Genomic DNA, 55,160 nt, shown 5'->3' with positions numbered 1-55,160 from the left:
CGTGGTGCAGCTGGCGGGTGGTCCCGATTCCCGCGTGACCGCGCCGGACGGGAGCGAGTTCGACGTGGACCCGGAGGAGACCGAGGCCTACGAGATCGGCGTCAAGTGGCGGGTGCTGGAGGGCCTCGACATCAACGCCGCCCTGTTCCGCACCGACAAGACCAAGGCGCGGCTGCAGGGGCTGGGCGCAGATGATCCGGGGGTGCTGGACACCGAGCAACGCATCGACGGCTTCGAACTGCTGGTGGCCGGCCAGGTGACGCCGCGGTGGCGCCTGTTTGGCGGCTACACCTTCCTCGATTCCGAGGTCCGCAAGTCGGCCGCCTTTCCGCAACTCGAGGGGCAGGAGCTGGGTGGCACGCCGGAGCACTCCTTCAACGTGTTCACCACCTACGATCTTACCCCACGCTTCAGCGTGGGTGGCGGCCTGCAGTACGTGGATGACCAGATCAGCGCGCCCCAGCCGGTGCTGGACCCGCCGCCGCGGCGGCGCAACGTGTCCATCGACGACTACACCGTGGTGGATCTCTATACCACCTACAAGCTGACCAAGAACGCCCAGATCCGGGTCAATGCCTTCAACATCTTCGACAAGGAGTACATCTCGCAGCTGGCGGAAGGCGGCGCCCAGGGGATCCCGGGCAAGGCCCGCCATGTCATCGCCACTTTGCGCTATGACTTCTAGCGAAGCGCCGATTCAAACCGTCCTGGAATGAATCAGCAGCGCCCGACCCGGTCCGAGCCCGGGTCGGGCTCACACATTCGAGCCGTTTACGCGACGGCTGCCCGGCCCACCCATGGCTCACGTGGAAAACGCGGCACAGCCCGGCGTTTTCCTGAAGCATGGCGGCGTCAAGGGCGAGCGGCCGTCCAACCGTGCGGCTTCAAGGATTCACGGCATGGTCCGGCCCGTTCCTGAAGGGCTCTCGCCACTTCATATACTGGCCGTCCGATTACGGCGTCCCGGGAAGGGGTGGGGATGTCCGCCGCCGCCACATTGGATAGTATAGCGCCATGGTCGTAACCATCGATAACGTTTTGACGCCGGAGGAGCTGGCCGCCGTGCGTGACCGGCTCCGCGAGGCGAACTGGTCCCAGGGGATCAGCGCCGGCCCCCAGGCCCGGCTGGCCAAACAGAACCAGCAGTTGGCGGAGGACTCGCCCGTCCTGCCGGAGTTGCGGGCCACCGTCATGCGGGCGCTCAATCGCAGCACCCTGCTCATCACCGCGGCCCTGCCGTACAAGATCCTGCCGCCCAATTTCAACCGCTATACCGGTGCCACCAACCGCTACGGCCTGCACACCGACAGCACCCTGAGGCCTCTGCCGGACGGCAGCTATCTGCGTACCGACGTCTCGGCCACCCTGTTCCTCTCCGAGCCCGAGGACTACGCAGGCGGGGAACTCTCCATCGAGGACACCTATGGCACCCACCGCGTCAAGCTGTCCGCCGGGAGCCTGGTGGTGTATCCGTCGGGTTCCATCCACGAAGTTACGGCGGTCACCGGTGGCGAACGGCTGGCCTGTTATATGTTCATGCAGAGCCTGGTGAAAGACACCGAGAATCGCCGCCACCTGTTCGAAATGGATATGGCCCTGATGGCCCTGCGGGAGCAGTACGGCGACGACGAAGCCCATCTGGTACGCCTCACCGGCCTCTACAACAACCTGGTGCGCCGCTGGTCCGAGTGCTGAGCCGGTTGGGGTGAGGAACGCACCCCAACACGATGGGGCCAAATGATTGCGTTGGAGTTCGCGGGCTCACTCCAACCTACGGGATGAATTGGCCCGGAGGGTAGGTTGGGGTGAGGTACGAACCCCAACATAGAGGCCTCGCGACTTTCACCTCAACGCATCCGCTGCCCCAGTTGGCGTATCCACCGGGCCACCATGTAGCGCTCGTGGGCGAAGGGGCGGTGCGCTCCGCTACGTGCGGCCGCCGGCAGGGGGGCTTGGTGGACGATGCGCTGCTCCCCCGTGAGCCACAGGCCGCGGGCGGGGTCGTAGGCACGGTAGCGAAGCTGCATGCCCGGTGAGCGCACCCCGCGAAGAAAACGCACATGACCGTAGGCGGGAGGCCCCCAGGGTTCGGCACGGCCTGCCCGCCCGAAGGACTGGATCCGCACCTCGAGTCGTGCCCCCGGCGGCAGCCAGCGCGCCGCCTGATGATGGAATGCGTCATTCACGGCCGCCCGCATCATCTCATTTGTTGGCGCGCCCTGGCCCGTGTCGGCGGTCCACTGGACATCCACGATTGGGTTGGCGGTGGCCGCGGCGGGCAACGCGGCGGTGAGGGCGAGCAACAGAAAGAGGTATTTCATGGCGTGGCGGCTCCTGTGTGAAGGTCGGGATCGAAGATAAGCATAGCCCACGGGCCAACCGGGATCGGCACGCCCGCAGCATGGCCGCGGCCGGGATCAGGATTCGACGGCGAGCTGCACCGTGGGGGTGGCGGCATCCTCGCCGGGGCCGCCCTCGCCAGGGCCATGGTCCTCGTCGTGGGCCCACTCCAGGGACAGGGTGGTACTGTTCAGGATATCCATCATCAGGGAGATGCCGTCGGCCCGGTATAGCCCAGGTATCGGCAGGAGCAGATACGAAAAAGGGCCCGGCGGGCCCTTTTCGCGTGTCATGCGCCTGCCCCTAGGGCTGTGATGCGCTCCTCATCTGGGACTGCAGGTAATTCGGCAGCCCGATGCGCTCGATGAGGCCGAGCTGGATCTCGAGCCAGTAGGCGTGGTCCTCTTCGGTGTCGGCGAGCATCTGCTGGAGGATCTCCCGGGTCTGGTAGTCCTGTTCCTGCTCGCACACCGCCATGGCCTGGCGCAGGTTGGCGATGACCGCGTACTCCACCTCCAGATCCTTCTTCAGCATGGTGGGGACATCGTGGCCGATGTGGAGTGGGTCCAGCTGGGACAGGTCCGGGGTGGCCTCCAGGAACAGGAGGCGCTTGATCAGGGCATCCGCGTGGCCGGTCTCGTCCTCCATCTCGTGGTTGATACGCTCATAGAGCCGGTGCAGGCCCCAGTCCTCGTACATGCGGGAATGGGTGAAGTACTGGTCGCGGGCCGCCAACTCGCCGCGCAGCAGTTTCTGCAGCTCGGCGATTACCTTGTCATTGCCTTTCATGTCGCGCTCCTCGTTGTCCGTCAGTCATCCATCTGGGACTGCAGATAGTTCTCCAGCCCCGTGTTGTCCATGAGCCACTGTTGGGATTCGAGCCAGTCGATGTGCTCCTCGGTGTGTTTCAGGATCCCTTCCAGCAGGTCGCGGCTGACGTAGTCCCGCACACCCTCGCAATGGGCGATGGCACTCTGCAGGCGGGCGCGGTTGCCGGTCTGGAGGGTGAGGTCGTTGCTGATGGCCTCGGGGGCATTCTCGGCCACCAGCAGCTTGCCCAGATCCTGGAGGTTGGGCAGGCCCTCCAACAGCAGCACCCGGGCGATGAGGTCGTCGGCATGCTTCATGGCCTTGATGGAGCAGCCATAGGCATGGTCGTTGAGTTCCTCCAGGCCCCAGTTTTTCAACATCCGGGCGTGCAGGAAGAACTGGTTGATGGTGGTGAGCTGGTCCTTAAGCAGTTGATTCAGCTCGTTTATGACTCCGGATTCGCTCTTCATGGTGGCTGGACTCCCTGGTTCGTATGGAGGTGGGCGCGGGTCGCGTGGCCGGCCGCGGCGCATCGGGAACAGACCCATCGTAACCTTATCTCGCCGTCCCGTCCCATAAAGTCTACTGGCAGGCTTTACATGGCGCAAAAACGGTCTATAATACGAATCGTTCTCATTGGAAATATCCTGGTTTACGGCGCTGGAGGTGGGGCATGTATGTATGCATCTGCAATGCAGTGACAGACGGTGAAATCCGGGAGGCCGTCCATGGCGGCGCTGGTTCCATGGACGCCTTAAGCGAGCAACTCGGCGTGGCCACCTGCTGTGGCCGTTGCGCCAGCTGCGCCCGCAAGGTCATGCACGAGGCCTTTGGTGAACTCATGATGCAGACCGAGGCCGCCGCCTGACGGCCAACCACCATGATATTCTCGACCCACACGCACTCCGAGCCCCCACGCCGCTCCCTCCTGGAGCGGTTTCTTCTGCGGCGCCTGGGCCTCAAGGGCCGCAAGGAAAACCAGCGCCGCCGCCGCTGGCGCCTGATGCGCGAGTTCTACAGCGGCCGCTAAGGCACCCGTAACCCCTCCGCCAGGCTACCCGGATCGGTCACTCGCGCCGGCCACAGGCAGCCCGTCGACACATCCTATGCCGCTCTGGACATGGCGCCGGAGATGGTGAGGTCAAAAGGATAGTCGGCGGAATTCGTGGATGTTAGGAGAAGAGTTCCTCTCGCCAAGCCGCCAAGAGCGCCAAGTTAGCCCGGTCAGGAATCATCCTTGGTACTGAATGCCGTTCGTCTTGCCCCTGAAGCCACGGGATATTAAGCAGGCCTGCAATACAGTCTCTCACGGAGGCACGGAGGCACGGAGAAAGACAGATGGCTGGGTCTGTATGGCTGTTTTGGCGACAGATCCCCGTTCCGCATAACCAACGGAAAGCAATGCGCTTTCGTCTCGATTCTCCGTGCCTCCGTGCCTCCGTGAGAGACGAATGCTTTTTTATCAACCGCGACAGGGCACGCATACAACGAAAAACAATAAGCTGAGGCTTTCTTGGCGTTCTTCGCGTTCTTCGCGTTCTTGGCGAGAGCCTGTTGTTCGTGGCGGAAAAACTCACGCGAAGGTGTGCCAGGCCGCCATCATTTATCCGTGCACATCATATGCCTGGCGCTCACGGCGGGCGAAACATTCACCCACCGATTCCGCGCACGGGCTAAAAGTATACTGTCCCCGGGTGCCCCCCGGGTGCCTGTCCCCGGGTGCTATTCCTGCTCGCCGCGCAGGGTGAGCAGGGGCGGCGAGTCCACGACCCGGCGGCTCGCCAGCCAGCCGGCGGACACCAGCACCAGGGCGGTGAGGGTGGAGCCGGCCAGCCACAGGGCCGGTTGCAGGTCGTAGGGCAGCTCGAACACGAAACGGGCCAGCAGCCAGCCCGTGGCTTCGGCGCCCGCCGCCCCCAGCAGCCCGGCCAGGCCTCCTCGAGGTGGCGAACTCCAGGGCCAGACCCAGGGCGGATCTGCTCGTTTGCGACCCCCCAGCACTCGCACCACCGCGGTCTGACGCCGGCGCTCGTCCTGGGTGCTCTGGATGGCGGCGGCGAAGACCGCGAAGGCGGCCACCAGGGCGAAGCCGAATACGAACTCGATGGCCCGGGTGGCGTGGGTCATGACGGAGCGCACCTTGGCCATGAGGGCCGCCACGTCCAGCACCGTGACGCTGGGGAAGTGCTCCACCAGCCGTGCCAGCACCCGGTGCTCGGCGGCGGGGAGGTGGAAGCTGGTGATGAAGGTCTGGGGATAATCCTCCAGCACCCCGGGGGGCATGACGATGAAGAAATTGACGTTGAAGGAATCCCATTCCACCGTGCGCAGGCTGGTGACCCGGGTGGTGAGTTCCTGGCCGGCGATGCGGAAAGTGAGGCGGTCCCCCAGCTCGATCCCCAGCAGCTCGGCCAGCCCCAACTCCACCGAACTCACGGCCTCGCCGCTGTCGTCTGCGGTCCACCAGCGGCCCGCGACGATGCGGTTGTCCGCTTGGGGGCGGGTGGCCCAGGACAGGTTGAACTCCCGATCCACCAGGCGCTGGGCACGAGCGTTGGCGTAGTCGCCGGCCGTTACCGGACGCCCGTCGATGGCGGTGAGCCGGCCTCGGATCATGGGGTAGAGTTCGGCCCGCTCCACGCCGTTGTCGCGCAGGAAGGCGGTCACTGCGGCGCGCTCCTCGGCCTGGACGTTGATGAGAAAGATGTTGGGCGTGTCCGGCGGCAGGCGCTCCTGCCACACCGCCAGCAGCTCGCCGCGCACCACCGTGAGAAGCAGGATCACCAGTACCGCCATGCCGAAGGCCACCACCTGGATGACGCTGGCCTCGGGGTGGCGTGACAGGCCGGCGAGGCCGAAGCGCCAGCTGCCCGAGCCGCCCCGGCGCAGCTGGATGAGCAGCGCCACCGCCGCCGCGGCCACCAGGGAGAGCAGAAGAAAGGCTCCGGCCATGCCGCCCAGGGCGTAGGCCACCAGGCGCACGTCGCGGATGAGCCACAGGGCCAGCAGCACCACGGCGGCCACCGCCGAGACGTAGATCAGCCGCCCTGCGGCGGGCGGCGCCACCAGGCTGCGGTTGAGGATGCGCATGGGGGGGGTGCGGCGCAGCCCCAGGATGGGCGGCAGGCCGAAGCCTGCCAGGGTGATGAGGGCGGTGAGCAGTCCACCGAGCGCCGGCCAGGGGCCGGGAGCCGGCAGGGCCGCCGGCAGCAGGGTGGCCAGCAGATGCACCAGGCCCCATTGGCCTACGAAACCGATGGCCACCCCCACACCGCCGGCCGCCAGGCCGAGGGCGACCATCTGTACCGTGATGGTGGTGGTGACACGGCCCTGGGTGGCGCCCATGGCCTTGAGGATGGCCACCGCGTCGAGGTGACGGCGGGCATGGCGGTCGGCGGACACGGCCACGGCGATGCCCGCCAGCACCACGCTCATCAACGCCGTGAGGGCGAGAAAGCGTTCGGCCCGCTCCAGGGCCATCCGCATCTCCGGCCGCGCGTCCTGGACGCCCTCGGTGCTGGCCCGGCGCCCGAGGCGGGGTTCCACCCAGGTGCGGAAGTCGGCCACCGCCGCGGGGCTGCCGGACACCAGCAGCCGGTAGGTCACGCGGCTGCCTCGCTGGATGAGGCCGGTGGCGGGCACGTCGGCGATATTCATCATCAGCCGTGGCGCGAGGCTGAAGAGGTCGCCGCCGCGGTCCGGTTCCCGCGCCAGGATGGCCGCCACGGTGAAGGTGCGCTCGCCCACCTGCACCCGGTCGCCGGGAGTGACCTCGAGGGGGGCGGCGAGGCGGGTGTCCAGCCACACCGTGCCGGCCTCCGGCCCCTCGGACCGCGCAGTGGCCTCGCCGAAGGCCTCGCGGCTCACCATCAGGTCGCCCCGCAGGGGATAGGCGTCGCTCACGCCCTTGACATCCGCCAGCTTGAGGCGCTCGCCGGCGCTCACCATGCTGGGGAAGGTGACGGTGCGGGCGGTGTCCAGCCCGCGCGCGGTGGCGGCCTGTTGCCAGTCCTCCGGGATGGGGGCGGGGGATATCACCACCTGGTCAGCGGCCAGCAGTTCCGCCGCCTGGCCGTGGAGGGCACCGCGCACGCGGTCGGCGAAGAGGCCCACGGAGGAGACGCTGGCGGCGGCTATCACCACCGCCATGGCCAGCACCCGTAACTCGCCGGCCCGCCATTCCCGGGCCAGCAGGCGCAGCCCCAGGCGCCATGACAGGGGAATGGCTCACGCCGGCCGCTTCGCCGCCGACGATGCGCCCGGCCTCCAGATGCAGCTCCCGCCCGCAGCGGGCAGACAGCCCGGGGTCGTGGGTCACCAGTACCAGGGTGGTGCCCCGTTCGCGATTCAGTTCGAACAGCAGCTCCTCCACCTGGTGGCCGGTGCGACGGTCGAGGTTGCCGGTAGGCTCATCGGCGAACAACAGCCGCGGCGGCCGGGTGGCGAAGGCGCGGGCGATGGCCACCCGCTGCTGCTCGCCGCCCGAGAGCTGGCTCGGGTAGTGGTGGCGCCGCGGTGCCAGGCCCACCCGCTCGAGTTCCGCGGTGGCCGCCGCGGCGGGCCGGCTCGTCGGACCGGCCAGTTCCAGGGCAGCATCACGTTCTCCAGGGCCGTGAGGCTGTGGATGAGCTGGAATGACTGGAACACGAAGCCTACCAACTCGCCTCGCAGGATGGCCCGCTGGTCCTCGTCCAGGGCCCCGAGGTCACGGCCCTCGATGAGTATACGGCCATGGGTCGGCGAATCGAGGCCGGCCATGAGACCGATGAGGGTGGCTTGCCGGAGCCCGACTCCCACCACCGCCACGGTCTCTCCGCGAGCGATCTCGAGGTCGATGTCCTGGAGGATATGCAGGCGCACCCTCGGGGCTCGGCACCGTCTTGCGTACGGCCTCCACTGTTATCATGGCATCAGCAGGACTCATGTCCGTTTCATTTCGGGTTATAGACATCCAGGGATTTACCCGCGTTCAGGGCAAAAGGATCACCGCCAGTGTCCAGGCAGCGGCCGGGTCTTACGCGCTAGGGCAGGGACAGGGGGTAATGGCGGAGCTATCCGCGTGCGCACCCTTGATCGGTGGAGGAGGGGCCCTTTCGGCCGCGATGTTAGCAGGCGCATCGCACCAGGGCGATACCGGCTCGGGGTAGCCTCCTGGGGCGAACCGCCGCGCGCCGGGGTTGTCATGACCATAGGTTGTCATGCCCATAGCCGGAGACCGTCCAGATGCCGCAGAAGTCCCCATCCACCATCCACCATGCCCGCTACCCGGGCGTTCATGCTGTGGCTGGTGTCCATCGCGGCACTGGTGCTGCTGGCCATGGCCCCCGGGCTGCGGGCGGCAGAAGGCCCCGCTCCGTGATGATCCTCGTGGTCGGGGACAGCCTGAGTTCGGCCTACGGCATCCCGGTGGCCGAGGGCCTGGCTGGCGCGGCTGCAGCGCCGCCTGGAGCGGGAGATGCCCCTACCGGGTGGTGAACGCCAGCATCAGCGGCGACACCACGGGCGGGGGCCTGGCGCGCCTGGACGCCGCCCCGGAACGCCATCGTCCCGCGTGGGTGCTGCTGGAGTTGGGGGGCAACGACGGCCTGCGGGGGATTAGCGCCCGGGTCACCCGGGACAACCTCGAGGCCATGGTGGAACGGGTGCGGGCCGCCGGTGCCGGTCGCTGCTGCTGGGGATCCAGATCCCCCCAACTACGGTCCCGTCTACACGCAGCGCTTCGCCGCCGTCTTCCCCGATGTCGCCGCGGCCCAGGGGGTGCCCCTGGTACCCTTTCTGCTGGAGGGCGTGGCAGACCCGGCCCTCATGCAGGATGACGGCATCCACCCCAGGGCGGCCGGCCAGGGCGCATCCTGGACAACGTGCTCGGCGGTGTTGGCGCCCCTGCTGGACAGGGGGTGATGGCTCGGGCCCTCGGCGCCGTCGCGGTGATGGCCCTGGTGGCGGCCGCGAGCGGATGCGCAAACCTGTCCTACTACGCCCAGTCCGTCGGCGGCCACCTGGACCTGCTGGGCCGCCAGCAGCCCATCCACCGCCTGCTGGCGGAGGACACTGCGGGGACGAACTCTTGCGCGGGCGCCTTTCCACGGTGGCACGGATCCGCGACTCCGCCAGCGCCCGGCTGGCCCTGCCGGACAACCAGAGCTACCGCCGCTACGCCGCCCTCGACCGCCCTTACGTGGTGTGGTCCGTGGTGGCCGCCCCCGAGTTTTCCCTCGAGCCCATGACCTGGTGTTTCCTGTTCGCCGGTTGCGTGAACTACCGTGGCTACTTCGACGAGACGGCGGCCCGGGACTTCGCGGCAGAGTTGAAGGAGCAGGGCCTGGAGGTCCACGTGGGCGGCGTGCCGGCCTACTCCACCCTGGGGTGGCTGGCGGATCCCCTGCCCAGCACCGTCATCCACTGGCCTACTCACCGCCTGGCGGGGCTGATATTTCACGAACTGGCCCATCAGGTCGTCTACGTCGCCGACGACTCCGCCTTCAACGAGGCCTTCGCCACCGCCGTGGAGCGCACGGGCGTAAGGCGCTGGCTGCGAGCCCATGGCACCGAGGATGCGGTGAACTCCTACAGGGAGGAGTTGCAGGCACAGGCCGCCTTCCTGCACCACATCGCCGACTTGCGGGCGGAACTGGCGGAGGATCTCACTCGCGGCGGGCTGCCGGTGCCTGCCCGGCAGCGGGCCAAGGCCGAGGCCCTGGCGGCCTTCACCAGCCGATGGGAGGGCTTCCACGCCGCCGCGGGGCCCCGGGCCGCGGCCTACGAAGGCTGGTTCACGTCTCCCCCTAACAACGCCCGCCTGGCCACCGTGGCCCTCTACCACGACCTCGTACCCGGCTTCGAGGCCCTGCTGCAGGAAGCGGAGGGCGACCTGCCGGCCTTCTACCGCCGGGTGGAGGCCCTGGCCGCCCTCGACCGCCCGGCCCGCCGCGCGCGCCTGAATGCGGCCGCGGGCAGGGTGGCAGGTTGGAACAGCGGGATTTAACAACGGGGTTAACGTGAAAGAACCCGGCCTTTGGGCGAGCGCGATTCTGGCGTGACGCATGCCGGGCGCAAGGAACGTTGGCGGGTTGTCAGGTCTACAGAACGACTCAGGCAGCGATGTAGCCGTGTTTGGCCAGCATCTTCAGCCAGCGAGGCGCGTTGCGGCCGACCATCAGTGCTTCGTAATCGACGGTGCGATCCTGATAGGGTGTCATGTTGGTGAGCATGGCATAGACGATACGCAGCATCTTGTGGGCCAGGGCGATGATGGAGCGCTTGTGTCCCTTACGTATGGACAGGGCGGAGAACTTGTCCTTGAGGGCGCAGCGGGTTCGTGAGGCGGCCTGGGCGAACTCGCACAACAGGCGTCGCACCCAAGCATTGCCCTTGCGCGTGCGTCCGCGCTTGCGTTTGCCGGCACTCTCGTTATTGCCGGGACAGATCCCGACCCAGGAAGCCAGGCGTTCGGCGCTGCCGAAGCTGTCCATGTCGGTGCCGATTTCCACCAGCAGCATGGCGGCGCCCATGCGGTCGATGCCGGGAACGGTTTCCAGCAGGCTCATCTGCGCCTCCCAGGGGGCAAGGCCGTCGAGCAGTTCCTGTGCGAAGCGGGCCATCGTGGCTTCCAGGTACTCGATATGCGCCATGATCTCGTTGAGCACGAAGCGGTGCTTTGCGCTGAGTTCTTCCGGTTGCAGGGCTTCGAACAGATCCTCACGCGCTGGCCCGCAGGCGTCCGGCGCGATTGAGGATGGCATCGATGGGCGCATCGGCCAGCAGGGCCTTGACCATGGCCCGTGCCAGCCTGCCCATGCAAATCGGAGACCAGCACATTCAGGCGGATCCCGGCATCGGCCAGCACCTTGTGTAGCCGGTTCTTCTCCGCGGCCAGCATTCCACCCAACTTCTGGTGCTGCCTGGGAGATCAGGCGCAGGTGACGGATGTCGGCCGGAGGAATGAACGAGGCCCGCACCAGGCCCGCCCGCGCCAGCGTAGCCAGCCACTGGGCATCGGAGATGTCCGTCTTGCGGCCGGGCACGTTCTTGACATGACGGGCATTGACCACCCAGGCCGCGATGCCTACTCGCTCCAATGCCGCATAGGGGCTCTTCCAGTAAATCCCCGTGCTTTCCATGACAACGATGTCCGGGGCGAACCCGTGTGCCCACTCTGCCAGCGCCCGACGCTCCCGCTTGAAGCCACCAAACTCGCGTTGTTCCACTGCCACACTGCCATCGGCTTGCTCGGTCAGGGCGCAGGCCGTGATCTTGTTCTGGTGCACATCCAGACCGATGACCCGCTGGTGAATCGGGGTGATGTCCATGCTGACCTCCTGAGGCTGACGCACTATCATTGATGATGTGCTGTCGCCAAGGGCGCCGCCATTCAACGGCCTGTCGGAAACCGACGGCTCTTTTTAGCGTGCGCTGTCCATGACCGCTTCAGGCCATGCCAAGCAATCTGGGGTACGAGTGAATGGTGGCGGGTCGAGTTAACTTGCGCGGTCTAGCGCCATCAGAAAGTATCGCGACCTCTGCCCACGGCGACGGCACCCCGTATCATCTTTCATTATCGGGGGTGCCTCACAGATGCATGAGAGTTATCTTTCATTATCGGGTGCCTCACAGATGCATGAGAGTTAACGTGAAAGTCGCGAAGCACGTACTCCCCCTCTCCCTCTTGGACAAATCCGTCGGGAACGGATTTGGACGCGCCTTGGCGCGGCCCGCAGGGCGAAGGGCAGGATGCCCGGAGTTGCGGATGGGGTGAGGGAACGAACATGGCGATACGCGCTCCTCTTTCATTATTTCGGTGGCGCGTATCGCCATGAAGTTAACTACGAAATACGCAAAAGTTTTATTGAAGCAGTTACTCGCTCCTCTGCAGCACCAGCTAACGAGCGCCACGGACCTTCCCGGAGACAAAACTCAGAGTAAGTAGAGTTTTTTCGCGCCGTTCGGTGCGTCTTCGTAGTTTGAAAGGCTTTTCGCTTTAAAGGCTCTTCTGCTCCCGGGCAGCTTACACGTCCAGCATGAGTTTGCGGGGCTTGCGCATGCCGGCGATCTTGCAGGCCTGCTGGCCGTAGCCGTAAGGGAAGAGCCGGTACGGGTCCCTGCGGGTGGCCTTCTCGGCCCCCCATTCGGACTTGAGGTGCTTGAGCAGGGTGCGGGCCTCGGGTACCGATGACTGTCGCTCCCAGTAATCGCGGATGTAGTTCACGATGGCCCAGCGCTCGGAATCCAACTCCAGGTCCTCCTCCACCGCCAGGGCCTCGGCCAGTTCGGGGGTCCGCGGAATCGGGAATCGATCAGGAAGCCTTCCTCGTCACGCTCCAGGGGTATGTCGCCGACTGCCATATCCATCAGTAGGTGCCTTTTTCGGTTGGTATTCCAAGTAACAACATTAGGGAGTCCTGTTGAATTAGTAAAACGAGAATATTTCGTTTTTAATATCGATTTATTAAATAATTCAGGGGATGCCCTATTGGACCTCGAACTCGCCCGGACCTTTCTGGCCGTGAGGGATGCCGGCAACTTCGTCGCCGCCGCCGACCGGCTCCATGTCACCCAGTCCACCGTCAGCACCCGTATCGGCTCCCTGGAGTCCATCCTGGGGGCCCGGCTCTTCGAGCGCGGCCGCGGCGGCGCCCGCCTGACCGCCGCGGGGCACCGCTTCTCGCGCCATGCCAAGATGCTCATGCGTACCATGGAGCAGGCCCGTCACGAGGTGGGGCTGCCCGCCGGCTACGAGGGCAGCCTCACCCTGGGGGGACGTATCGCGCTGTGGGAGGGCTTGCTGCCGCGGTGGATCCACTGGTTGCGGGAGCAGGCGCCGCGGGTCTCCGTGCGTATGGAGATCGGCTTCGAGCAGGACCTCATGGACAGCCTCATCCAGGGCACCATGGACATCGCCACCATGTACACGCCCCAGCACCGCCCGGGGCTGCGGGTGGAGCACCTGTTCGACGAGTCCCTGGTGCTGGTGACCAGCGATGTGGGAACGCCCTGGCCCGACCCCGGTTACGTCTATATCGACTGGGGGCCCGAGTTCCATGCCCAGCACCGTGAGGCCTATCCGGCCATGGAACAGCCGGGGCTGGTGGCCAATATCGGCTGGCTCGGCATCGGTCATATCCTCGCCTACGGGGGCTCGGGGTATTTCCCGTCGCGCATCACCCAGGACCTGGTGGCGGCGGGCCGGCTGCAGCGTGTCCCCGGCAGTCCCGTGTTCCGCCTGCCCACCTACGCGGTCTACCATACGGTGGATGCCGAACCCTATTTCCGCACCGCCCTCGAGGGCCTGCGTCGCCTCGCCCTCGAGGAGCGAGAAAAGGCGCCGCCAGCGGGCGCCTGAAGGCCGGCCCGACCTCCCATGAGTGCCCTTGACATCCTCTCGGTGGCCTCTTCGGCCTTCGCCCTCGTCGGCCTGGCGGAGATCGGCGACAAGAGCCAGCTGGTGTGCATCAGCCTGGCGGCCCGCCACCGCCACTGGCCGGTGCTGCTGGGGGCCTCGGCGGCCTTCCTGCTGCTCAACGCCCTGGCCGTGCTGTTCGGTGCCGGGGTGGCCGTCTGGTTGCCGGAGCGGGCGGTGGCGGGACTGGTGGCCCTGCTGTTCGCCGTGTTCGGTATTCAGGCGCTGCGGGCCTCGGCCGAGGCCGAGGTGGTGGAGCCGGTGGCGGCCTCCGGCCGCGGCATCTTCGCCACCACCTTCGCCCTCGTCTTCGTGGCGGAATTCGGCGACAAGACCCAGCTCGCCGTGGCGGGACTGGCCGGCGGCTTCGACCCCCTGGGGGTGTGGCTGGGGGCGTCGGCGGCCCTGGTTACCCTGTCCGCCCTCGGAGTGTGGGCGGGCTGCACCCTGTTCCAGCGCCTGCCCCTGACCTGGCTGCATCGGGCGGGTGGGGGCCTGTTCCTCGCCTTCGCCCTGCTGGCCGCCGGGCGGGCCCTGGGGTGGTCCGTCAGCCCTTGATCCTGCTCAAGGTAAGGGTCGCGGGATTATCCGAGCATGACAGTGAGGCTTGGAACAGGAGGGTTGCCCCATGCTGAGAGTACATGTGTATTAGAATCCGCGTGGCGATCCATGGTCCCTGGTGCTGCGGGGAGCGGTTGGGCCGGGATGGAATGAAGGCAATCATGTTTCCGGGGGCCGGGAGCCGGGGGGAGAAAGGCGATTATGGCGAGGGTGTTGATCGCGGGTTGCGGGGACGTGGGCACGGCCCTCGGCCGGCAGCTTGCAGGGCGCGGCGATACGGTGTTCGGGCTGCGGCGCAGCGCCGTCGACCTGGGGCCCGGCATCACGCCGGTGCAGGCTGACCTGACGCGGCCGGAGACCCTGGCGGGGCTTCCCGGCGGGCTCGACCAGGTGGTCTACGCGGCGGCCGCGGACGGCCGCACGGAGGCGGCCTATGAGGCCGCCTACCCCGGCGGGCTGGCCAACCTGGTGGCGGTTCTGACGGCCCGCCGAGAATCTCTGCAGCGGTTGGTCTTCGTCTCCAGCACCGCCGTCTACGCCCAGGATGACGGCGAGTGGGTGGACGAGACGGCGGCCACCTCGCCTGGCCATTTCACCGGTCGCAACCAGTTGGCGGCCGAGGCGGTGGCGCGGGATGCGCCGTGGCCGGCCATCGCCGTGCGTTTCGGCGGCATCTATGGCCCGGGCCGGCGCTGGCTGCTGGCACGGGTGGAGCGCGGGGAGCCCTGTGCCCCGGGGCTTTACACCAACCGCATACATCGCGACGATGGCGCGGGGGTCCTGGCCCACCTGCTGGCCCTCGAAGCGCCGGAGCCCGTCTACGTGGCGGTGGACGACGCGCCGGCGCCCCAGTGCGAGGTCATGGACTGGCTGGCCTGGCGCCTCGGGCGGCCGGCGCCGCCCCGGACCCATGGTGGCACGGCCCATGGTGGCGCGGCCGCTGGCGGCACGGCGAGTGGCAAGCGCTGCAGCAATCGACGCCTCGAGGCGTCGGGCTATCAATTCATCCATCCCGATTACCGGGCAGGCTACGGGGCCATGCTGGCCCACGAGGAGCAGACAAGGCGTGACTGATTACCACAGTGAGATCCTTCATCGTTTCGGTGGCCTGCTCGAGCGGGCGCGGGCGACCGATCTGCCGGAACCCACGGCCATGACCCTGGCCACCGTGGGCAGCGATGGCCTCCCCAGCGCCCGCACGGTGTTGCTCAAGGGCTTCGATGCCGATGGCTTCGTGTTCTACACCAACACTACCAGTCGCAAGGGGCGGGAGCTGCGGGACAATCCCAATGCCGCCCTGTGTTTCTACTGGCAGCCCCTCGGCGAGCAGGTCCACGTCGAGGGTATGGTGCACCCCGTGACGGCGGCCGAGGCCGACGTCTACTTCGCCACCCGGCCGCGGGAGAGCCAGGTGGGGGCCTGGGCCTCTCATCAGTCCGAGCCCCTGGCCGACCGTGAGGAGTTGCTGGCGCGGGTGGCGGCGGTACGCGCCCGCTACGAGGACCAGGAGGTGCCGCGGCCGCCCCACTGGTCGGGTTATCGCCTGGTGCCGGAGCGGGTGGAATTCTGGACCGCCGGCGAGTTCCGGCTCCACCATCGGGTGGAATACAGGAACGCGCAGGGTGAGTGGTCCAAGACCCTGCTGAACCCCTGATCGGCATGTGGGTGCAGGAAGTCATCACAGTTCCTACCGGCGGCCGCGACACCGTGGACATCACCGGCCGGGTGGACGACGTGGTGATGGCCAGCGGCGTCCGCACCGGCCTGTGCCATGTGTTCATCCAGCACACCAGCGCCTCCCTGATGTTGTGCGAGAACGCCGATCCCACGGTGCGCCGCGACCTGGAGGCCTTCATGGCCCGGCTGGTGACCGACGGCGACCCCCTGTTCCGGCATACCGCCGAAGGCCCCGACGACATGGCCGCCCACGTGCGCACGGTGCTCACCCAGTCGGGCCTCAGCCTGCCCGTCACGGATGGCCGGTGCGGTCTCGGCACCTGGCAGGGGATCTACCTGTGGGAGCACCGCCACGCCGCCCACCGCCGCCGCGTCACCGTGACGGTCCACGGCGAGTAGCCGGAGGGTATGGTGAGATCAGAAAAAAGCGAGTTCTCGCGGAGACGCTAAGTGCGCAAAGGGCTTGCATTGAAGTGGCACCGGCGGGTGACCGATGACCGGGTGCAGGTGACCGGTCAGCCCTGCATCTATCCATGTTGTTTCTTGGGCTTGGCGACTTGGCGAGATCCATTTCCCCCTGGCGCCCGGCGCCCCGGGACCTGAGATGCCCGGGCGTCCCGTGCTCATTACCGGCTGCTCCTCGGGCATCGGCTATCACGCCGCCCGGGGCCTGCGGGAGCGGGGCTACCGGGTGTTCGCGACGGCGCGCCGGGCCCGGGACGTGGAGCGCCTGGCGGCGGAAGGCTTCGAGTCCCTGTGGCTGGACGTACGGGACGAGGACTCCATCGCCCGCGCCCTGGAGGATATCCTGGACAGGACCGGCGGCGAACTCTACGGCCTGTTCAACAACGCCGGCTTCGGCCAGCCGGGGGCGGTGGAGGACCTGTCCCTGGAGGCCCTGCGGGAGCAGTTCGACACCAATGTCTTCGGCGCCCACGAGGTGACGCGCCAGGTGATACCCGTGATGCGCCGCCGGGGCGGCGGGCGCATCGTCCAGAACAGCTCGGTGCTCGGCTTCGTCAGCCTGCGTTACCGCGGCGCCTACAACGCCAGCAAGCATGCCCTCGAGGGGCTGTCGGACACCCTGCGCCTCGAACTCGCCGGTACCGGTATCCATGTCAGCATCATCGAGCCGGGGCCCATCACCAGCCGCTTTCGGGACAACGCCCATGCCGCGTACCGGCGTCATATCGACGCCGAGCGCAGCGCCCACCGGCAGGTCTACGAGGCCATGGAACGGCGTCTCACCACGCCGGGTCCGGCGGCGCCCTTCACCCAGTCGCCGGAGGCGGTGTTGCGGCGCCTCGTCCATGCCCTGGAGAGCCCGCGGCCGCGGGTCCGTTACTACGTGACCTTCCCCACTCATCTGTTCGCCGCCCTCAAGCGGATCCTGCCCCACCGCGCCCTGGACCGGGTGCTGCAACGGGTGTCGGATCGGGAGGGGGACCGCTGAAGGGGATGCCCGCCGCCGGAGCCCCGCCGCCATGAAGACCCTGCTCCTGGTGGCCCTGCTGATCTATGGGGCGGCGGCCGGCTATCTGTACCTGTTCCAGCGCAGTTACATCTATTTTCCCGCGCTCACCCGGCCGGCTGCCCTCGACACCAACCTGGAGCTGGTCCGCGACGGCGTCACCCTCAGGGGTTGGCGCCTGCAGCCCGGGCACGACGAGGCCTTCGTCTACTTCGGTGGTAACGCCGAGCGCATCGAGTACAACATCCCCGAGTTCGAGGCCCTGCTGCCGCGGCACACTATATATATGCTGGCCTACCGGGGTTACGGCGACAGCGGGGGCTCTCCCACCGAGGAGGCTCTGGTGCGGGATGCCCTGGCCCTCTACGACCGGGTGGCCGGCGATCATGAACGGGTGGCGGTGATGGGACGCAGCCTGGGCAGCGCGGTGGCCGTGGCGGTGGCCGCCCGCCGGCCGGTGGCGCGGCTGGCACTGATCACCCCCTTCGACAGCCTGGTCACCGTTGGGGCCGGTGCCTTTCCTCTGTTCCCGGTGGGGCTGTTGCTCAAGGATCGCTATGCTGCGGTGAAAGAGGCCCCGGCGGTGACCGCCGACACCCTGATCCTCCATGCCGCAAGGGACGAGATCATTCCCGCCGCCGGCGTCCGGCGCCTGGTGGACGCCTTCCCGGCGGAGCGCCTCGAGGTGGTGGAGATTCCGGGCACCGGACACAACGATATCGCTGCCCAGCCGGCCTATTACGCCGCCCTGGCCGCTTTTCTGAACTAACCTCAAAGGGCGGAACACTCGAAGTTTCAATGCCTTTGCCGCCTTCGTGGTGAGCGCCGGGCGGCGCGCCGAGATGGCGGTTTTCCCGGCCCCCGGCGGTGGTGTCCGGATGGTCACGGGGGCCGAATTTGGCGCGCCCTGCGATTCCCGCCCCGAAAGAGGTTAAACTTTATACGTTTTCAGCCGTTTAAGGTTTTCCAGCCACAGCCAATCGAGGCGGGGTACTCCATGACTTTAACCGCGGAGAAACTACGTTCCCATTCTCCGGGTCACAAGGACGGTGGCGGGAACGGAACTAATCCTGCCGGCCAGCGCAAGCGCCCGGTGCGGGTGCTGGTGCTCGACGATCAGTACACCGGTCGCAAGATCCTCGAGGAACTGGTGTCCAGCGTGGAGCCCGGGGTCACGGTCAAGAGCTTCTCCAATCCCTACGAGGCCCTGGAGGATGCGACGCAGCATGTCCCCGACCTGGTGCTGACGGATTACAAGATGCCCATCATGGACGGCGTGGAGTTCACCCGTCGCTTCCGTCAGATCGGCGCTTGCGCCGACGTGCCGCTGGTGGTGGTGACGGTGGTGAGCGAGCGCCGCGTGCGCTACCAGGCCCTGGAGGCCGGTGCCACCGATTTTCTCACCCGCCCGGTGGACCATCACGAGTGCCAGGCCCGCTGTCGTAACCTCATCACCCTGCGTCGCCAACAGATGATCATCCGTGACCGCGCCGCCTGGCTCGAACAGCAGGTGGCCGTGGCCACCCGCCAGATCCGCACCCGTGAGGAAGAGACCCTGCTGCGACTAGCGAAGGCGGGGGAGTATCGTGACGAAGGCACGGGCAACCACATTCTGCGCATCGCCCGCTATTCCCGTCTGTTGGCGGAAGAGCTGCATCTGTCTGCGGCCGAGGTGGACGAGATCGAGTTGGCCGCCCCGATGCACGACATCGGTAAGATCGGTATTCCCGATGCGGTGCTGCTCAAGCCCGGGCGCCTCACCCCCGAGGAGCGGGCGGTGATGGAGACCCATGCCCAGATCGGCTACGAGATCCTCAAGGACAGCCCCTCCGTCTATCTGCGCCAGGGCGCCATCATCGCCCTGGGGCATCACGAGAATTACGACGGCAGCGGCTATCCCGGGGGCCTCGAGGGCGCCGAGATCCCGGTGGCGGCGCGTATCGTCGCCGTGGCGGACGTGTTCGACGCCCTGGTGTCGGAACGGCCCTACAAGCGGGCCTGGCCCTTCGACGAGGCCCTCGGCTTCATCAAGCAGCAGTCCGGCAGCAAGTTCGACCCGGCGGTGGCCGAGGCCTTCCTGTGGCGCCAGGATTCGGTGAGGGACATCTTCGAGAGGCTGAGCGATAGTGACTTGAAGGATCAGGGACGGGACTGAAGGGACGGGACTGATATGAGGGAAGTGAAAGGCGGGCAGGGATACGCGATGGTAGTTGCCGGTATTTGCTGCCCCGGGTGGGCGTCATGAAGCGGCTGGTGAACATGCTCAAGGGATTCATCCCCCGGCCCGAGGCGGGTCGTTCGGAGAAGCTGGCGGAGGGTGAGCGCGAGCAGGCCGTCATCCGCGTGGCCATCACCCTAGTGGTGCTGATCTATCTGGCCTACACCTACAGCTCCGCCGCCGCCGATGCCGGGCACCTGCTCACCACCACCCTGGTGGGTGCCTATCTGATGGTGGGTTTCGTGGTGCTGGCGAGCTTTCGGCGCTGGCCGCGGCCCTCCCACGTGCGCCGGGTCATCACCCTCACCACCGATCTCTCCATCACTACCTTCGCCATGTACCAGGCGGGGGAACTGGGGGCGCCCTTTTTCACGGTCACCCTGTGGGTGACCATCGGCAATGGCGTGCGCTACGGGGTCAAATACCTCTATTTCGGTACCCTCCTGGGGGCCGTCGGCTTCGCCCTGGTGATGTGGCAGAGCCCCTTCTGGGGCAGCCATTCCGCCATCAGCTGGGGGATCCTGGTGGCCCTGGTGGTGATTCCGGTGTTCGTGTCGTCCCTGCTCGACAAGTTGAAGCGCGCCAAGGCCGAGGCCGAGGCCGCCAACGTGGCGAAGAGTCAGTTTCTGGCCAACATGAGCCATGAGATCCGCACCCCCCTGACGGGCATCATCGGCATGGCCAATCTCATCCAGGACGCGCCCCTGGATCGCGATACCGCCGAGCACGTGCGTACCATCGATGCCTCGGCCCGCACCCTGTTGAACCTGCTCAACGACGTCCTCGATTTTTCCAAGATCGAGTCCGACAAGATCATGGTGGAGACCCTCGATCTCGACCTCCACGAGCTCATCAACAGCATCGTGCTGTCCACCCACAGCCAGGCCGAGGCCAAGGGCATCCGCCTGTTCAGCCACATCCATCCGGATGTGCCCTACGCCCTGCGGGGCGACCCCCTGCGCCTGCGCCAGATCCTGCTCAACCTGTTGGGCAATGCCATCAAGTTCACCGAAGAGGGCTACGTGGACCTGCGAGTGACCTCGGTGACGTCCGATGCCACCACGGCGCGGCTGCGTTTCGAGGTGGCGGATACCGGGATCGGCATCTCCGAGGACGCCCAGCAGCGCATCTTCGAGCGCTTCACCCAGGCCGATGCCTCCACCACTCGCAGCTACGGTGGCAGCGGCCTCGGCACTACCATCTCCCGCCACCTGGTGGAACTCATGGGGGGGGCCATGGGCCTCCACAGCGAGCTGGGGCGGGGCACGAATTTCTGGTTCGAGGTACCCCTGCAGCGCCAGACCGGCGGCGGCGACGCGGAGCAGGAGTCGGTGTTCGACGGTCGTCAGGCCCTGCTGGTGTCAAAGGGCGGTGTCTGGCACGGGCAGCTGGCGGAGATGCTGGCAGGGTGGGGGGTGCGTCTCACCATCGTTCAGACCTCCGCCCAGGCCTTCGCCACCCTGGTGTCGGCAGCACGTCAGGGTACCGCCTATCAGGTGGTGCTGGTGGACGGCACCTCGGGGGACCTGGAGCCCGGCCAGTTCGCCGCCACCACGGCCGCGGAACCCGCCCTGAAGCACTCGCCCCTGGTGCTGGTGCGGGACCAGCAGCGGGCGGCAGACCGGGGTAGCCTGCTCAAGGGCTACCGCAGCGTCATTCACCTGCCCCTGAACAAGCCCCAGGTATTCAATGCCGTCCACGCCGTGTTCGTCACTACGCCGGTATCGGAGAGCGTGGCCAGCCTGGCGGCCCGTTACGGCGTGCACGACAACCAGCCGGTGCTGGAGATCCTGGTGGCGGACGACAACCAGACCAACCAGAAGGTGATCCGCGCCATCCTCGAGAAGGCCGGCCACCGGGTCTTCCTGGTGAACGACGGCGAGGCCGCCCTAGACGCCCTGGAGGAGAGCGAGTTCGATGTGGTGATCGTGGATCTGCAGATGCCCAAGCTGGGGGGGCTGGACGTGATGAGGGCCTATCGTTTCGGCATGGGGATCGGCCGGGAGTTGCCCTTCATCGTGCTGTCGGCGAACACCACGGCGGTGGCCCAGCGGGAGTGCCATGATGCCGGTGTGGATGCCTACCTGACCAAACCCATCGATATCGAGGCCCTGCTGTCGACGGTGGCGAGGCTGGGGATGGCCGCCGGGACGTCGACCCCGGTGGTTCACGACCTCAGGCAGGTGGAGCAGGGGGAGGAACACCTGGACGAGTCGGTGCTCGAGGCCCTGGCCGCCATCAGCAACGACGCCGGGTTCCTCGATGATCTCATCGCCGGCTTCCTGGAGGATGCCCGTGGCGCCCTGGACGCCATCGCGGCGGCCATCGCCCGCCGCGACCACGATGGCTACCGCGACAACGCCCACGCCCTGGAGGGTTCGGCCAGCAGTGTCGGTGCCAACTCCCTGTACCACCTGGCCAGGCTTGCCTCCCGCGCCGATGATGCGGCCCTGGCCCATGACGGCGCCGCCATGCGCGAACGCATGGTCCGGGAACTGGAGCAGACCGAGGGGGTTCTCGAGGCCTATCTGGCGGGCCGGAGCGGGGCCGAGAATGACGTCAAGGGTAAGGAAACCCCTAACTGACATCCATGCCGCCCCGAAGTCCACGGCGCGTCAGGGCCCTGGGCGGTACATCCCTGTATCCGCTCCATGGGCCGCGCCTACATCCCTTTCAGGCGGATACCGCCTGTACGCGGGCCGAGGCCTGTTTTTCCATGCGTTTCTCCTGGGCCTTCACCAGCCGTGCCATCATGCGCTGGTCCTTGTCCGTCAGAGACAGGGCCGATTCCACCCACAGGTCGGCGATGTCCAGCAGTTCCTGCTTGGTGATGGGATGCACCCGCTCGCGCATCTTCAGCAGGGCGCGCCGGGTGGTGGCCGTACGGCGGTCATTGTGGATGAAACGGCGCAGTGCCTCGCGGCCCTCGCCGGGTTCGGCAAGGTGGTCGATCACCCCCATCTCATGGAGTTCCTCGGCATGGTACATGCGCCCGCTCATGATCATGCGTTCCACCAGGGCGGGGGCCAGGCGACGGCTCAGGAAGCTGTAGGCCCCCATGCCGGGGAACATGTTGAACACCACCTCGGGAAAGCCGATCTGGGCATGTCGCTCGGCGATGATGACATCGCTGGACAGCGCGGCCTCGAAGGCGGCGCCGAGCGCGGTGCCCTCGATCAGGGCCACCGTGGTGACCGGCAGGTGGAGATTCACCAGGTTGGTGTGCAATACGTCGATACTGAGATGGGCGTAGTGCCTGAGGGTCTGCTCGTCAGCCGCGCCTATGCAACGCAGGAAGAACTGGAGGTCGCCGCCGAGGTTGAATACCTCCGGTACCGAGGAGGTGTGGACGAGGTAGTCCACCGGCGCATCCTCTCCGTGGTCCATGGCCTCGGTGACGGCGACCGCCAGGGCGGTCTGAAATGCGTTGAGGTCCCGCAACAGGGCAGGGGTGAAGCTGGGCCGGCCCCGGGGGGTCATGGAGAACTCGACAATGCGGCGCTCCACGTCGTGGTGGGTGGTGAGTTCGTCGAACTGCCAGTTGAAGGGCAGGTAGTGGTCATGGGGCAACTGCTGGATCTGGTGTTTCATCGGGGTCAAGCCTCCTCGCGTCGAAGCGGGTATTGGGGCCGGTCTAATACCGGTTCCCGGGAGCATAATGTTTCAATCTGACACTCTGCTTATGGTTGCCGGCCCGGGGGCCGGCGGGTATCTACGCGCCCTTTGAGGGTAGCTTGCCGGGGGGAGTCATGCCGCGCCCTCCTGCATGCCGTACTTGGTGATCATCCGCGGACGACCAAAGGGATGACAGCGATGAATGGCCGCGATCGCCCCCTGGCCCTCCTTGGTCACCCGGGAGGCCGTGGGGTACCTCCGGCCGTACGTTACGCCCTCGGGTTTACCCTAAACCACAAGGGCACCCTGTTGCATCTTGCGTGTTTTTCATTTACCCGCAATGGCATGGCGCGAGGAAGCGCCATCACGGCGGAAATGGTGAAGTGGCCCTCGTCGCGGGCCGGGGGATGGTCGGGCGGGCGCTCTGCCCGGCCTCAGAACTGGATGTTCATGCGATCCATGATCACGCGCAGGCGCGCCAGGCGTTCCATGGGTTCGTGGGTTTCCAGAAGCTGCTGTTTCTCCTCGAGGGGCATGGGCAGCAATTCCGCCAGGCGGTTGCTGACCCAACCGGCATCGCCGTACTTGATGGTGAGGCCCTGGAACAGGTCCGGGACCTGCTTGATCAACTGGCGCAGCAGATCCGTCAGGGGAATGTATTCCGCCGGCAGGTCGATGGGCGGCTCGTTGTCGACGAGTTCCACGTCGGCCTCCATGAGGCGGTTGGGGCGCAGCCGGCGGGAGATGATTCGAAAGCGCTGGATGCCGGTGGCGGTGATCCCCAGGAGGCCATCGTTACGCTGGTGCCAGTCGGTGATGTGGGCGAGGGTACCCTGTTCGTTTATCTCCGGGGCCGCCCCCACCTCCGTGCCGCTCACGATGAGGCACACGCCGAATCCCGTGCCCGCCCTCAGGCATTCGCTCACCATCTCCAGGTAGCGTGGCTCGAAGATGCGCAGCGGCAGCGGTCCCTCCGGGAACAGCACCGTATTGAGCGGGAAAATGGGGATCAGGTTTTCCGCCATGGGTGTTCATTCCTGTTGAGGCATCGCCAGTATTGCAGGGCGTGGTCGCGGGTGGGGCAACGCCATCGGCATCGTTCAGGCTTTGTCATGATGCCGCTCCAGGGCATTCATGAGGCGCTGGTGGATGCCCTCGAAGGCACCATTGCTCATGATCAGCACGCTGTCGCCGGGGCGCGCCTCGGCGACGCAGTAGTCGATGATGGCGTCCACCGTGGCCAGTACCCTGGCCTTGGCGCCGAGGGGGGCCAGGGCCTCGCCGAGGTCCCATTCCATGGCCGGCCCCTGCAGCGCCGCCACGACATCGGCGGCGGCCAGGGCGGGGCCCAGTGTAGCGCGGTGTACGCCCATGCGCATGGTGTTGGAGCGAGGCTCGAGCACGGCGATGACGCGGCCCTCGGGGCGCAGCCGGGCCAGGGCCTCGATGGTCAGGCGGATGGCGGTGGGGTGGTGGGCGAAGTCGTCGTAGACGGCGATACCGGCCGGCCGGCCCCGCAGTTCCAGGCGCCGCTTGACGTTGCGGAAATCGCCCAGGGCGGCGCAGCCTGCGGCCAGGGGTACGCCGGCGTGGCGGGCCGCCGCCAGGGCCGCCAGGGCGTTGTCCATGTTGTGGTGGCCCGCCAGTTCCCAGTGCACCGTGCCCTCGTGGCGGCCCGCCACCATGACCCGGAAGTGGCTGCCGTCCGCGTCGATGGCCTCGGCCGTCCACTCGTGGGCCGAGCCGAAGCGCAGTTGCGGGGTCCAACAGCCCATGGCCAGGGTGTCGTCCAGGGCCGGGCTGTCATGGGGGCGGATGATCAGGCCCTCACCCGGCACCGTGCGCACCAGATGATGAAACTGGCGCTGGATCGCCTCCAGATCCGGGAAGATGTCGGCGTGATCGAACTCGAGATTGTTGAGCACCGCGGTGCGCGGGCGGTAGTGCACGAACTTGGAGCGCTTATCGAAGAACGCCGTGTCGTACTCGTCGGCCTCCACCACGAAGAAGGTGCCGCCACCCACCCGCGCCGACACGCCGAAGTTCTCCGGCACGCCGCCGATGAGAAAGCCGGGTTCGAGGCCGGCGGCTTCGAGGATCCACGCCAGCATGCTGCTGGTGGTGGTCTTGCCGTGGGTGCCGGCCACCGCCAGCACCCAGCGCTCCCGCAGCAGGTGCCGGGCCAGCCATTGCGGCCCCGAGGTGTAGTCCAGGCCGCGGTTGAGCATGGACTCCACCGCCTCGTTGCCCCGCGACAGGGCATTGCCCACCACCACCTGGTCGGGCGCGGGATCCAGGTGGGCCGGTTCGAAGCCCTGCATCACCTCGATGCCCTCGCGGGCGAGCATGTCGCTCATGGGGGGATAGACGTTCGCGTCCGAGCCGCTGACCCGGTGGCCCATGGCCCGGGCCAGCAGGGCCACGCCGCCCATGAAGGTGCCGCAGATGCCGAGGATGTGGATGTGCATCAGGCGGGCACGGGAAACAGGCTCGCGTGGATCTGTGCGGACACCCAATAGAACACCACGGCGATGACTAGGCCGAGAAAGAAGTGGGTGGACAGGGCGCGGCGCAGGATGTGAGCGGTGACCACCACGCTCCAGATGAGGATGAGAAACAGCAGCAGGGTGGGCGTACCCCAGCCCGCACCGGACTCACGGGCGGCGTAGAACCACCAGTTGGGCACCAGGGCGATAAAGGTCAGCAGGGCGCCGCTGCCGGCCAGGGCCGTCAGGGTCTGATGGAAACGCCCCGCCAGCTTATGGATCTGCAGCACGGCCAGGGTGAGGCCGGCCAACACCAGGGTGCCCGTGATCCCCGCCAGCAACGCCGTACCGAGGGGATAGACGGCGAGCGAGATCAGCACCACGGCGACGGCATGGAGGCCCAGCATCAGATAGAGCAGGAAATCCGATGCGGGCAGGTCCTCCGGACCCAGGCGCAACAGACACAGGGCCCAGAAGGTGTGGATGAGGGTTAGCATGACGGGGGGCCTGATGCCGATATGGGACGGATGGAAGACACGTCCCAATCATAACGAATTCGGCGCGTTCTTTCGGCATTCATCGTCGCGAAGAGGGGTGCGGGTTACCATCCAGCCATGAGTTGGCTCGTGTTGTCCCTGGTGTGCGCCTTCAGTCTCGCCACGGCGGACGCCCTCACCAAGCGCTACCTCGCGGCATACAGTCCGCTGGAGGCGGTGCTGGTGCGCTTCGGCTATGCCGGCATGATGATGGTGCCCCTGGTGTTGGTGAATCCGCTGCCGCCCGTGCCTCCGGCCTTCTGGGGATTGCTGGCCCTGCTGGTACCCCTGGAACTGCTGGCCATGTGGTTCTACGTCAGGGCCATCCAGACCAGCCCCCTGGCCCTCACCCTTCCCTACCTGGCGTTCACGCCGGTGCTGGTGACGGTCACCGGCTACGTGGTGCTGGGAGAGACGGTGCCCCTGGTGGGGCTGGTGGGGGTGCTGCTGGTGGTGGCGGGGGCATGGTTGCTGAACGTGGAGCGCCTCCACGAGGGCGTCCTCGCGCCCTTCGCGGCCATCAGCCATGAGCCCGGTGCCCGCTTCATGCTCGCCACCGCGGCCCTCTACAGTCTCACCGCGGTGTTCGGCAAGGCGGCCATGGCCCATGCCACACCGGCCAGCTTCGGGCCCTTCTATTTTGCCCTGCTCGGCGTCGCCACCCTGGTGTTGTTCGGCGGCCGGCGGCGCGCGGGCCTGGCGGTGCTGTGGCGCCGGCCGTGGGCCGGCGGCGCCGTGGGACTGGCCATGGGTGTCATGGCCGTCACCCATTTCCTGGCCCTCGACCTGGTGGAGGCGGCCTACATGATCGCGGTCAAACGCACGAGCCTGCTGTTCGGTATCGTCTACGGCGCCTTGTGGTTCCACGAGGAGCGGCTGGCCCAGCACCTGGCGGCCGGCGCCGTGATGCTGGCGGGCGTAGTGATGTTGAGCATTTGAGGGCGCGCAAAGAGTCCCCGGCGCCTCCGGTTGATAACGGTCACGCCGTATGTGGCATCATGGCACGGGTCCGCAATCACGAGGAGAGACCGCACCATGAGACTGATTCCCGCCGTGGCCATGGCCCTGTTCCTGGCGCCGGCCACCGACGCCGCGGATGGCAAGCCGGAAACCGTGCTGGAGCGCTACAGCTATCTGGTGGGTACCGAGGTCGGCCGCAGTTTCAAGCGTGACGGCGTGGCCATCGACCCCGAGGCCTTCGCCCTCGGTCTCGCGGACGCGGTGGCCGGACGGGAGCCCCGCCTGACGCAGCAGGAGATGGATGAGGCTGCGGTTGAGCGCCGCGAGGCCGTGCGCCGCGAGCAGGCCGCCCTGCTGGCCCAGAAGGCGGCGGATGAGGAGGCGTTTCTGACGGCATTCCGCCAGCGGGAGGGGGTGAAACAATTGGCGGATGGGGTGCTCTACCGGACGCTCGAGGCCGGTACCGGCGCGTCGCCCGATACCGATTCCGAGGTCACGGTGCACTACCGCGGGACCCTGGCCGACGGCACCGAGTTCGACAGTTCCCATGCCCGGGGTGAGCCCACTCGTATCGATCTCACCCGGGTCATCCCGGGTTGGCGGGCCGCCCTGCCCATGATGCGCGAGGGTGCGCGCTGGGAGATCGCCATACCCGCGGCCCAGGGCTACGGCAAGCAGGGCGCGGCCGGTGTCATCGGCCCCGGTGAGCCCCTGCTGTTCGAAGTGGAACTCATCGAGGTCCACTGAATCCGGGAGGCGCAGCCATGCTCGATGTCCTGAGGCGCATCATCCAGGCGGTGGACAATGCCGACGACCTCGATGAGGCCCTCGGCATCATCGTCAGTCGTGTCCGCGAGGCCATGGCCGTGGACGTGTGCTCCGTGTACCTGCGGGCCGGGACCCGCAGCGACTACGTACTGATGGCCACCGAGGGCCTCGAGCCCGAGTCCGTGGGGGTGGTGCGACTGGGGCAGGACGAGGGCCTGGTGGGCCTGGTGGGTACCCGCCAGGAGCCGGTGAACCTGGAGGAGGCCTCGGCTCACCCCAGCTATCGCTACTTCCCGGAGACCGGCGAGGAGCACTACAACGCCTTCCTGGGCGTGCCCATCATCCATTACCGGCGCCTGTTGGGGGTGCTGGTGGTGCAGCAGAGCGCCCACCGCCGCTTCAGCGAGGACGAGGTCGCCTTCCTGTTCACCGCCGCCGCCCAGCTCGCCGGCGCCATCATCCATGCGGCCCACTCGGGCGAGGTGGACACCCTGGCGGAGCCCCGCGGCCAGGGCATGGGTTTCCTCACCGGTACCCGGGGTGCCACGGGGGTGGCCGTGGGCACCATCGTGCCGATGGTGCCGAGTGCGGATCTGGCCTCGGTGCAGGACCGTCCCACCGCCGATCCCGAGGGCGAGAAGGCGGCCCTGCACCTGGCCATCCAGGAGGTGCGGGAGGAGCTGCGCGCCGGCCGCGAGCGCCTCAGGGGTGTCCTGTTCGACGACGCCGAGGTGCTGTTCGACGCCTACCGCATGATGCTGGACAGCGCCAGTCTGGTGCGGGAGACGGAGCAGCGCATCGACGGCGGGTTGTGGGCCCCGGCGGCCTTGCGTCACACCATCGCCGTCCACGCCCGGGTGTTCGACGACATGGAGGACGAGTATCTGCGGGCCAGGGGCGAGGACCTGAGGGACGTGGGACGCCTGATCCTGCGTCACCTGCTGCGCCAGGAGGGCCGTGATGCGGTGGAATACCCCGAGGACGCGGTGCTGGTGGGGGCGAGCATCACCGTGGCCGATCTGGCGGAGGCCCCCCTGGACCGCATCGCCGGGGTGGCCTGTACCACCGGTTCCGCCATGTCCCACGTGGCGGTGCTGGCCACCTCCCTGGGGATCCCCGCCGTCATGGGGCTGGGCGACCTGCCCCTGGCCCGGCTGGCGGGGCGGGCCATCGTGGTGGACGGTTACCGCGGCCGGGTGTGCATCGACCCGGTGGACGCCGTGCGCGACGAGTACCTGCGCCTGCAGCGGGAAGACCAGGAACTCGCCAGCGACCTCAGGGAACTCCGCGACCTGCCGGCCGAGACCACCGACGGCCATCGTGTGACCTTGCAGGTGAACACCGGCCTGCTGGCGGATATCACCCCGGCCCGGGACAGCGGCGGCGAGGGGGTGGGTCTGTACCGCACCGAGTTTCCCTTCATGGTGCGCCAGCAGTTTCCCGGCGAGGACGAACAGTACCGCATCTACCTGGACGTGCTGGCCAGCTTCGCCCCCATGCCGGTCACCATGCGCACCCTGGATGTGGGGGGCGACAAGACCCTGCCCTATTTCCCCATCCGCGAGGAGAACCCCTTCCTGGGCTGGCGCGGCATCCGTATCACCCTGGACCACCCGGAGGTGTTCCTCGGCCAGATCCGTTCCATGCTGCGGGCCAATGCGGGGCTCGACAACCTGCGCATCCTGCTGCCCATGGTGAGCCGGGTGGAGGAGGTGGACGAGGCCAGCGCCCTCATCGACCAGGCCTGCCGCGAGTTGGCAGAGGAGGGCCTGGATTGCACGCGGCCGCCCCTGGGGGTGATGGTAGAGGTGCCGGCCCTGGTATATCAGGCCGAGGCCCTGGCAAGGCGGGTGGACTTCCTGTCGGTCGGCACCAATGATCTCACCCAGTACCTGCTGGCGGTGGACCGCAACAACGCCCGGGTGGCAGGGCTCTACGACAATCTCCATCCGGCCGTGCTGAGGGCCCTGCGGGAGATCGTCCAGGGGGCCCGCCACCACGGGCGCCCGGTGAGCGTGTGTGGCGAGATGGCCGGCGACCCTGCTGCCGCCATCCTGCTCACCGCGCTGGGCATCGACGCCCTGAGCATGAGCGCCTCGGCGCTGCCGCGTATCAAGTGGGTGATCCGCTCCATCAGCCTCGAGCGTGCGCGGGAACTGCTCATCCGTTCCCTGGCCATGGAATCCCCTGAAGCCATTCGCATTTTGCTCAACGAGGAATTGGTGGGCCTCGGCCTCGGCGGCCTGGTACGGGCCGGCAAAGAGTAGGCCGTCCCCCCAGTGGCGCGCGGCGGATGCCTCTAATTAGTAAACTGTCACCGAATTACCCATCATGAGACGGGGCGACACTCCGGGAGAGCGCCGGGAGACCTCCCGCAATCTCAGGCCGTTGCTGCGCCTGCTGGCCTTCGTCAGGCCCTATGGCCTCGTGGCCTTCCTGGCCGGGGTGGCCCTGCTGTTTGCCGCCGGGGCGGTGCTCGCCTTCGGGCAAGTGCTGCGGGAGGTGGTGGACGAGGGCCTGGCCAGCGGCTCGGGGGCCGGCCTCGACGGTGCCCTCGCCCTGTTCCTGGTGGTGGTGGTGCTGATGGCGCTGTCGGTTTCGGCCCGAGTCTACCTCGTCAACTGGCTGGGCGAGCGGGTGGTGGCGGATGTGCGCCGACGGGTCTTCGACCATGTCCTCGGCCTCGAGCCCGGCTTCTTCGAGACCGCCCGCACCGGCGAGGTCATCACCCGCATCACGGTGGACACCTCCCTGTTGCAGGTGGTGGTGGGTTCCACCGCCGCCATCGCCGTGCGCAACCTGCTGCTGGTGACGGGCGCCGTCGTCATGCTCGCCATCACCAGCCCCAAGCTCACGGTGCTGGTGCTGCTGGGGGTGCCCTTCGTGGTGGCACCGGTATGGCTCCTCGGCCATCGGGTGCGCCGCTTCTCCCGGGATAGCCAGGATCGCATCGCCGACGTGGGGGCCTACATCGACGAGGTGCTCTACGGCATCGCCACGGTGCAGGCCTTCTGTCACGAGGCGGTGGACCGCGAGCAGTACGCCCGGCGCGTGGAGTCCTCCTTTCGCACCGCGCTCAAGCGGGCGCGCCTGAGCGCGGCCATGACCGGCCTGGTCATCGCCATCACCTTCGGCGCCATCGGCGTCGTGCTGTGGGTGGGCGGCCAGGAGGTGCTGGCGGGGCGCATGAGCGGCGGCGAGCTGTCCGCCTTCGTCTTCTACGCGGTGCTGGTGGCGGGTTCCGTGGGCGCCCTGAGCGAGGTGGCGGGGGAGCTGTTCCGCGCCGCCGGGGCGAGCGAACGCCTGCTGGCCCTGCTGGATGCCCGTCCCGCCATCACCGCGCCGGCGGACCCCCTGCCCCTGCCGGACCCGCCGGCGGGTTACCTGTCCTTGCGGGACGTGGGCTTCGTCTATCCCTCGCGCCCCGAGGCCCCGGCCCTGCGTGGCCTGACCCTGGACATCGCGGCGGGCGAACGGATCGCCCTGGTGGGGCCCTCCGGGGCCGGCAAGTCCACCCTGTTTCAGCTGCTGCTGCGCTTCTACGACCCGTCATCCGGCACCATCCACTTCGACGGCCTGCCCCTCGAGCACCTGGACCCGGCGGTGCTGCGCCGCCACATCGCCATCGTGCCCCAGGACCCGGTGGTATTCGGTGCCGATGCCTGGGAGAACATCCGCTACGGTCTCGAGCACATGGACGATGCCGCGGTGCGTCGGGCCGCCGATGTCGCCCACGCCAGCGAGTTCCTGGACCGCCTGCCGGACGGTTTCGACACCTTCCTGGGGGAGCGCGGCCTGCGCCTGTCCGGCGGCCAGCGCCAGCGCATCGCCATCGCCCGGGCGGTGCTGCGGGACCCCACCCTGTTGTTGCTGGACGAGGCCACCAGCGCCCTCGACGCCGAGAGCGAGCGCCTGGTGCAGGAGGCCCTGGAGACCCTCATGAAGGACCGCACCAGCATCGTCATCGCCCACCGCCTGGCCACGGTGCGCCGGGTGGATCGCATCGCCGTCCTGGATCAGGGCCGCCTGGTGGCGGTGGGCAGCCACGACGAACTGATGGCGGAAGGTGGCCTCTATGCCCGCCTCGCGGCCCTGCAATTCAGGGCGGGCGAAGGCGCCGTCGAGGATCGGCCTCGCCTCTGTCCTTCTCCCCAGGGGAAATGAGAAAGGGGAAAGGGAATAGTGAATAGTGAATAGTGAAAAGATTAACATCGGTGTGCCGGGGCTGCTGACGCCGAAACGGTGGATCCGCTGCGCCTTTTCAAACTGCCACTCCTCCCTGACCTTCCCCCTTTTCGCGTCCTTTCGCGTCTTTCGCGGTTACGCTTTTTGTAGGTCGGGATTTATCCCGACAATCAAACAGGTTCCTTGGCGTTCTTGGCGAGAGAAAATGCTCCCCTTCTACACCCACGAATTCTGCTCACGAGCCTAATTAGTAAACTGTCCCCGAATTACGGTTGCCAGCGGTCCTCGAGGCCCACCGGTGGCGGGCCGTCGGGCCATGCCGGCGGGGTACAGGGCCAGGCTCGCATGAAGGCGGCCGCCACCAGGGTCACGCGCGGGGCCGGCAGGCGTTCCGGAAAGGCTTCCAGATAGCGTACCAGTACCTCCACCGCATCCCGGCTGCGGATGCCTTCCCGGGGCGGACAGAACAGTTGTCCCTGGGGCTTCAGATGATGGCCGATGGTGACGATGCGGGTGACCCCCCGCAGGTAACCCAGGCAGTACATGGCCCCCTCCCGGGTAGTGGCGTCCAGGGGGGCGTCCGCCAGCAGGGCCTGGGCGGCCCGGCACTCGGCCAGCAGGCGGTGGCCGTTGTCGGGGGCGCCATGGACGGCGACCCCGTTAAGCAGCAGGATGGCGCCCAGCAGCCCTGGCAGCGGGGTGGCCACGGCCTCAGAGGTTCTGCTTGACGGCGAAGGCGGCCTCGAAGGGGTCCACGATCACGGCGTAGCGGCCGAGGCCGGGTACCAGGGTGCCCGGGAGCCTGATGCTGGCCCCCAGGTCGGTGGCGCGGCTCACGATGGTGCCGCAGCCTGTTATGGCAAAAAAAGGCAGCCAGTGGTCCGCCACCGCCGAACCGGGGGGCAGCACGGCCACGCTGGCCACCGCCGTGTCGTCCTTAAAGAATACGGTGTAGTCCCGGTCGTAGCGCCGGGTCTCTGTCCGCCAGCCCAGCAGGGCGCAATAGTATTCCGCTACCTCCGGGGCCCCGGTGTTGAGTTCGAACCAGCAGGGATAACCCGGCAGGCGGGGCCAGGGTTCGACGTCGCCGGCCCCCTGCCACAAGGCGAACGAGGCACTCCGGGGATCGGTCAGGATGGCCAGTCGTCCCACCCCCGGGATGGTGGTGGGAGGCATCGTCACCCCGCCGCCGAGGCCTGCCGCTGACTCGCTCAGCTGTTCCGCGTCCTCGCACAGGATATGACTCAGCCAGTAGCCGCCGGCCGTCGGGTGGCGCGGGCGGGCACTCATGGCCGCGGCGCCGGCCACGTCCCGGCCGTCGAGGCTGAACAGGGTGGAGGCCCCGGCGGGGCCCATGCTCTCCTCCCGGGGCTGCCAGCCGAGCAATTCACCATAGAAGCGCGCACTGCCCGCCGGGTCCCGGGTTACGGTCTCGCACCAGCAGAAGTGGCCCGGCGTCAGCAACATCGCGGTCCACAGCCACCACCCGAGGAGGCGGGGACGCCGTCGGGCGCCACGAAATCCTCGCCGTAGACGCCGCCGGTGAGCAGGGCGTGCAGGCCGGCATCCACCTCGGTGCGCCGGCCACGCTGGAATACCCGCCCGTTCTCCAGGGCCACCTGGGCGTAGGGACCGCGATAGAACACGCTGCCGGCGCCGATGGCATCATCGGCAGCAGGGGGATTGACGGCCGTCACCGTGACGGCGCGAAAGCGGATCCCCTCCACCTCCCGCCACGGCGCCGGGTCCCACTTGTCGTAGCGCACGGCATGGAATCCGGCGTCGACGAAGGCCTCCAGGAAGGCCCGTTCCTCGAAGGCGCCGGAGATGCAGCCGGACCATAGTTCGGGATCCCGGCGCAGGTGTTTGGGGACCTCCCGGTCGCTGACGATGTCGGAGATGGCGATGCGCCCGCCGGGCCGCAGCACGCGGCGGATCTCGCGGATGAGGCGACCCTTGTCCCGGTCGTCCACCAGGTTGAGGACGCAATTGGATATCACGAGGTCCACGGAGGCGTCCGCGATGAGGGGGTGGTCGGCGCGCAGTTCGTCCTCCCGGGCCTTCAGGCGGTTCAGATCGGCGCTGGTGCGGATGGTGTTGTGGGCGAGCCAGGCCTCCAGGCGCTCCAGATCCAGGGCCAGGTCCTGGATGCGTCCCTTGAGGAAGCGGGTGCGCTCGCCGCCGAGGCGGGCCGCCATCTCCGGCTGGTAGCGGCGTGCCAGGGCCAGCATGTCATCGTTGCTGTCCACGCCCGTGACGAAACCCGCCGGCCCCACCAGTTGGGCGGCCATGTAGCACAGCTTGCCGCCGCCGGAGCCCAGATCTAGCACCCGGTCCCCCGGCCGCACGTAACGGCTGGGGTCCCCGCAGCCGTAGTCCTTGTCGATGATCTCGGCCGGCAGGGCCGCCAGCAGGGCGGGGTCGTAATCCACCGGACAACAGAGTTCCTCCTGGCGGCTGGCGGCCCCGGCGGTGTAGCGTTCACGGACGTGGGTTTCTGGATTCATGGCGGATGCCCTCTGTGGTTGGTCGTTCGGCCCGTGTGGTCGCGCCGCGCGTGGGCGGACGCCTCATGGCCGGCGCCTCGCCAACCCGACCGCGGTGGGGGCTATAATCTGTCGGAATCGGATCATTGTGCGGTAAGGGGTGTGAATTGAAAACACGGAATACATGGATGCTTTTGGCTGCCTTCGGGTGGTGCCTGGAGGCCCTCGCCCAGTCCGGCGTGGGCACCGTCTTCATCGACAGCCGGTTGCTGGCGGGCCCGGCCTTCAATGCCGAGGTGGTGGCCCGGGTGCCGGCGGATACGCGCGTGGCCATCGGCGAGGGCCAGGGCCTGTGGTTGCGGGTGAGGGTCGAGGATAGCGGTCAGGAGGGTTGGATCCGGCGCTTCGACGTTCGTGCGGGGGAAGGGGAAAAGGCGGCGAAAAAGGAATCCGGCATCGGCGGGTTGCTGGGGTTGTTCTCCCGCGGCGGCAACCAGGGGGGACGGGTGACCAACACCATCGGTATCCGCGGCCTCGACGCCGTGGACATCAACAATGCCCGCTCGGACATGGCCCAGATACGGCGTCTCGACGGTTTTCGCGCCGATAGGGTGGAGGCGGCGAGCCTGGCCAGCGATGGTGGATTGTCATCGCGGGACGTGGGCTACGTGGAGGTGGCCGCCGACGAGCGGGATTCTGACGGGGGCGGTGGTCTGAACTTTGGCTTTTAGACGGGGCGACAGGATGCATTTCAAGACAGTGGTTTTCGGCGTTACGGTGCTGTTCGCGGGTACCGCGGGCGGCTTCGACTTCGGCAGCATCGATCTCGGCAAGGTGGGCGAGATGATCGGCAAGGCCCAGGAGGCGGTCACCGAAGTGGACGAGCCCCGGGAGATAGAACTGGGCACGGCGGTCTCGGCCCGCCTCCTGGGGGCCGCGCCCCTGGTGGAGAATGTCTCGGTCCAGCGTTACGTGAATCAGGTTGGCCTGTGGGTGGCCCGCCACAGCGAACGGCCGTCCCTGCCCTGGCGTTTCGGCGTCATCGATACGGATTCCATCAACGCCTTCGCGGCCCCCGGAGGCTATGTGTTCATCACCCGCGGCCTGTTCATGGCCCTGCGGGACGAGGCGGAGCTGGCGGGGGTGCTGGGCCACGAGATCGTCCACGTGCTGCGCCGCCATCATCTGAATGCCATCCAGGAGCAGGCCCGCATGGGCCTGGCCGCCGATGTGGCCAGTATCATGGCCCGGCAGGACGGCCGCAATATCGATGCCCTGGTGAATGCCGGCATGGAACTCTATACCAAGGGCCTCGATCGGGAGGACGAGTTCGAGGCCGATCGGGACGGCGTGGTACTGGCGCAACGGGCGGGCTATGCCCCCGATGGCCTGCGGGGTGTACTGGTGACCCTGGACGCCATGGGCGGCGCGAGCGACGCCCTGGCGTTGCTGTTCAAGACCCATCCGGCGCCCGCGGACCGTCTGGAGGCCCTGGATGTCCACCACGCCAGCCGCTGGCGTCACGGTCAGGAACTGCCACGATTGCCCCGCCGCCTGGCCCTGTTTCAGCAGGCCCTGTACGAAAGCGGTTGAGGCCGGGTTACCTCAGCGACCTGCCGTTGCCGCTGGGGCCGAAGAGGAACCACAGGATGAGTCCGAGCAACGGCAACAGGATGATGATGACTATCCACAACACCTTGGCACCCGTGGAGGCGCCGCTCTGCACCGTCTTGACGATGGCGTAGATGTCGAGGACGAGGAGTATGAGGCCGAACAGGCCGCCGATTTCCAAACCCATCATTTATTTCGGTTCCTTGGTGTTTGAGTGGAGTATCTCCCGGCCGGAGTTTACCAGCATCGCGGCCGGCATGAGCTGGCAGGGTTCGTCTGGCCGGGCAGCCCCGCGGCAGCGCTACATGGTGGCCCTGAAGAGATGGAGCAGTTCCCAGCAGCGGCCCTCATCCCCTGTGAAGACATCGCCGGTGATGGGGGTGTTCAGGAACGGACTGTAACCGGGGGTGGCGCGGAGGGCCGGATCGTCCAGGTTGCGAAAACCCATGGACCAGTCGCCGAACTGGCGCCGCGGAGCGTCGCCTTGATTGATGATGATGACTCCGTGGTGCCGGGGGTCATCCTGGATGGCGTCCATGAGCCCCAGCACCGCGCTCTTCTCCCCTTCCAGGACCTGCATGAAGTTCCCTTCCTTGTAGAGCAGCATGCCGCTGATCCCGAGACCCGCGTTTTTCTCGCGGGACTGGGCCAGCAGTGCCACGAGGTCCGCTTCGCTGAACAGGGTGGTGGCGGAGCTTACATACACCAGAGCGTACATGTCATCCTTCCAGGATCCAGGCGCGCCAGGCCTCGAACAGGGGCCCGTTCATGGCCGCGATGGCGGAACGTGACGCGATGGAGTCCTCGAATACCGCTTCGCCATCCAGGGTGGCGGCGTGACCGCCGGCCTCCTCGAGGATGAGCAGGCCGGCGGCGTAGTCCCACAGCTTCTGGCGACCGTGGACGTAGACGTGGAAGCGATCGGCGGCCACCCAACACCAGTCCAGGGCCACCGAGCCGAAGCTGCGCTGGGAGGAGTATGGTGGTCCCTTCGCCAGGCGTAGGGCGAGGTCGCGGGGCAGGCGCTTGAAGTCCACCGCCCCCACGCAATTTTCGAGGGGCATGGCGATGCTTACGGGCTCGAGGCGTTCGCCGTTCAGCCACGCACCGCCGCCGGCCACGGCGTGGAACATCTCGTCCCGCTCCGGGTCGTAGACCACCCCCATGACCACCCGGCCGTGGGCCAGGAGGGCCAGGGACACCGAGTAGAACGGGATTCCGGCGGCGAAGTTGGTGGTGCCATCCAGGGGGTCCAGCACCCACAGGCCTTCGGTGGCGGCGGCCTGCCGGTTGATCTGTTCCGCCTTGGTCATCTCCTCGCCCAGGAAGCCGATGGTCGGCCAGTGTTCGGCGAGCGTGGCCGCGAGGCGCGCCTGCATGGCATGGTCCACCCGGGTCACGACGCTGCCGTTCCCCTTGAACTCGCGCTTCACTTGATTGAACGAGGGCAGGAGTTCTTCGCGGGCCGCGGTGCGTACCAGATGGGTAAGAACGTCGATGTCGGGCAGGATCATGGTGCGGTCGTTCCGCTAAAGCATGAAAAATGCGGCTCCCCTGCGGCACCAGGACGTGCCGCCATCTTCGAACACCCCGGTGTTCGACAATGGAGCCATGGAAAAATCACAAAATCCCTTGGCGTTTCTCCAAGGGAACCGAAGTCTCTCATGATCGGGCCTCGCGCTCCACCACCGCCACGAGATCACGGTGGTGGGTCTCCAGGGCCTGGAGGAGCCGATACTGGCGGCGGGCACGGCGCAGGTTGTCGCCGGCTTGTGGTGCCGGGAAATAGCCGTCTCCCGTGACATGGTCGGTGAGGAAGCGGGCCGCCAGTTCCAGGGTGATGGCCGCCGGGCCATGGGCCATGAGGGCGAGTTCGGTGGCGTCGAGCCAGCCGCGACGGGCGTCCATATAGCCCGCCACGGCGGCGGCGAAATGCTCCATCTGAAGCGCCAGGGGTGCCGTGGCGGTGTCGTCCTCGTCCGCGCCGGCGATGGTGGAACGCACCAGATCGCCGAAGTCGTGGAGCACGGTGCCGGGCATGACGGTATCCAGGTCCACCACACACAGCACCTCGGGGTGGGGGCCGTGGAACAGCACATTGTTCAGCTTGGTGTCGTTATGGCAGGTGCGCAGGGGCAGTCTGCCCGCGGCCAGGGCGCGGGGAATGAGGGCGGCAAGCTCGCGCCGCGCCAGCAGGACCGCGGCCAGTTCGGCGGCATCGCCGGCCCGCCCCATGGGATCCCGCAGGAGGGCCTGCTCCAGGGCCACCAGGCGCCGTGGGGTATCGTGAAAACCGGGCAGGGTGGTTTTCAGGGGCGGTGGCGGCAGGTCATCCAGGGCCAGACTGAAACGTGCGAAGGCCCGCGCGGCGGCTTCCACCCACGCCGGTCCCGGCGGGCGTTCGTGGGCCACGCCGTCCTCCACGTAGTGGAAGGTGCGCCACCACTCGCCCCGGGAATCCACGAACCAGGGCCGGCCATCCGCGGCCACCACCAAGGTCAGGACCCGCCGCCGCCGCTCCTCGGGTGGCATCTCCGGCAGGGCCGCCTCCAGGTGTCTGGATACCCGCCCCAGGTTCTCCATCACCTCCTCGGGGTAGCGGAATACCGTCAGGTTGAGACGCTGGTGGACCCGCCGCGCGGAGGACCCGAGCCCGGGATAATGGGCCAGGAAGGTGTGATGGATGCGGCCGTTGCCGAGGGGTTCCCAATGGGCGCCCGCCGCCGGCAAGCCGAAGCCGGCGGCGATCTCGGTGATGGGGATGGCGGGAGGAGGCATGGCCTGGTCGCGCCTCAATCGAGGGCCACGTCGCGGTCGGACGGCCAGCGGGCGATGCGCCGGTTCTTTTTTTCCATGCCGCAGGTGGGCGGGGGCGCGTCCCAGGGCGAGATGCTGGTGTGGGGAGCGGGCTGCTCCGGCGGGCTGGTCATGGCAGGGATGGCGTCGGGTTCATGGGCGTGACGGCCGTCGTCGGGATCATGGGGGCAGGGTGCCAGCACCATGGTAACTCACGTACCATGGCGTGCCAGCAGCACGGTACACGCTGATTATTGCCGACAAAGGAGCGCCATGGCCACCGGGACCACCCTTTACTGGCACGACTACGAGACCTTCGGCGTGGACCCGCGGCGGGACCGGCCGGTGCAGTTCGCCGGCCTGCGCACCGGCGAGGACCTCGAGGTGGTGGGCGACCCCCTGGAACTCTATTGTCGTCCCACGGATGACTACGTGCCCCATCCCGAGGCCTGCCTCATCACCGGTATCACGCCGCAACGGGCCCTGGAACAGGGGGTCTCCGAACGGGAGTTCATCACCCGCATCCACCATGAACTGGCCCGTCCGGGCACCTGTGGCGTGGGCTACAACTCCATGCGTTTCGACGACGAGGTGACCCGCCATACCCTTTATCGCAATCTCATGGACCCTTATGGCCGGGAATGGAAGAACGGCAATTCCCGCTGGGACATCATCGACATGGTGCGCCTCACCTACGCCCTGCGACCGGCGGGGATCCAGTGGCCGCGGCGGGAGGACGGCCACCCCAGCTTCCGCCTGGAGGGACTCACGGCGGCCAATGACATTCCCCACGGCGCTGCTCACGACGCCCTCGCCGATGTCCGCGCCACCGTCGCCCTGGCACGGCTGGTGAAGGCCCGGCAGCCCCGGCTCTACGACTATGTCTATGGCCACCGCAGCAAACAGGCGGTGGCGCGGTTGCTGGTGCCGGGCAGCGGCGAGCCGGTGCTCCACACCTCGGCCCGCTATCCCGCCGCCACCGGTTGCACCACAGCGGTGCTGCCCCTGGCCTGGCACCCCACCAACCGCAATGGCGTGGTGGTGTGCGATCTGCGCCACGACCCTCAACAGGTGATCACCGCCGACGAGACGGCATTGCGGGAATGGCTGTTCAGTACCGCGGATCACCTGCCTGCAGGGGTGGCGCGGCCGCCCCTCAAGGTGGTCCTTATCAATCACGCCCCGGTGGTGGTACCCCTCAACACCCTGGACGGTGTGGCGGCGGAGCGCATCGGCCTGGACCACGCCACCATCGCCCGCCATGCCGCCGCCCTCGGGGAGGCCGGGGACCTCACGGCCCGCATGCATCGGGTGTTCCAGCGCATCGAGCCCCCTTCACCCCAGGACCCGGAGGTGGCCCTCTATAGCGGCGGGTTTATCGGTGATGGGGATCGGCGGGCCCTCGATGTCCTGCTGGCGGGGCCGCCGGAGGCCCTGGCGGATATCCCCACCTTCGCCGACGAGCGCCTGGAGGAGTTGGTATTCCGCTTTCGTGCCCGCAATCACCCCGAGACCCTGGATGCCGACGAGCGCCGGTGTTGGGAGCAATACCGGCGCCGGCGACTGCTGTCGCCCGAGGCGGGCACCGGACTCGGCCTCGAAGACTACTTCGCCACCATCGAACGCCTGGAGAGCGAACGCACGGACGCCGCATCGCGGCAGGTGCTGGCGGCCCTGAAGGAGTATGGGGAGGCCATGCGGGCGGGGCTCGGAAGCTCGTAGGTCGATTACCCCCGTCGGCTGCCAGGAGCAGCCGACCTACGCCTCTTTCTGGCGCCAGGGGTCAGCCTGTAGGTCGGGCTGTAGGTCGGGCTTCAGCCCGACAGCGACAGCCCGCCGGCGGGGATTCCACCCGGCGCGGGGCGCATACGGCGGGGCCGGATGTCGGGATGAATCCCGACCTACATTCGTGCGCCGGGAACTGGCGATGGCGGTGTACCTGTGCGTCGGGTTGTAGGTCGGGCTGTAGGTCGGGCTTTAGCCCGACAGCCGCGCCGGCGGGGATTCCACCTGGCGCGGGGCGCATACGGCGGGGCCGGATGTCGGGATGAATCCCGACCTACAAAAAAGCGTAACCGCGAAAGACGCGAGTGACGCGAAAAGGGAGAAGGTCAGGGAGGATTGGCAGTTGGAAAAGGCGCAGCGGATCCACCGTTTCGGCTTCAGCAGCCCCGGCACACCGATGTTAATCTTTTCACTATTCACTATTCCCTATTCCCTATTCCCTATTCCCTATTCACTATTCCCTTTCCCATTTCCCCTTTCCCCTGGGGAGAAGGACAGAGGCGTAGGTCGACTGCTCTTGGCAGCCGACGGAAACTCGGCGTTTTGCGGGCGCGGATATCGGTTGCTCCTGGCAACCGACAACGCCGCTAAAACTGGTCCCAGCGGCGTTGCTGGCGCCACGGGATGCGCGGGATGATGAGGCCGAAGAGCAGGCTGCCCAGGGCCACCGCCGCGCCCATGAGGAACCAGTCGCGACCGGATTCGTCTTTCAGGGCGGCGTTCTCCAGTTCCAGCCCCCGCAGGCGTTCCCGGGCCTCCAGCACCTCCTGCTGGTAACGCTTGTTCTCTTCCTCGATGGCCAGGGTGCGCCCGGCGGTCTGGCGGATGGCCTCCAGTTCGGCGCGGGTCTCCTGCAGGGCCTCCCGGGTGGACTCCAACTCGCCGGCGCTATCCCGCAGCCGGGCGTTTTCGGCGCTGAGTTCGGCCACCCGCTCCGAGAGGGTGGACAACTGCTCTCGGGCGGCGGGGCTGGACATGAGATAACGGGTCAGGACCCAGCCCTCGGCGCCGTCGCCGGTGCGCACCCGAGTGTAGCCGGCATCGGAGGTCTCCAGCACGGTGAGAGGGGTGCCGCTCTTGATCATGCGCAGGATCTTGTGGCCGGTGCTGGTGCCGGAGCGCAGTGGAATGCTCAGTTGGTCCGTGGCATAGCGTACCGTCTGGGCGGTAGCGGACAGGGAGAGCACGAGCAGGGCGGACAGGACGATTAGACGGAGCACGGGGGGCACCAGGTTGCAGTGAGCCGGCAATACTAGGGCCTCGGCCGGGTGGCTGCAATGTCTGCCACGGTATCCTGCCCCGGGCCACGGCCGCAGCCAGGGGCGGGAGGTCAACCGCCGCCGAACACCTTCTTCAACAGCTCGGTGGAGCGGGCCGCGGGGTTCTCGCGGATCCGTTGCTCTTCCTCCGCCAGCTTGAGGAACAGGCCGTCCACCGCCTTGGCGGTGACATGCTGGTCGAGATCGAGGCTGCCGGTGTCCATGTAGCCCGACAGCATGGAGCCGGCCTGGCCTGCCATGCGTTTGTAGGCCGAGGTGACGCCGGCCTTGTCCGTGGCTTCTTCGACGAGGGGGCGGATGGCCTGCTGGATACGTTCCCCGGAGCTGCGGCGCAGGTACTGGGTGGCGGCGTCGTCGGGGCCGTTGAGGATCTCCCTGGCATCGTCCAGGGTCATGGCCTGGACGCTGTCGCGGAAGATGTCGAGGGTCTCGGGCACGGCCCGCTCGGCGGCCCGGTTCATGGTCTCCACGAAGTCATCCGCGAGCTCGTCCTGGCCGAAGCGCCGCAGGGTGGACTCCACCGGCTGGAGCGGTTTCGGCATGGGGATCCTCACCGCGGCGTCGTCGAGAAAGCCACCCTCCCGGCCCAGGTACTCGATGGCGCGCTGAATGCCCACGTCCAGGGCCTGCTTGAGGCCTTTGGCCACCTCCGTGCTTGACAGCGCGGTGGCCGCCGAGCCCCCGGAATCCCCGGTGGCACCCTTGACGGTGTCCTCGGCCTTCTTGAGGAGATCCCGCCAGTCGGCGTGGGCGGCGGGCAGGGCCGCCACCACGCCCACCATGAGCGCAGCGGTTGCGGCAATTGCAGGGAGCTTCATGGGTTTTCTTCCTGGGGGGGCAGCGCCGGATGGGTCTCCCGCGGCGGCTCATCCGGATAGCTATCGGCGTTGTGCGCCAGATGGACGTGACGGTCGAAAGTCACCTCCGCCGGGAAGTCCTGGCTGGTGACCCATACCTGGGGAATGTCCTGGCTGAGTCGCGGCAGCACGTTGAGGGCGCTGCGCATGCGGGTCTCGTCGAAGAAGGCGAAGGGCTCGTCGAGGAACACGAACTGCTTGCCTTCCACCACGCGGTTGATGAGTTCCTGGGCCAGCGCCAGGCGCAGGGCCAGCAATACCTGGCGCTGGGTGCCGGTGGAGACCTCGTCCATGTCCATATAGTCGCGCTTCTCGTTGGAGAACAGTCGTACCGTGAGGTCTTCATCGATCATGACGTGCTGGTAGCGCTCCTCGGTGAACAGGGGCAGGGTGACTCCGGACAGGCCCCGCAGGTTGCCGGTGAAGGTGTGGGATAACTGGCGCAGTGCGCCTTCCACCAGGTTATCGGCCATTTCCCGCAGGCGGATGCGATGGTGGTGGCCCGCGATCCGGTCCTCCAGATCCTGCTTGATCTCCTGCATGCGGTTGTACTCCGCCTCCACACCGCGGGCGTCTTCTAGCTCGGTGGTCACGTCCTCCAAGCGCTGGGCGATGCGTCCCGCGGTACGGGTCAGCCAGGCCTCGTCGCTCCCCAAGGCATGCCGCACATCGTCACCGGAGGCGCGGGCGCTGGCGATGAGTTCCATGTCGCGTTCGCGCTGCCCCGCTTCGGGCGTGGGCCGCTCCGGCACCACATCGGCCAGGGCCTCCTGGTGGGCGCGCAGCCCTTCGTCCAGACCATCGAGGGCCTCCCAGGCGGCCTTGAGATCGCGGCCGGCCTGACGCAGGCCCCGTATCCTGCCGCCCATCACCCCGGAACGGATCCACAACAGCAGGAACAGCACCGCACTGGCACCGCCGCCATAGAGCAGCCACGGCAACTGTACCCGGCCCTCCACCAGGGGGGCCACCTGGGCCGTGATGTCGGAGTCGGGCAGATAGGTGATGAGCCCCCAGGGGACGAGGGCGGCGAGGGCGATCAGGAGGAACAGCAGGGCGAACCTGGAGGCCACGCGCTTGGAGTGCTCGGTGGCCCGCAGGGTGGGTTCCTGCTTCTGGTAGGTGACGGTGGTGGCATCCAGGGCCCCGAGGCGTTCCTCCACCAGAGCGGCCTGGGTCTTCAGCACCTGATCCATGTGCGTCAGCTGTGGCAGTCGATCCTCGTCATAGCCCAGCTCTTCGATGGCCTGGTCCACCTCCTTGACCTCGGCCTCCAGGCCCGCGATGGCTTCGGACTCCAGGGTGATTTCGTCCTTCATCTCGCGCTGGCAGGTCTCCATGGGGGCCATGCCTGCCATCACCCGCACCGCCTCGCTGTGGGAGTGGGCGGTGGTGATCTCCCGCTGAGCCAGATAGAAGGCCTCCACATATTCCTCGTAGTCGAAGCCTATGGATTCCCGCAAGGCTGCGGCGACGGATTCCAGTCCCCGGGCGATGAACTGATCGGGGTCGTCTGCGGCGGCCAGGCGCACCGAATGGTTATGGTCGCGGTCGACGAGTCGGGTGAGGACGAACCGCCGGTTATCCCGGGCGGAGAACTCGAGTTCCACCGAGGCCCGCATCTCGCCCCAGCGGATGAATTTATCCAGGTTGTCCGGGGCCACCGCGAAGGTGCGGCCGAAGAGGGCGAAACAGATGGTCTCGCCGATCGCGCTCTTGCCCGACTCGTTGTCGCCACTGATGGCGATGAGCCCTTCCGTGGGCAGGTCCGCGAGTTCCAGATGATGGTATTTGAGAAAATTCTCGGCTTTGATGCGATGAATGATCATGCCCGGCCCTCGTCTTCCAGTCGCTTGAGTTTACGGAGTACCAAGTCCACGGCCTCATCGAACAGGGCTTCGTCGAAGACATCGCCGAAACTCTTCAGGCGGTGCTTCTCCGCGGCGGAGTGTTCGGCGAAGCACTCGGCGGCGCGTTGGGGCCGGTGCATACCGGCGGGGCGGGACGCTTCTGCATTGGACATGGCTCGATTCCTTGGTGTTTGCGGGCGGTCCTGAGAGGATGCTTGTGAAGCAAATTAGCCAAATACTACGACACTCTTGACCATTCATACAGTCACGACGTCTCCCCCGGGACCACTCAGATACGCGAATCTACGCTGGGGATGAGTAGTAATCCCTCTGAGCCACGGGGACCCGATGCGGGGGCACCCAAGAACCATTTCTGCCCTCAGTAGTACATTTTCTTCGATTCCCGGGCGGAAATGGGGGAAAATGACCGGTCATACTCAACCATTGCCGTCCGAGAGTTGGAGGGCGGGATTGCGTAACTCACTGAAAACAATAGGAGTGCACTATGCGACTGATTCTTCTGGGGGCCCCGGGCGCGGGCAAGGGTACGGTGGCCAAGCTGCTGAGCGACGTCGACGGCTCCGTGCAGATCTCCACCGGCGACATCCTGCGGGCGGCCGTCAAGGAAGGCACGGAACTGGGCAGGCAGGCCAAGGCTTACATGGACGCCGGCGATCTGGTGCCCGATGAGCTCATCATGGACATCATGAAGGAGCGGCTCAAGGACGATGATTGCCAGGCCGGCTTCCTGCTGGATGGCTTCCCGCGCACCATTCCCCAGGCCGAGCAGTTGCGCGACCTGCTCAAGGACATCGGGGTGGAGCTGGACGCGGTGGTCAATCTCGAAGTGCCCCGCGACGTCCTGCTGGATCGCCTCACCACCCGCCGTACCTGCGTGGACTGCGGCGCCATCTATAACGTCAAGAGCATGCCCCCCAAGGTGGAAGGCGTATGCGACAAGTGCGGCGGCCAGGTGGTGCAGCGGGACGACGAGACCGAGGAGGCCATCTCCAACCGCCTGGACGTCTACAACGAGAAAACGGCCCCCCTGGTGGACTTCTACCGCAAAGAGGGTCAGTTGCTGGATATCCCGGCCACTTCCAGCGATGTGGTCGTCAAGACAATCAGAGAGCACGTAGGCGCGTAACACCGCAGGCGTCGCAGCGGTTTACGGGAAGGGGGTGCTAATGGCACCCCTTTTTCGTTACCTGCCAACCGCCGACGCGCTCAATTTTGAATAATGAATGTAACCACGAAAAACGCGAAGTTACGCGAAAAGGGAGGAGATCAGGGAGATGTGGAGGTTAAACCAAGCGCAGCGGTTCCGCCGCTCCGCCCCGAAGCTAACTCTTTCCCTTTTCCCATTTCCCTATTCCCTTCGGCCACCATTATCAGCACATTGCCCCCGGCCTGCGGCAAGCTGAACGGCGAAAAGGGAATTTCGAATTTTGAATTAACGGCCCGCCCTTCCCCGCCCCGGCAGTTACCCCCGCTTTTCCAATTCAAAATTAAGAATTCAAAATTGGTGTATCCCCCCCTCTATTCCCCAAAGCGCCTGGCTGTAAACCTCCCCGCCCGATGATATTTTAGGCGCCCAATGTACACCCAGGGATACACCGAAGATCCTCACCGCAACCGCAGCGACCTGCGCAACCTGCGCCTGATGCTGCCCTTCATCTGGGACTATAGGGGGCGGGTGCTGTTCGCCCTGGCGGCGCTGCTGTTGGCCAAGGTGGCGAACGTGGGGATCCCGCTGGTGCTGAAGGGCATCGTGGACGCCCTGGAGCAGAGCCCCGAGACCCTGCTCGCCCTGCCGGTGTTTCTGCTCGCGGCCTATGGCGCGTTGAAGCTGGCCGCCACCTTGTTCAACGAGTTACGGGACGCGGTGTTCGCGCGGGTGCGTTACCATGCCATGCGCAACCTTTCCAACCGCGTGCTCGGCCACCTTCACGAGCTGGCGTTGCGCTATCACCTGGAGCGCCGGACGGGCGCGGTGTCCAGCGACCTGGAGCGGGGCTCGCGCAGTGTCAGCTCCATCCTCAACTATCTCACCTTCAGCATCCTGCCCACGGTGGTGGAGTTCGGGCTCATCATCGGCATCCTGCTGGTGAACTACGACCCCACCTTCGCCCTGGTGTGCCTGGGCACGGTGGTGGTCTACGTGGTGTTCACCCTCAAGGTCACCAACTGGCGCATGCACTTCCGCCATGCCATGAACCGCCAGGAGTCGGAGGCCAACAACCAGGCCATGGACAGCCTCGTGAATTACGAGACGGTTAAGTACTTCACCAACGAGGCCCACGAGGTGGCGCGTTACGACCGCACCCTGGCCGACTGGGAATACTCGGCGGTGAACAGCCAGACTTCCATGTCCGCCTTGAACTTCGGTCAGGGCGCCATCATCGCCATGGGCGTCACCGTTATCATGTTTTATGCCGCCGCCGGGGTGGTGTCCGGCGAGCTGTCCATCGGCGACCTGGTGCTGGTGAATGCCTTCCTGCTGCAGCTCTTCATCCCGCTCAATTTCCTTGGCATCGTCTATCGCCAGATCCGCTATGCTCTGGCGGACATGGACCGGGTATTCCGGCTGCTGGAGACGCCCGCGGAGATCGCCGACAGGCCCGATGCCGCGGAACTGCGGGTGACGGACGGCGAGGTGGCCTTTCGCCACGTGGATTTCGCCTATCAGCCCGAGCGCGCCATCCTCGAGGACGTGGATTTCGTCATCCCGCCCGGCCACAAGGTAGCGGTGGTGGGCCATAGCGGCGCCGGCAAGTCCACCCTGGCGCGGCTGCTGTTCCGCTTCTACGACGTCACCGGCGGCGCCATCACCATCGACGGCCAGGACATCCGCGACGTGACCCAGGACAGCCTGCGCCGGGCCATCGGCATCGTTCCCCAGGACACGGTGCTGTTCAACGACACCGTGTACTACAACATCGCCTACGGCCGCACGGCAGCGCGCCGCGAGGAGGTGGAGCAGGCGGCGCGGCTGGCCCACATCCACGACTTCATCGCCTCTCTGCCGGATGGTTACGATACCCGGGTGGGGGAGCGGGGCCTCAAGCTGTCCGGGGGCGAGAAGCAGCGGGTGGCCATCGCGCGGGTGATCCTCAAGGCCTCGCGGATCCTGGTGTTCGATGAGGCTACGTCGGCCCTCGACAGCCATGCCGAGAAGGCCATCCAGAAGGCCCTCGACGAGGTGGCCGCTCACCACACCACCCTCGTCATCGCCCACCGGCTGTCCACGGTGGTGGATGCCGATACCATCCTGGTGATGGCCGCCGGGCGTATCATCGAACGCGGCACCCACCGCGAACTGCTGGCCATGGACGGCACCTACGCCCGCATGTGGGAGTTGCAGCAGGCCCAGGCGGAGGAGGGCGTGGCCGTGGCGCCGCCCGGTGGGCCTGCGGATATCAACCTGAAGACGGCGTGAAGCCGGGGAGGTCTGCCCGATGGACGAGTTTTACAGTAGCTGCGCCGAGGCCGAGCCCTTCGCCCTCCAGGTACTGGGAGACAGCATGGAACCGGAGTTCATCGACGGCGCGGTGATCATCATCGATCCCTCGGCGCCACGGGTGGACGGCGCCTTCGTGTTCGCCACCCAGGGGGAGGAGTACATCTTCCGTCAGCTGCGCATCCCGGCGGACGGCCCACCCTACCTCAGCGCCCTGAACGATGCCTATCCCGACCTGCCCCTGCCTGGGGGCTTGGCGGACGTGAAGGGGGTGATCATCCGCCAGACCCGGCGCCGGCGCTGGAAGAAGATCTACGATTGATCCACGCCCGCCCCGGGGGGCTAATTGGGCAGGGCGGTGCCGGCCTGAAGGTCTAGCGGGACGCGCTCGTCGATGAATCCCAGCAGTTCCTCGAAGGGGATGGGGCGGGCGAACAGGTAGCCCTGAAAGCGCTCGCAGCCGCGGGCGGCCAGGAACTCCACCACCTCCGGGGTCTCCACGCCCTCCGCCACACTGTGGAGGCGCAGATGGTTGGCCATGGCCAGGATGGTCTCCACGATGACGGCGTCGTCTTTGTCCACCAGCACGTCGCGGATGAAGGAGCGGTCCACCTTCAGGGTGTCCACCGGCAATTGTTTGAGATAGGCCAGGGAGGAATAGCCGGTGCCGAAGTCGTCGATGGAGAACCGCACGCCGTACTCCCGCAGCCTTTCCATCTTCTCCACCGCCCGCTCGACGTTGTCCAAGAGGCCGCTCTCCGTGACCTCGAGGCGGATGTAATTCAGATCCGCGGCGGTGTCGGCGGCGATGGCGATGATGGTGTCGGCGAGCCCCGGCAGCAGGAACTGGCGCGGACTCAGGTTGATGGAGACGGTGGGTGCCGCCGCCCCGTAGCGCCGGCGCAGCCGCGCCAGGTCCTGGCAGGCGGTGCGTAACACCCAGTTGCCGAGCTCGAAGATGATGCCGCTCTCCTCCGCCACCGGAATGAAGTAATCGGGGGTGATGAGCCCCCGCTCGGGGTGGTGCCAGCGCACCAGGGCCTCGACGCCGAAGGGATGTCCATGGTGATCCACCATGGGTTGGTAGAACACCATGAGCTGATGGTTGGCGATGGCCGTGCGCAGCTCCTTTTCCGCCTGCAGGCGTTGGTTGACGGCCTGCTGCATGTCGGTGCGATAAAAACAGACCGTGTCGCGGCCTCCCGACTTGGCGCTGTACATGGCGGTGTCCGCTTGGCGCAGCAGGTCGTCGCCGTCCTCGTCGCCCACCGGGAACAGGGTGATGCCGATGCTGGTGGACATGTGCAGCTCGTGGCCATGGGCATGATAGGGGGTGTGGCTCAGGATGCGCTGGAGTTCGGCGGCGAAGGCACCGGCCTCGGTGCCCGCCTGGGCCTCGGAATTCCCCAGGTCTGACAGCAGCACCACGAACTCGTCACCCCCCAGCCGGGCGGCGGTGTCCTCTCTCCGCACGCGGTGGCGCAGGCGCTCCGCCACCTGCTTCAGGACCTGGTCGCCGGCCGGATGGCCGAGGGAGTCGTTGATGTTCTTGAAATGGTCGAGGTCCAGGAACAGCAGCGCCCCCATGTCGCCGTGGCGCCGCGAGCGGGCCAGCTCCTGGCCGATGCGTTCCGCCAGCAGGCGCCGGTTCGGCAGGTGTGTGAGTTCGTCGTAATAGGCCTGGCGCCGGGTATGCCGTTCCGCCAGCTCGTTGGCGTGGCGCATCTCCAGGGACTCGGTGATGGTGTCGTTAGCGATAATGGAAGTCCACCAGCCCTGGGTGGATATGCCCCCGGTCCGGCCCCGTGAGCGTATGCGTGGCTTTCATTTCCGATCACAGCGGCTTTAGGGCATGAAAGTTTAGAAAAACTGCTTGCTGATCCAGCGCCGGCGTTTCACTCGTTCGGCCCGTTCGGCATGCATCATGGCGATCCGGCCGTCCGGTCCGCGGCAGCTGATGGAACTCAGATTGGTCTCGTAGCGAAGGGCCTGCCCAACGGATACCGGAGGCGGCGGGCCCTCCGGGGCATGGGTGGCGGTCAAGGCGGGCATGGCCTCGTGGCGGCGATCAGGGGCGCGGCTCGCAGCCGCCGCGGCGCCCGTCAGGCGCGATAGAAGGCGATACGACGAATGCATACCTCGGCGTGGAAGGCCCGGCCGATGGCCACCACGGCGAGGCGGCGCAGATCCCTGAGGTCGAAGGGTGCGGTGAGGCGGTGGGCGCGGAACAGGGGGAAGGGCAGGAGCACGGTGGACCACGCCGGCCGGGCGACGAAGGTGGCGCGATAGGATTGCCAGGGCCGGTGGACATCGCCCGTCTTCAGGTGCAGGCCGTAGGCGTCGCCGTTGCCCGCCACCTCCAGCAGCACGCCGTGATGGGCGGAGGCGTCTCGCTGGGCGGGCGGAAGGTCCCGGTTGATCTGCAGGAACCCGCCGTCGTTCTCCAGCCGCACCTCCCCGGACATACACACGCAGGTGGCGCCATCCCGCTCGGCGGTCACCATGGTGCCGCGGGACAGGCCGCCCATGACGCCGTCCTCGACCAGCCGCCAGCCGGCGCTGGGGGCCGGTGGCGCGGCCCGCCACAAGTCGCGGGTGGCGATGGGTGGGGTGCTGGTTGGGGCTGGCATGGGGTTCAGAGCAGGGACTCGATGGCCTTCACCAGCTCCCGGGCGTCGGGTGACACCTGGCTCGGGAAGCTGGCCACGAGGTTGCCGTCGCGGTCCAGCAGGTACTTGTGGAAGTTCCAGCGCGGGTATTCACCCGCCAGCTCCCCGAGGCGGCGGTAGAAGGGGTCCGCGTTACCCTTGGCGGCCCGGGTCTTCTCGAACATGGGAAACTCCACGCTGTAGGTCAGGCGGCAGAACTCCTGGATCTGCGCCTCCGTGCCCGGCTCCTGGCCGCCGAAGTCGTTGCTGGGAAAGCCGGCCACCACCAGTCCGCGTTCCCGGTACTGGCGGTAGAGGTCCTCCAGCCCTTCGTACTGGGGGGTATAGGCGCACTTGCTGGCGGTGTTCACTACCAGCACCACCTTGTCCCGGAAGGCCTCGCACAGGTGCACGGTCTCGTCGCCCGCGAGGCGTTTGAAGCGGTGGTCGAGGGTCTCGGCGCAGGCCAGGGCGAGCTGGGGGGCTCCCAGCAGGGCGGCGGCGATGACGAGAACTCGCATCATGGTCGGATCTCCACATCAGGATGGTCGGATTTGAATGTCCTCGGAAGCCCTCGCCCCACTGCCATGCAGCAGGGCGGGTTGCGGCGTTCTCAGATGCCGAAGAAGGGCTGGAGCATGCGGCTCACGGGGTCCGAGAAGCGCAGCCGCTCGTCGGTGGCGATGAGACAGATGCAGGGTTCGCTGGTGTCCGCCACCGGCTGGTGGTGGATGGCGACGTCCACGTCCGCCACATCCCCGGCCTGGAAGCGGCCTATCTGGTCCATGAAGGAACCTTTGAGCACCAGGGTGAGTTCCGAGCCGCCGTGGCCGTGCTGGGGAATGGTGGTGCCCGGGGCGATGGAGAGCAGCCGGATGGTGCCGTTGCCGCAGTCCACGTCCCGCAACACGTGCTGCTTGATGCCGGGGGCCAGGGTGCGCCAACGTATGCCTTCCAGGCCCCCGGGCAGATGGGCGGCCAGCACCGCCGGCAGCCCGTCCAACCGGGGCGGCGGCGGGGAGGACGGGGCGGCGGACTCCTCATCCGCGCATACCCGGGTCCACACGGCGTCGAAGCTGGCGCCGGACAGGGGGGCGTCCTCCAGGGTCTCCATCAGGCCTCCGCCCAAGACCTCGGTCTCCATGACCCGCCGGCGGCAGCGCGGGCAATGTTCCAGATGGGCGGCCAGCAGCAGGGAAAACCCTTCGCTTACACTGCCGGCGCCGTAGGCCACCAGGGTGGCGTCATCGGGATGGTGTCGAATGTTCATAACTCTTCTCCCAGAGCCTTCCTCAGCTTGCCGAAGGCGAGCCGCAAGCGGGACTTGACGGTGCCCAGGGGCAGGTCGAGTCGGGCCGCGATTTCAGACTGACTCAGGCCCTCGAAATAGGCGAGATTCACGATCTCCCGTTGCTCGGAGGGTAGCGCCGCAACCCGGGCGCGAATCTGTTCGCCATCGATGCGGTCGGTGGCGCGATCATGGTCCTGGGCCTCGTCCGCCTGTTCCGCCACTTGGTCCAGGTCCACCTCATAGAAACGCTGGCGCCGCAGCCGGTCGATGCGCAGGTTGCGGGCCACCCGGTAGACCCAGGCGCCGGGCACCGCCTTGGCGGGATCGTACTGATGGGCCTTGCGCCAGATCTGCACCATGGTCTCTTGGGCCAGTTCCTCGGCGTGGTGCTCCGGCGCGCCCTGGCGCAGCAGGTAGCGCTTTATCTTGGGGGCGAAGTGGTGGAACAGGGCCTCGAAGGCCTGGCGGTCCCGGCGTATGCCCACCGCCGTGAACCATGCGATGAGTTCATCCTGGGAGGGTGAATCGTCCATGCGACTTTGGTTAATAATGAGCGCTGCCTGCATTGTCGTGGGTCCAGGGTGAACTATACACAGCTACGGCGCCCCGCGGGATCTGGATCATGCCCTGGACGGGACGCGGTGTGAGGGGCACGCATCGGCTGATCCGCCTGTCCCGGGGTGCCGTATCAAGTCCTGACTTCATTGACCCCTCGGGGCCCTACAGGACGAATCAGGCATGGCACATACCCCCCTCGACATCGCCGTCATCGGCACCGGGATCTCCGGCATGGCGGCGGCCTGGCTGCTGGCGCAGCGACATAACGTGACGGTCTTCGAGAAGGACGACCGCGTGGGCGGCCACTCCAACACCGTGACCCTGGACACCTCCGTCGGCCCGGTGGCCGTGGATACGGGTTTCATCGTCTTCAACGACCGCAACTACCCGAATCTGGTGGCTCTGTTCGACCACCTGGGCGTGGCCAGCCATCCCAGTGACATGTCCTTCGCCGCATCCCTGGATGGCGGGCGTTTCGAGTACTCGGGATCGAATTTCTGGGGCCTGCTGGCGCAGGCGCGAAACATCGCGCGACCGCGCCTGTGGCGCATGATCAGGGACCTCCTGCGTTTCTACCGGGAGGCCCCGGTCGATGCCGCCAAGCCGGCCATCGAGGGCCTCACCCTGGGGGAGTACCTGCATCTCAAGGGCTACGGCAAGGCCTTCATCCACGACCACCTGCTGCCCATGGGGGCGGCCATCTGGTCCACCCCCGTGAACCGCATGCTGGATTATCCCTTCCTCGCCTTCACCCGCTTCGCCGCCAACCACGGCCTGCTGCAGACCCGCGATCGGCCCCAGTGGCGCACCGTCAGTGGTGGCAGCCGGGTATACGTGGAGTGCCTCACGGCAGACTATGCCGGCCGCATCCGCACCAATGCCGCCGTTACCCAGGTGAGGCGGGCGCCGGACGGCGTGTGGGTGGAGGACCGCCAGCACGAGGTGCGGCGTTTCGACCACGTGGTCATCGCCACCCACGGCGATCAGGCGCTGGCCATGCTGGGGGATGCCGACGGCGCCGAGCGCCGCCTGCTGGGGGCCTTCCGCTACGAGCGCAATCTCGCCATTCTCCATTCGGACCCGAGCCTCATGCCTCGGTCCCGCCGGGCGTGGGCGAGTTGGAACTTTATGGAACAGCAGGGCATGGACCAGGGGGGCATCTCCGAGCGCAAGGTGACCGTGACCTACTGGATGAACCGGCTCCAGGGGCTGCCGACGGCGCTGCCCCTGTTCGTCACCCTGAATCCCCAGGAGATGCCCCGCGAGGACACCATCCACCGCAGCTTCCTCTACGAGCACCCCGTGTTCGACGTGGCCGCCATGCGCGCCCAGCAACTGCTGTGGAACCTCCAGGGCACCCGCCGTACCTGGTATTGCGGGGCCCATTTCGGTCACGGCTTCCACGAGGATGGCCTCCAGGCCGGGTTGGCGGTGGCGGAACAGCTGGGGGGCGTGGCCCGGCCCTGGCAGGTGGACGAGCCCAACGGCCGCATCCATGTCTATCCGGTGGCTGGGCCCGCCGGGAGGGCCGTCGCGGCATGAGGGCATCCGCCATCTACCGGGGGCGCGTGGGCCATGAGCGTTTCACCCCCCGCCACCACCGCCTCGACTACCGCGTGTTCTCGCTGTATCTCGACCTCGACGAGCTGCCCCTGCTGGACGCCGGGCTGCGGCTGTTCGGCTACAACCGGCGGGCCTTCTACTCCGTCCATGATCGCGACCACGGCGACGGCAGCCCGCTGCGGGACTACGTGCGGGGCCAGCTGGCGCGGGCCGGGCTGGCGGATGTGGACGGCCCCGTCCGCCTGCTGTGCTACCCGCGGATTCTCGGGTACGTCTTCAACCCCCTGTCCGTCTACTACTGCCACGACCGCGCCGGCATTCTGCGGGCCCTTATATATGAGGTGAGCAACACGTTCGGCGAACGCCACAGCTACCTCATTCCCGCCACGGCGGACGAAGCGGTGGTGCGCCACGGTTGTGACAAGGAATTTCACGTCTCCCCCTTCCTGCCCATGGACTGTCACTACGACTTCGAGGTGCAGCGCCCCGGGGAGCGCCTGGCCATCGCAATTCGCGAGCGCTGTGGCGGGAAGCGGGTGTTGGACGCCTGGTTCGGTGGCCGGCGGCTGGCCCTCAACGACCGCAACCTGTGGTCCATGGCCTGGCGCATGCCCCTCATGACCCTCAAGGTCATGGGCGGCATCCACTGGGAGGCCCTGCGCCTGTGGGCCAAGGGCGTGCCCTTCCACCAACGGCCCGCCGCGCCGCGGGAGGCCGTGAGTTTGATCGACCAAGACCGACCTCGCTAACCCACCCCGCTAACAGGGAGCCACCTTACCTATGAGTACCAAAGAGATCGCCGCCACCGGCTTCGGCCTGCGCTGGAACGTGCCCCTCGTGGATGCCGGCCTGCGCCTGGGGGGGCGCATCGTCGGCCTGTCCCTGAGGCGCCTGCTGCAGCGTATCCGCATGGGGACCCTGACGGTGGAGTTTCCCGACGGCAGTCGCCAGA

General features: G+C 67.1%; 56 protein-coding genes and 3 pseudogenes (2 of these 59 cut by a window edge). 29 read left to right on the top strand and 30 right to left on the bottom strand.

Annotation, left to right across the window (positions count from 1 at the left end; genetic code table 11):
• Positions 1-685, top strand: partial view of a TonB-dependent receptor gene (locus U5S82_05550; protein ID MDZ7751124.1) — the 3' end only. Its footprint begins 1,802 nt before the window's first position; only the last 685 of its 2,487 coding nucleotides appear in the window; its start codon lies beyond the left edge, outside the window; the stop codon is at positions 683-685.
• Positions 686-1,014: 329 nt separating this feature from the next.
• On the top strand, positions 1,015-1,695 hold the full coding sequence (locus U5S82_05545; GenBank protein ID MDZ7751123.1) for a Fe2+-dependent dioxygenase: 681 nt from the start codon (positions 1,015-1,017) through the stop codon (positions 1,693-1,695).
• 152 nt (positions 1,696-1,847) lie between these two features.
• On the opposite strand, the gene U5S82_05540 is transcribed toward U5S82_05545, so the two are convergent.
• The 4 genes from U5S82_05540 to bfr (U5S82_05525) form a co-directional block, all read right to left on the bottom strand.
• Positions 1,848-2,321 carry a DUF3016 domain-containing protein gene (locus U5S82_05540; GenBank protein ID MDZ7751122.1) on the bottom strand — a complete coding sequence of 158 codons (474 nt, stop codon included), beginning with the start codon at positions 2,319-2,321 and terminating at the stop codon, positions 1,848-1,850.
• A gap of 96 nt (positions 2,322-2,417) precedes the next feature.
• Positions 2,418-2,633, bottom strand: a complete 216-nt coding sequence (locus tag U5S82_05535) for a hypothetical protein (protein MDZ7751121.1) — start codon at positions 2,631-2,633, stop codon at positions 2,418-2,420.
• Between the two features lie 10 nt (positions 2,634-2,643).
• Positions 2,644-3,129: a bacterioferritin gene (gene bfr / locus U5S82_05530; GenBank protein MDZ7751120.1), complete on the bottom strand. Its 486-nt coding sequence runs from the start codon at positions 3,127-3,129 to the stop codon at positions 2,644-2,646.
• Between the two features lie 20 nt (positions 3,130-3,149).
• Positions 3,150-3,620 carry a bacterioferritin gene (gene bfr / locus U5S82_05525; GenBank protein MDZ7751119.1) on the bottom strand — a complete coding sequence of 157 codons (471 nt, stop codon included), beginning with the start codon at positions 3,618-3,620 and terminating at the stop codon, positions 3,150-3,152.
• Between the two features lie 203 nt (positions 3,621-3,823).
• On the opposite strand from bfr (U5S82_05525), the gene U5S82_05520 reads away from it, so the two are divergent.
• Both U5S82_05520 and U5S82_05515 read left to right on the top strand, forming a co-directional pair.
• Positions 3,824-4,018, top strand: a complete 195-nt coding sequence (locus U5S82_05520) for a (2Fe-2S)-binding protein (GenBank protein ID MDZ7751118.1) — start codon at positions 3,824-3,826, stop codon at positions 4,016-4,018.
• Positions 4,019-4,030: 12 nt separating this feature from the next.
• Positions 4,031-4,180, top strand: a complete 150-nt coding sequence (locus U5S82_05515) for a hypothetical protein (GenBank protein MDZ7751117.1) — start codon at positions 4,031-4,033, stop codon at positions 4,178-4,180.
• Positions 4,181-4,872: 692 nt separating this feature from the next.
• Here U5S82_05515 and U5S82_05510 read toward each other — a convergent pair.
• Together U5S82_05510 and U5S82_05505 are read right to left on the bottom strand one after the other, a co-directional pair.
• Positions 4,873-7,299, bottom strand: coding sequence for an FtsX-like permease family protein (locus tag U5S82_05510; GenBank protein MDZ7751116.1), 2,427 nt, complete (start codon positions 7,297-7,299; stop codon positions 4,873-4,875).
• Positions 7,196-7,947: pseudogene (locus tag U5S82_05505) on the bottom strand (ATP-binding cassette domain-containing protein). Before U5S82_05505 ends, U5S82_05510 begins: the two are co-directional and overlap by 104 nt.
• A gap of 671 nt (positions 7,948-8,618) precedes the next feature.
• Here U5S82_05505 and U5S82_05500 point away from each other — a divergent pair.
• The 3 genes and pseudogenes from U5S82_05500 to U5S82_05490 all read left to right on the top strand — a co-directional run bounded on the left by U5S82_05500 (position 8,619) and on the right by U5S82_05490 (position 10,135).
• A pseudogene (locus U5S82_05500) lies at positions 8,619-8,768 on the top strand (arylesterase).
• Between the two features lie 37 nt (positions 8,769-8,805).
• Entirely contained in the window at positions 8,806-9,051 is a 246-nt protein-coding gene (locus U5S82_05495; GenBank protein MDZ7751115.1) for a hypothetical protein, read from the top strand.
• A gap of 166 nt (positions 9,052-9,217) precedes the next feature.
• On the top strand, positions 9,218-10,135 hold the full coding sequence (locus tag U5S82_05490) for an aminopeptidase (protein ID MDZ7751114.1): 918 nt from the start codon (positions 9,218-9,220) through the stop codon (positions 10,133-10,135).
• Between the two features lie 106 nt (positions 10,136-10,241).
• Here the strand turns inward: U5S82_05490 and U5S82_05485 are convergent.
• Together U5S82_05485 and U5S82_05480 are read right to left on the bottom strand one after the other, a co-directional pair.
• Positions 10,242-11,459, bottom strand: a pseudogene (locus U5S82_05485) (IS110 family transposase).
• Positions 11,460-12,154: 695 nt separating this feature from the next.
• Positions 12,155-12,397 carry a TusE/DsrC/DsvC family sulfur relay protein gene (locus U5S82_05480; protein ID MDZ7751113.1) on the bottom strand — a complete coding sequence of 81 codons (243 nt, stop codon included), beginning with the start codon at positions 12,395-12,397 and terminating at the stop codon, positions 12,155-12,157.
• A 222-nt stretch (positions 12,398-12,619) separates the two neighbouring features.
• Here U5S82_05480 and U5S82_05475 point away from each other — a divergent pair, with 222 nt between their 5' ends.
• The 9 genes from U5S82_05475 to U5S82_05435 all read left to right on the top strand — a co-directional run bounded on the left by U5S82_05475 (position 12,620) and on the right by U5S82_05435 (position 22,058).
• On the top strand, positions 12,620-13,489 hold the full coding sequence (locus U5S82_05475) for a LysR family transcriptional regulator (protein ID MDZ7751112.1): 870 nt from the start codon (positions 12,620-12,622) through the stop codon (positions 13,487-13,489).
• An 18-nt stretch (positions 13,490-13,507) separates the two neighbouring features.
• A complete protein-coding gene (locus U5S82_05470; GenBank protein MDZ7751111.1) occupies positions 13,508-14,104 on the top strand; it encodes a TMEM165/GDT1 family protein in 597 nt (198 codons plus the stop codon).
• 204 nt (positions 14,105-14,308) lie between these two features.
• Entirely contained in the window at positions 14,309-15,181 is an 873-nt protein-coding gene (locus U5S82_05465; GenBank protein MDZ7751110.1) for an NAD(P)H-binding protein, read from the top strand.
• A gap of 13 nt (positions 15,182-15,194) precedes the next feature.
• Positions 15,195-15,761, top strand: a complete 567-nt coding sequence (gene pdxH / locus U5S82_05460) for a pyridoxamine 5'-phosphate oxidase (protein ID MDZ7751109.1) — start codon at positions 15,195-15,197, stop codon at positions 15,759-15,761.
• Between the two features lie 5 nt (positions 15,762-15,766).
• Positions 15,767-16,183, top strand: coding sequence for a secondary thiamine-phosphate synthase enzyme YjbQ (locus tag U5S82_05455; GenBank protein MDZ7751108.1), 417 nt, complete (start codon positions 15,767-15,769; stop codon positions 16,181-16,183).
• A 205-nt stretch (positions 16,184-16,388) separates the two neighbouring features.
• Positions 16,389-17,237 (top strand): SDR family oxidoreductase, encoded by an 849-nt coding sequence (locus tag U5S82_05450; GenBank protein MDZ7751107.1) that lies wholly within the window; start codon positions 16,389-16,391, stop codon positions 17,235-17,237.
• A 31-nt stretch (positions 17,238-17,268) separates the two neighbouring features.
• A complete protein-coding gene (locus U5S82_05445; protein MDZ7751106.1) occupies positions 17,269-18,024 on the top strand; it encodes an alpha/beta fold hydrolase in 756 nt (251 codons plus the stop codon).
• Between the two features lie 228 nt (positions 18,025-18,252).
• A complete protein-coding gene (locus U5S82_05440; GenBank protein MDZ7751105.1) occupies positions 18,253-19,410 on the top strand; it encodes a response regulator in 1,158 nt (385 codons plus the stop codon).
• Between the two features lie 86 nt (positions 19,411-19,496).
• Positions 19,497-22,058, top strand: coding sequence for an ATP-binding protein (locus U5S82_05435; GenBank protein ID MDZ7751104.1), 2,562 nt, complete (start codon positions 19,497-19,499; stop codon positions 22,056-22,058).
• Between the two features lie 88 nt (positions 22,059-22,146).
• Here U5S82_05435 and U5S82_05430 read toward each other — a convergent pair whose 3' ends face one another.
• The 4 genes from U5S82_05430 to U5S82_05415 all read right to left on the bottom strand — a co-directional run bounded on the left by U5S82_05430 (position 22,147) and on the right by U5S82_05415 (position 26,071).
• Positions 22,147-23,064: a crotonase/enoyl-CoA hydratase family protein gene (locus tag U5S82_05430; GenBank protein ID MDZ7751103.1), complete on the bottom strand. Its 918-nt coding sequence runs from the start codon at positions 23,062-23,064 to the stop codon at positions 22,147-22,149.
• 458 nt (positions 23,065-23,522) lie between these two features.
• Positions 23,523-24,113: an LON peptidase substrate-binding domain-containing protein gene (locus U5S82_05425; GenBank protein MDZ7751102.1), complete on the bottom strand. Its 591-nt coding sequence runs from the start codon at positions 24,111-24,113 to the stop codon at positions 23,523-23,525.
• Positions 24,114-24,188: 75 nt separating this feature from the next.
• The gene (mpl, locus tag U5S82_05420) at positions 24,189-25,556 is read right to left on the bottom strand and encodes a UDP-N-acetylmuramate:L-alanyl-gamma-D-glutamyl-meso-diaminopimelate ligase (protein MDZ7751101.1); all 1,368 of its coding nucleotides are present in this window, start codon (positions 25,554-25,556) and stop codon (positions 24,189-24,191) included.
• A complete protein-coding gene (locus U5S82_05415; GenBank protein MDZ7751100.1) occupies positions 25,556-26,071 on the bottom strand; it encodes a hypothetical protein in 516 nt (171 codons plus the stop codon). Before U5S82_05415 ends, mpl begins: the two co-directional genes overlap by 1 nt.
• 117 nt (positions 26,072-26,188) lie before the next feature.
• Between U5S82_05415 and U5S82_05410 the strand changes: the two genes are divergently transcribed.
• From U5S82_05410 to U5S82_05395, 4 genes are all read left to right on the top strand, one after another.
• The gene (locus tag U5S82_05410) at positions 26,189-27,049 is read left to right on the top strand and encodes a DMT family transporter (protein ID MDZ7751099.1); all 861 of its coding nucleotides are present in this window, start codon (positions 26,189-26,191) and stop codon (positions 27,047-27,049) included.
• A 96-nt stretch (positions 27,050-27,145) separates the two neighbouring features.
• Positions 27,146-27,817, top strand: a complete 672-nt coding sequence (locus tag U5S82_05405) for an FKBP-type peptidyl-prolyl cis-trans isomerase (protein ID MDZ7751098.1) — start codon at positions 27,146-27,148, stop codon at positions 27,815-27,817.
• A 17-nt stretch (positions 27,818-27,834) separates the two neighbouring features.
• On the top strand, positions 27,835-30,105 hold the full coding sequence (ptsP, locus tag U5S82_05400; protein MDZ7751097.1) for a phosphoenolpyruvate--protein phosphotransferase: 2,271 nt from the start codon (positions 27,835-27,837) through the stop codon (positions 30,103-30,105).
• A 64-nt stretch (positions 30,106-30,169) separates the two neighbouring features.
• Positions 30,170-32,002, top strand: coding sequence for an ABC transporter transmembrane domain-containing protein (locus tag U5S82_05395; protein MDZ7751096.1), 1,833 nt, complete (start codon positions 30,170-30,172; stop codon positions 32,000-32,002).
• Positions 32,003-32,289: 287 nt separating this feature from the next.
• On the opposite strand, the gene U5S82_05390 is transcribed toward U5S82_05395, so the two are convergent.
• From U5S82_05390 to U5S82_05380, 3 genes are read right to left on the bottom strand one after another with little or no spacing between them, the layout of a single operon-like run.
• Entirely contained in the window at positions 32,290-32,730 is a 441-nt protein-coding gene (locus U5S82_05390) for a Rap1a/Tai family immunity protein (protein ID MDZ7751095.1), read from the bottom strand.
• Between the two features lie 4 nt (positions 32,731-32,734).
• Positions 32,735-33,490: a VOC family protein gene (locus U5S82_05385; GenBank protein ID MDZ7751094.1), complete on the bottom strand. Its 756-nt coding sequence runs from the start codon at positions 33,488-33,490 to the stop codon at positions 32,735-32,737.
• A complete protein-coding gene (locus tag U5S82_05380; protein ID MDZ7751093.1) occupies positions 33,481-34,530 on the bottom strand; it encodes a methyltransferase domain-containing protein in 1,050 nt (349 codons plus the stop codon). The genes U5S82_05385 and U5S82_05380 overlap by 10 nt, the downstream gene beginning before the upstream one ends.
• A 167-nt stretch (positions 34,531-34,697) precedes the next feature.
• Between U5S82_05380 and U5S82_05375 the strand changes: the two genes are divergently transcribed.
• Both U5S82_05375 and U5S82_05370 read left to right on the top strand, forming a co-directional pair.
• Positions 34,698-35,240 carry an SH3 domain-containing protein gene (locus U5S82_05375; GenBank protein MDZ7751092.1) on the top strand — a complete coding sequence of 181 codons (543 nt, stop codon included), beginning with the start codon at positions 34,698-34,700 and terminating at the stop codon, positions 35,238-35,240.
• 13 nt (positions 35,241-35,253) lie between these two features.
• Positions 35,254-36,102 (top strand): M48 family metalloprotease, encoded by an 849-nt coding sequence (locus U5S82_05370; protein ID MDZ7751091.1) that lies wholly within the window; start codon positions 35,254-35,256, stop codon positions 36,100-36,102.
• A 7-nt stretch (positions 36,103-36,109) separates the two neighbouring features.
• Here the strand turns inward: U5S82_05370 and U5S82_05365 are convergent, their stop codons facing one another.
• From U5S82_05365 to U5S82_05345, 5 genes are all read right to left on the bottom strand, one after another.
• A complete protein-coding gene (locus U5S82_05365; GenBank protein MDZ7751090.1) occupies positions 36,110-36,307 on the bottom strand; it encodes a PLDc N-terminal domain-containing protein in 198 nt (65 codons plus the stop codon).
• Positions 36,308-36,421: 114 nt separating this feature from the next.
• The gene (locus U5S82_05360; GenBank protein ID MDZ7751089.1) at positions 36,422-36,838 is read right to left on the bottom strand and encodes a BLUF domain-containing protein; all 417 of its coding nucleotides are present in this window, start codon (positions 36,836-36,838) and stop codon (positions 36,422-36,424) included.
• A gap of 1 nt (position 36,839) precedes the next feature.
• Complete coding sequence (locus U5S82_05355; protein ID MDZ7751088.1) at positions 36,840-37,634, bottom strand: inositol monophosphatase family protein; 795 nt, start codon at positions 37,632-37,634, stop codon at positions 36,840-36,842.
• A 148-nt stretch (positions 37,635-37,782) separates the two neighbouring features.
• Entirely contained in the window at positions 37,783-38,898 is a 1,116-nt protein-coding gene (locus tag U5S82_05350; GenBank protein MDZ7751087.1) for a phosphotransferase, read from the bottom strand.
• Positions 38,899-38,912: 14 nt separating this feature from the next.
• Positions 38,913-39,122, bottom strand: coding sequence for a hypothetical protein (locus U5S82_05345; GenBank protein ID MDZ7751086.1), 210 nt, complete (start codon positions 39,120-39,122; stop codon positions 38,913-38,915).
• Positions 39,123-39,189: 67 nt separating this feature from the next.
• Between U5S82_05345 and sbcB the strand changes: the two genes are divergently transcribed.
• On the top strand, positions 39,190-40,638 hold the full coding sequence (sbcB, locus tag U5S82_05340) for an exodeoxyribonuclease I (protein ID MDZ7751085.1): 1,449 nt from the start codon (positions 39,190-39,192) through the stop codon (positions 40,636-40,638).
• 650 nt (positions 40,639-41,288) lie between these two features.
• Here sbcB and U5S82_05335 read toward each other — a convergent pair.
• The 4 genes from U5S82_05335 to U5S82_05320 form a co-directional block, all read right to left on the bottom strand.
• Positions 41,289-41,921, bottom strand: a complete 633-nt coding sequence (locus U5S82_05335) for a TIGR04211 family SH3 domain-containing protein (protein MDZ7751084.1) — start codon at positions 41,919-41,921, stop codon at positions 41,289-41,291.
• A gap of 110 nt (positions 41,922-42,031) precedes the next feature.
• Positions 42,032-42,799, bottom strand: a complete 768-nt coding sequence (locus U5S82_05330) for a DUF4197 domain-containing protein (GenBank protein ID MDZ7751083.1) — start codon at positions 42,797-42,799, stop codon at positions 42,032-42,034.
• Complete coding sequence (locus U5S82_05325; GenBank protein MDZ7751082.1) at positions 42,796-44,667, bottom strand: AAA family ATPase; 1,872 nt, start codon at positions 44,665-44,667, stop codon at positions 42,796-42,798. Before U5S82_05325 ends, U5S82_05330 begins: the two co-directional genes overlap by 4 nt.
• Entirely contained in the window at positions 44,664-44,861 is a 198-nt protein-coding gene (locus tag U5S82_05320; protein ID MDZ7751081.1) for a hypothetical protein, read from the bottom strand. Before U5S82_05320 ends, U5S82_05325 begins: the two co-directional genes overlap by 4 nt.
• Positions 44,862-45,193: 332 nt before the next feature.
• Here U5S82_05320 and U5S82_05315 point away from each other — a divergent pair, with 332 nt between their 5' ends.
• From U5S82_05315 to U5S82_05305, 3 genes are all read left to right on the top strand, one after another.
• Positions 45,194-45,835 carry an adenylate kinase gene (locus U5S82_05315; GenBank protein MDZ7751080.1) on the top strand — a complete coding sequence of 214 codons (642 nt, stop codon included), beginning with the start codon at positions 45,194-45,196 and terminating at the stop codon, positions 45,833-45,835.
• Between the two features lie 450 nt (positions 45,836-46,285).
• Complete coding sequence (locus tag U5S82_05310) at positions 46,286-48,127, top strand: ABC transporter ATP-binding protein/permease (protein MDZ7751079.1); 1,842 nt, start codon at positions 46,286-46,288, stop codon at positions 48,125-48,127.
• Positions 48,128-48,146: 19 nt separating this feature from the next.
• Positions 48,147-48,470: a S24 family peptidase gene (locus U5S82_05305; protein MDZ7751078.1), complete on the top strand. Its 324-nt coding sequence runs from the start codon at positions 48,147-48,149 to the stop codon at positions 48,468-48,470.
• 20 nt (positions 48,471-48,490) lie between these two features.
• Here the strand turns inward: U5S82_05305 and U5S82_05300 are convergent, their stop codons facing one another.
• From U5S82_05300 to U5S82_05275, 6 genes are all read right to left on the bottom strand, one after another.
• Positions 48,491-49,873: an EAL domain-containing protein gene (locus U5S82_05300; protein ID MDZ7751077.1), complete on the bottom strand. Its 1,383-nt coding sequence runs from the start codon at positions 49,871-49,873 to the stop codon at positions 48,491-48,493.
• Positions 49,874-50,008: 135 nt separating this feature from the next.
• The gene (locus tag U5S82_05295) at positions 50,009-50,200 is read right to left on the bottom strand and encodes a hypothetical protein (GenBank protein ID MDZ7751076.1); all 192 of its coding nucleotides are present in this window, start codon (positions 50,198-50,200) and stop codon (positions 50,009-50,011) included.
• A gap of 50 nt (positions 50,201-50,250) precedes the next feature.
• Positions 50,251-50,778 (bottom strand): CIA30 family protein, encoded by a 528-nt coding sequence (locus U5S82_05290; GenBank protein ID MDZ7751075.1) that lies wholly within the window; start codon positions 50,776-50,778, stop codon positions 50,251-50,253.
• Positions 50,779-50,783: 5 nt separating this feature from the next.
• Positions 50,784-51,317 carry a glutathione peroxidase gene (locus U5S82_05285; protein ID MDZ7751074.1) on the bottom strand — a complete coding sequence of 178 codons (534 nt, stop codon included), beginning with the start codon at positions 51,315-51,317 and terminating at the stop codon, positions 50,784-50,786.
• Between the two features lie 92 nt (positions 51,318-51,409).
• Complete coding sequence (locus tag U5S82_05280; GenBank protein ID MDZ7751073.1) at positions 51,410-52,066, bottom strand: ChrR family anti-sigma-E factor; 657 nt, start codon at positions 52,064-52,066, stop codon at positions 51,410-51,412.
• A complete protein-coding gene (locus tag U5S82_05275; GenBank protein ID MDZ7751072.1) occupies positions 52,063-52,620 on the bottom strand; it encodes a sigma-70 family RNA polymerase sigma factor in 558 nt (185 codons plus the stop codon). The genes U5S82_05280 and U5S82_05275 overlap by 4 nt, the downstream gene beginning before the upstream one ends.
• Positions 52,621-52,825: 205 nt before the next feature.
• Between U5S82_05275 and U5S82_05270 the strand changes: the two genes are divergently transcribed.
• The 3 genes in view from U5S82_05270 to U5S82_05260 are tightly spaced (at most 31 nt apart) and all read left to right on the top strand, a layout consistent with a single transcriptional unit that may run on beyond the window.
• Positions 52,826-54,187 carry an FAD-dependent oxidoreductase gene (locus tag U5S82_05270; GenBank protein MDZ7751071.1) on the top strand — a complete coding sequence of 454 codons (1,362 nt, stop codon included), beginning with the start codon at positions 52,826-52,828 and terminating at the stop codon, positions 54,185-54,187.
• A complete protein-coding gene (locus tag U5S82_05265; protein MDZ7751070.1) occupies positions 54,184-54,957 on the top strand; it encodes a DUF1365 domain-containing protein in 774 nt (257 codons plus the stop codon). The genes U5S82_05270 and U5S82_05265 overlap by 4 nt, the downstream gene beginning before the upstream one ends.
• 31 nt (positions 54,958-54,988) lie before the next feature.
• Positions 54,989-55,160: the 5' portion of a cyclopropane-fatty-acyl-phospholipid synthase family protein gene (locus U5S82_05260; protein MDZ7751069.1), read on the top strand. Its footprint extends 1,109 nt past the window's final position; only the first 172 of its 1,281 coding nucleotides appear in the window; it begins with the start codon at positions 54,989-54,991; its stop codon lies off the right edge, out of view.

Source organism: Gammaproteobacteria bacterium, from assembly GCA_034522055.1.
GTDB lineage: Bacteria > Pseudomonadota > Gammaproteobacteria > JAABTG01 > JAABTG01 > JAABTG01.
This window is presented reverse-complemented; position numbering and strand designations above follow the sequence as displayed.

Excerpts from the sequence above, each read along its gene's own strand:
- U5S82_05445 (MDZ7751106.1), top strand. The coding sequence starts at position 17,269 with ATGAAGACCCTGCTCCTGGTGGCCCTGCTGATCTATGGGGCGGCGGCC.
- mpl (MDZ7751101.1), bottom strand. The coding sequence starts at position 25,556 with ATGCACATCCACATCCTCGGCATCTGCGGCACCTTCATGGGCGGCGTG.
- U5S82_05510 (MDZ7751116.1), bottom strand. The coding sequence starts at position 7,299 with ATGGCGGTGGTGATAGCCGCCGCCAGCGTCTCCTCCGTGGGCCTCTTC.
- U5S82_05435 (MDZ7751104.1), top strand. The coding sequence starts at position 19,497 with ATGAAGCGGCTGGTGAACATGCTCAAGGGATTCATCCCCCGGCCCGAG.
- U5S82_05295 (MDZ7751076.1), bottom strand. The coding sequence starts at position 50,200 with ATGCCCGCCTTGACCGCCACCCATGCCCCGGAGGGCCCGCCGCCTCCG.
- U5S82_05265 (MDZ7751070.1), top strand. The coding sequence starts at position 54,184 with ATGAGGGCATCCGCCATCTACCGGGGGCGCGTGGGCCATGAGCGTTTC.
- U5S82_05270 (MDZ7751071.1), top strand. The coding sequence starts at position 52,826 with ATGGCACATACCCCCCTCGACATCGCCGTCATCGGCACCGGGATCTCC.
- U5S82_05410 (MDZ7751099.1), top strand. The coding sequence starts at position 26,189 with ATGAGTTGGCTCGTGTTGTCCCTGGTGTGCGCCTTCAGTCTCGCCACG.
- U5S82_05405 (MDZ7751098.1), top strand. The coding sequence starts at position 27,146 with ATGAGACTGATTCCCGCCGTGGCCATGGCCCTGTTCCTGGCGCCGGCC.
- U5S82_05325 (MDZ7751082.1), bottom strand. The coding sequence starts at position 44,667 with ATGATCATTCATCGCATCAAAGCCGAGAATTTTCTCAAATACCATCAT.
- U5S82_05440 (MDZ7751105.1), top strand. The coding sequence starts at position 18,253 with ATGACTTTAACCGCGGAGAAACTACGTTCCCATTCTCCGGGTCACAAG.
- U5S82_05385 (MDZ7751094.1), bottom strand. The coding sequence starts at position 33,490 with ATGTTGCTGACGCCGGGCCACTTCTGCTGGTGCGAGACCGTAACCCGG.
- U5S82_05395 (MDZ7751096.1), top strand. The coding sequence starts at position 30,170 with ATGAGACGGGGCGACACTCCGGGAGAGCGCCGGGAGACCTCCCGCAAT.
- U5S82_05545 (MDZ7751123.1), top strand. The coding sequence starts at position 1,015 with ATGGTCGTAACCATCGATAACGTTTTGACGCCGGAGGAGCTGGCCGCC.
- U5S82_05470 (MDZ7751111.1), top strand. The coding sequence starts at position 13,508 with ATGAGTGCCCTTGACATCCTCTCGGTGGCCTCTTCGGCCTTCGCCCTC.
- U5S82_05320 (MDZ7751081.1), bottom strand. The coding sequence starts at position 44,861 with ATGTCCAATGCAGAAGCGTCCCGCCCCGCCGGTATGCACCGGCCCCAA.
- U5S82_05315 (MDZ7751080.1), top strand. The coding sequence starts at position 45,194 with ATGCGACTGATTCTTCTGGGGGCCCCGGGCGCGGGCAAGGGTACGGTG.
- U5S82_05465 (MDZ7751110.1), top strand. The coding sequence starts at position 14,309 with ATGGCGAGGGTGTTGATCGCGGGTTGCGGGGACGTGGGCACGGCCCTC.
- U5S82_05380 (MDZ7751093.1), bottom strand. The coding sequence starts at position 34,530 with ATGAATCCAGAAACCCACGTCCGTGAACGCTACACCGCCGGGGCCGCC.
- U5S82_05515 (MDZ7751117.1), top strand. The coding sequence starts at position 4,031 with ATGATATTCTCGACCCACACGCACTCCGAGCCCCCACGCCGCTCCCTC.
- U5S82_05415 (MDZ7751100.1), bottom strand. The coding sequence starts at position 26,071 with ATGCTAACCCTCATCCACACCTTCTGGGCCCTGTGTCTGTTGCGCCTG.
- U5S82_05355 (MDZ7751088.1), bottom strand. The coding sequence starts at position 37,634 with ATGATCCTGCCCGACATCGACGTTCTTACCCATCTGGTACGCACCGCG.
- ptsP (MDZ7751097.1), top strand. The coding sequence starts at position 27,835 with ATGCTCGATGTCCTGAGGCGCATCATCCAGGCGGTGGACAATGCCGAC.
- U5S82_05540 (MDZ7751122.1), bottom strand. The coding sequence starts at position 2,321 with ATGAAATACCTCTTTCTGTTGCTCGCCCTCACCGCCGCGTTGCCCGCC.
- U5S82_05285 (MDZ7751074.1), bottom strand. The coding sequence starts at position 51,317 with ATGCGAGTTCTCGTCATCGCCGCCGCCCTGCTGGGAGCCCCCCAGCTC.
- U5S82_05300 (MDZ7751077.1), bottom strand. The coding sequence starts at position 49,873 with ATGCGCCACGCCAACGAGCTGGCGGAACGGCATACCCGGCGCCAGGCC.
- U5S82_05375 (MDZ7751092.1), top strand. The coding sequence starts at position 34,698 with ATGCTTTTGGCTGCCTTCGGGTGGTGCCTGGAGGCCCTCGCCCAGTCC.
- U5S82_05360 (MDZ7751089.1), bottom strand. The coding sequence starts at position 36,838 with ATGTACGCTCTGGTGTATGTAAGCTCCGCCACCACCCTGTTCAGCGAA.
- U5S82_05280 (MDZ7751073.1), bottom strand. The coding sequence starts at position 52,066 with ATGAACATTCGACACCATCCCGATGACGCCACCCTGGTGGCCTACGGC.
- U5S82_05350 (MDZ7751087.1), bottom strand. The coding sequence starts at position 38,898 with ATGCCTCCTCCCGCCATCCCCATCACCGAGATCGCCGCCGGCTTCGGC.
- U5S82_05520 (MDZ7751118.1), top strand. The coding sequence starts at position 3,824 with ATGTATGTATGCATCTGCAATGCAGTGACAGACGGTGAAATCCGGGAG.
- bfr (MDZ7751120.1), bottom strand. The coding sequence starts at position 3,129 with ATGAAAGGCAATGACAAGGTAATCGCCGAGCTGCAGAAACTGCTGCGC.
- U5S82_05310 (MDZ7751079.1), top strand. The coding sequence starts at position 46,286 with ATGTACACCCAGGGATACACCGAAGATCCTCACCGCAACCGCAGCGAC.
- U5S82_05535 (MDZ7751121.1), bottom strand. The coding sequence starts at position 2,633 with ATGACACGCGAAAAGGGCCCGCCGGGCCCTTTTTCGTATCTGCTCCTG.
- sbcB (MDZ7751085.1), top strand. The coding sequence starts at position 39,190 with ATGGCCACCGGGACCACCCTTTACTGGCACGACTACGAGACCTTCGGC.
- U5S82_05365 (MDZ7751090.1), bottom strand. The coding sequence starts at position 36,307 with ATGGGTTTGGAAATCGGCGGCCTGTTCGGCCTCATACTCCTCGTCCTC.
- U5S82_05430 (MDZ7751103.1), bottom strand. The coding sequence starts at position 23,064 with ATGAAACACCAGATCCAGCAGTTGCCCCATGACCACTACCTGCCCTTC.
- U5S82_05425 (MDZ7751102.1), bottom strand. The coding sequence starts at position 24,113 with ATGGCGGAAAACCTGATCCCCATTTTCCCGCTCAATACGGTGCTGTTC.
- bfr (MDZ7751119.1), bottom strand. The coding sequence starts at position 3,620 with ATGAAGAGCGAATCCGGAGTCATAAACGAGCTGAATCAACTGCTTAAG.
- U5S82_05345 (MDZ7751086.1), bottom strand. The coding sequence starts at position 39,122 with ATGGTGCTGGCACCCTGCCCCCATGATCCCGACGACGGCCGTCACGCC.
- U5S82_05455 (MDZ7751108.1), top strand. The coding sequence starts at position 15,767 with ATGTGGGTGCAGGAAGTCATCACAGTTCCTACCGGCGGCCGCGACACC.
- U5S82_05305 (MDZ7751078.1), top strand. The coding sequence starts at position 48,147 with ATGGACGAGTTTTACAGTAGCTGCGCCGAGGCCGAGCCCTTCGCCCTC.
- U5S82_05290 (MDZ7751075.1), bottom strand. The coding sequence starts at position 50,778 with ATGCCAGCCCCAACCAGCACCCCACCCATCGCCACCCGCGACTTGTGG.
- U5S82_05450 (MDZ7751107.1), top strand. The coding sequence starts at position 16,389 with ATGCCCGGGCGTCCCGTGCTCATTACCGGCTGCTCCTCGGGCATCGGC.
- U5S82_05330 (MDZ7751083.1), bottom strand. The coding sequence starts at position 42,799 with ATGAAGCTCCCTGCAATTGCCGCAACCGCTGCGCTCATGGTGGGCGTG.
- U5S82_05275 (MDZ7751072.1), bottom strand. The coding sequence starts at position 52,620 with ATGGACGATTCACCCTCCCAGGATGAACTCATCGCATGGTTCACGGCG.
- U5S82_05370 (MDZ7751091.1), top strand. The coding sequence starts at position 35,254 with ATGCATTTCAAGACAGTGGTTTTCGGCGTTACGGTGCTGTTCGCGGGT.